Annotated in this window: 55 protein-coding genes (1 of these 55 cut by a window edge); 34 read left to right on the plus strand and 21 right to left on the minus strand. The window is 67.4% G+C overall.

Features of this window, described 5'->3' with window-relative positions; translation table 11 throughout:
* On the minus strand, positions 1-628 hold the 5' portion of the coding sequence (locus EJI01_RS10700) for a DUF3348 domain-containing protein (protein ID WP_126837091.1). The gene continues 32 nt to the left of window position 1, outside the view; the window shows 628 of its 660 coding nt (coding positions 1-628); its start codon is at positions 626-628; its stop codon lies beyond the left edge, outside the window.
* 185 nt (positions 629-813) lie between these two features.
* On the opposite strand from EJI01_RS10700, the gene EJI01_RS10705 reads away from it, so the two are divergent.
* The 5 genes from EJI01_RS10705 (at position 814) to EJI01_RS10725 (ending at position 5212) form a co-directional block, all read left to right on the plus strand.
* Positions 814-1023 (plus strand): hypothetical protein, encoded by a 210-nt coding sequence (locus EJI01_RS10705; RefSeq protein ID WP_126837092.1) that lies wholly within the window; start codon positions 814-816, stop codon positions 1021-1023.
* 37 nt (positions 1024-1060) lie between these two features.
* Entirely contained in the window at positions 1061-1249 is a 189-nt protein-coding gene (locus tag EJI01_RS10710) for an aminoglycoside phosphotransferase (RefSeq protein WP_126837093.1), read from the plus strand.
* Positions 1250-1305: 56 nt separating this feature from the next.
* Complete coding sequence (locus EJI01_RS10715) at positions 1306-2058, plus strand: alpha/beta fold hydrolase (RefSeq protein ID WP_126837094.1); 753 nt, start codon at positions 1306-1308, stop codon at positions 2056-2058.
* Between the two features lie 116 nt (positions 2059-2174).
* Positions 2175-3677, plus strand: a complete 1503-nt coding sequence (locus EJI01_RS10720; protein ID WP_126837095.1) for an ATPase domain-containing protein — start codon at positions 2175-2177, stop codon at positions 3675-3677.
* The gene (locus EJI01_RS10725) at positions 3674-5212 is read left to right on the plus strand and encodes an ATP-binding protein (protein WP_260602406.1); all 1539 of its coding nucleotides are present in this window, start codon (positions 3674-3676) and stop codon (positions 5210-5212) included. The genes EJI01_RS10720 and EJI01_RS10725 overlap by 4 nt, the downstream gene beginning before the upstream one ends.
* 6 nt (positions 5213-5218) lie before the next feature.
* On the opposite strand, the gene EJI01_RS10730 is transcribed toward EJI01_RS10725, so the two are convergent.
* The 9 genes from EJI01_RS10730 to EJI01_RS10770 form a co-directional block, all read right to left on the minus strand.
* Positions 5219-6079 carry a hypothetical protein gene (locus EJI01_RS10730; protein WP_126837096.1) on the minus strand — a complete coding sequence of 287 codons (861 nt, stop codon included), beginning with the start codon at positions 6077-6079 and terminating at the stop codon, positions 5219-5221.
* Between the two features lie 12 nt (positions 6080-6091).
* Complete coding sequence (locus tag EJI01_RS10735) at positions 6092-7747, minus strand: amidohydrolase family protein (RefSeq protein WP_126837097.1); 1656 nt, start codon at positions 7745-7747, stop codon at positions 6092-6094.
* Between the two features lie 3 nt (positions 7748-7750).
* On the minus strand, positions 7751-8989 hold the full coding sequence (locus EJI01_RS10740) for a hypothetical protein (protein ID WP_126837098.1): 1239 nt from the start codon (positions 8987-8989) through the stop codon (positions 7751-7753).
* A gap of 142 nt (positions 8990-9131) precedes the next feature.
* Positions 9132-10271 carry an Ldh family oxidoreductase gene (locus EJI01_RS10745; protein ID WP_126837099.1) on the minus strand — a complete coding sequence of 380 codons (1140 nt, stop codon included), beginning with the start codon at positions 10269-10271 and terminating at the stop codon, positions 9132-9134.
* A gap of 148 nt (positions 10272-10419) precedes the next feature.
* A complete protein-coding gene (locus EJI01_RS10750) occupies positions 10420-11946 on the minus strand; it encodes a UxaA family hydrolase (RefSeq protein ID WP_126837100.1) in 1527 nt (508 codons plus the stop codon).
* A gap of 24 nt (positions 11947-11970) precedes the next feature.
* Positions 11971-13365, minus strand: coding sequence for a TRAP transporter large permease (locus tag EJI01_RS10755; protein ID WP_126837101.1), 1395 nt, complete (start codon positions 13363-13365; stop codon positions 11971-11973).
* Positions 13366-13374: 9 nt separating this feature from the next.
* Complete coding sequence (locus EJI01_RS10760) at positions 13375-13932, minus strand: TRAP transporter small permease (protein WP_126837102.1); 558 nt, start codon at positions 13930-13932, stop codon at positions 13375-13377.
* A gap of 141 nt (positions 13933-14073) precedes the next feature.
* Entirely contained in the window at positions 14074-15069 is a 996-nt protein-coding gene (locus EJI01_RS10765) for a sialic acid TRAP transporter substrate-binding protein SiaP (RefSeq protein WP_126837103.1), read from the minus strand.
* Complete coding sequence (locus tag EJI01_RS10770; protein ID WP_126837104.1) at positions 15066-15800, minus strand: FadR/GntR family transcriptional regulator; 735 nt, start codon at positions 15798-15800, stop codon at positions 15066-15068. Before EJI01_RS10770 ends, EJI01_RS10765 begins: the two co-directional genes overlap by 4 nt.
* A 149-nt stretch (positions 15801-15949) precedes the next feature.
* On the opposite strand from EJI01_RS10770, the gene EJI01_RS10775 reads away from it, so the two are divergent.
* The 5 genes from EJI01_RS10775 to EJI01_RS10795 all read left to right on the plus strand — a co-directional run bounded on the left by EJI01_RS10775 (position 15950) and on the right by EJI01_RS10795 (position 19740).
* Positions 15950-16684, plus strand: coding sequence for an SDR family oxidoreductase (locus tag EJI01_RS10775; protein ID WP_126837105.1), 735 nt, complete (start codon positions 15950-15952; stop codon positions 16682-16684).
* Positions 16681-17427 carry an SDR family NAD(P)-dependent oxidoreductase gene (locus EJI01_RS10780; protein ID WP_126837106.1) on the plus strand — a complete coding sequence of 249 codons (747 nt, stop codon included), beginning with the start codon at positions 16681-16683 and terminating at the stop codon, positions 17425-17427. The genes EJI01_RS10775 and EJI01_RS10780 overlap by 4 nt, the downstream gene beginning before the upstream one ends.
* A 26-nt stretch (positions 17428-17453) precedes the next feature.
* Entirely contained in the window at positions 17454-18308 is an 855-nt protein-coding gene (locus tag EJI01_RS10785) for a fumarylacetoacetate hydrolase family protein (protein WP_126837107.1), read from the plus strand.
* Positions 18309-18449: 141 nt separating this feature from the next.
* Complete coding sequence (locus EJI01_RS10790; RefSeq protein ID WP_126837108.1) at positions 18450-19367, plus strand: manganese catalase family protein; 918 nt, start codon at positions 18450-18452, stop codon at positions 19365-19367.
* Between the two features lie 28 nt (positions 19368-19395).
* Complete coding sequence (locus EJI01_RS10795; RefSeq protein ID WP_126837109.1) at positions 19396-19740, plus strand: hypothetical protein; 345 nt, start codon at positions 19396-19398, stop codon at positions 19738-19740.
* Position 19741: 1 nt separating this feature from the next.
* Here EJI01_RS10795 and EJI01_RS10800 read toward each other — a convergent pair whose 3' ends face one another.
* The 3 genes from EJI01_RS10800 to EJI01_RS10810 all read right to left on the minus strand — a co-directional run bounded on the left by EJI01_RS10800 (position 19742) and on the right by EJI01_RS10810 (position 21630).
* Positions 19742-20152, minus strand: coding sequence for a response regulator (locus EJI01_RS10800; RefSeq protein WP_126837110.1), 411 nt, complete (start codon positions 20150-20152; stop codon positions 19742-19744).
* A 10-nt stretch (positions 20153-20162) separates the two neighbouring features.
* The gene (locus tag EJI01_RS10805) at positions 20163-21071 is read right to left on the minus strand and encodes a ZIP family metal transporter (RefSeq protein WP_126837111.1); all 909 of its coding nucleotides are present in this window, start codon (positions 21069-21071) and stop codon (positions 20163-20165) included.
* Between the two features lie 64 nt (positions 21072-21135).
* Entirely contained in the window at positions 21136-21630 is a 495-nt protein-coding gene (locus tag EJI01_RS10810; protein WP_126837112.1) for a hemerythrin domain-containing protein, read from the minus strand.
* Positions 21631-21850: 220 nt separating this feature from the next.
* Between EJI01_RS10810 and EJI01_RS10815 the strand changes: the two genes are divergently transcribed.
* From EJI01_RS10815 to EJI01_RS10890, 16 genes are all read left to right on the plus strand, one after another.
* Positions 21851-22480, plus strand: coding sequence for a response regulator transcription factor (locus EJI01_RS10815; RefSeq protein WP_126837299.1), 630 nt, complete (start codon positions 21851-21853; stop codon positions 22478-22480).
* A gap of 105 nt (positions 22481-22585) precedes the next feature.
* A complete protein-coding gene (locus tag EJI01_RS10820; RefSeq protein WP_126837113.1) occupies positions 22586-22960 on the plus strand; it encodes a DMT family transporter in 375 nt (124 codons plus the stop codon).
* A gap of 1 nt (position 22961) precedes the next feature.
* Positions 22962-24383: a UbiA family prenyltransferase gene (locus EJI01_RS10825; protein WP_126837114.1), complete on the plus strand. Its 1422-nt coding sequence runs from the start codon at positions 22962-22964 to the stop codon at positions 24381-24383.
* A gap of 49 nt (positions 24384-24432) precedes the next feature.
* Positions 24433-25911 carry a glycosyltransferase family 87 protein gene (locus EJI01_RS10830; RefSeq protein ID WP_185878899.1) on the plus strand — a complete coding sequence of 493 codons (1479 nt, stop codon included), beginning with the start codon at positions 24433-24435 and terminating at the stop codon, positions 25909-25911.
* A 101-nt stretch (positions 25912-26012) separates the two neighbouring features.
* On the plus strand, positions 26013-26690 hold the full coding sequence (locus tag EJI01_RS10835) for a TetR/AcrR family transcriptional regulator (RefSeq protein ID WP_126837116.1): 678 nt from the start codon (positions 26013-26015) through the stop codon (positions 26688-26690).
* A 53-nt stretch (positions 26691-26743) separates the two neighbouring features.
* Positions 26744-28540 carry an acyl-CoA dehydrogenase C-terminal domain-containing protein gene (locus EJI01_RS10840; protein WP_126837117.1) on the plus strand — a complete coding sequence of 599 codons (1797 nt, stop codon included), beginning with the start codon at positions 26744-26746 and terminating at the stop codon, positions 28538-28540.
* Between the two features lie 5 nt (positions 28541-28545).
* Complete coding sequence (locus EJI01_RS10845; RefSeq protein WP_126837118.1) at positions 28546-28977, plus strand: DUF2147 domain-containing protein; 432 nt, start codon at positions 28546-28548, stop codon at positions 28975-28977.
* Between the two features lie 27 nt (positions 28978-29004).
* On the plus strand, positions 29005-31404 hold the full coding sequence (locus tag EJI01_RS10850) for a 3-hydroxyacyl-CoA dehydrogenase/enoyl-CoA hydratase family protein (RefSeq protein WP_126837119.1): 2400 nt from the start codon (positions 29005-29007) through the stop codon (positions 31402-31404).
* Between the two features lie 40 nt (positions 31405-31444).
* On the plus strand, positions 31445-31855 hold the full coding sequence (locus tag EJI01_RS10855; protein ID WP_260602407.1) for an endonuclease domain-containing protein: 411 nt from the start codon (positions 31445-31447) through the stop codon (positions 31853-31855).
* 21 nt (positions 31856-31876) lie between these two features.
* Positions 31877-33073, plus strand: a complete 1197-nt coding sequence (locus EJI01_RS10860; protein ID WP_126837120.1) for an acetyl-CoA C-acyltransferase — start codon at positions 31877-31879, stop codon at positions 33071-33073.
* 43 nt (positions 33074-33116) lie between these two features.
* Complete coding sequence (locus EJI01_RS10865; protein ID WP_185878900.1) at positions 33117-34022, plus strand: alpha/beta fold hydrolase; 906 nt, start codon at positions 33117-33119, stop codon at positions 34020-34022.
* A 28-nt stretch (positions 34023-34050) separates the two neighbouring features.
* Positions 34051-34881 carry a thioesterase family protein gene (locus EJI01_RS10870; RefSeq protein ID WP_185878901.1) on the plus strand — a complete coding sequence of 277 codons (831 nt, stop codon included), beginning with the start codon at positions 34051-34053 and terminating at the stop codon, positions 34879-34881.
* Between the two features lie 4 nt (positions 34882-34885).
* Positions 34886-35614, plus strand: coding sequence for an SDR family oxidoreductase (locus EJI01_RS10875; protein ID WP_126837123.1), 729 nt, complete (start codon positions 34886-34888; stop codon positions 35612-35614).
* Between the two features lie 10 nt (positions 35615-35624).
* Positions 35625-36224, plus strand: a complete 600-nt coding sequence (locus EJI01_RS10880; RefSeq protein WP_126837124.1) for a 2-hydroxychromene-2-carboxylate isomerase — start codon at positions 35625-35627, stop codon at positions 36222-36224.
* Between the two features lie 38 nt (positions 36225-36262).
* Positions 36263-37027: an enoyl-CoA hydratase gene (locus tag EJI01_RS10885; RefSeq protein ID WP_126837125.1), complete on the plus strand. Its 765-nt coding sequence runs from the start codon at positions 36263-36265 to the stop codon at positions 37025-37027.
* 63 nt (positions 37028-37090) lie between these two features.
* Positions 37091-37594 (plus strand): ORF6N domain-containing protein, encoded by a 504-nt coding sequence (locus EJI01_RS10890; RefSeq protein ID WP_260602408.1) that lies wholly within the window; start codon positions 37091-37093, stop codon positions 37592-37594.
* 114 nt (positions 37595-37708) lie between these two features.
* Here the strand turns inward: EJI01_RS10890 and EJI01_RS10895 are convergent, their stop codons facing one another.
* Complete coding sequence (locus EJI01_RS10895) at positions 37709-38131, minus strand: acyl-CoA thioesterase (RefSeq protein ID WP_126837126.1); 423 nt, start codon at positions 38129-38131, stop codon at positions 37709-37711.
* A 41-nt stretch (positions 38132-38172) separates the two neighbouring features.
* Between EJI01_RS10895 and EJI01_RS10900 the strand changes: the two genes are divergently transcribed.
* From EJI01_RS10900 to EJI01_RS10930, 7 genes are all read left to right on the plus strand, one after another.
* Positions 38173-40089, plus strand: coding sequence for an ABCB family ABC transporter ATP-binding protein/permease (locus EJI01_RS10900; protein WP_126837127.1), 1917 nt, complete (start codon positions 38173-38175; stop codon positions 40087-40089).
* Between the two features lie 31 nt (positions 40090-40120).
* Positions 40121-41059 carry a 2-hydroxyacid dehydrogenase gene (locus tag EJI01_RS10905; protein WP_126837128.1) on the plus strand — a complete coding sequence of 313 codons (939 nt, stop codon included), beginning with the start codon at positions 40121-40123 and terminating at the stop codon, positions 41057-41059.
* Positions 41060-41102: 43 nt separating this feature from the next.
* A complete protein-coding gene (locus tag EJI01_RS10910; protein ID WP_126837129.1) occupies positions 41103-42083 on the plus strand; it encodes a LysR substrate-binding domain-containing protein in 981 nt (326 codons plus the stop codon).
* Positions 42084-42442: 359 nt separating this feature from the next.
* The gene (locus EJI01_RS10915) at positions 42443-43342 is read left to right on the plus strand and encodes a transporter substrate-binding domain-containing protein (protein ID WP_126837130.1); all 900 of its coding nucleotides are present in this window, start codon (positions 42443-42445) and stop codon (positions 43340-43342) included.
* A gap of 95 nt (positions 43343-43437) precedes the next feature.
* On the plus strand, positions 43438-44166 hold the full coding sequence (locus EJI01_RS10920; protein WP_126837131.1) for an amino acid ABC transporter permease: 729 nt from the start codon (positions 43438-43440) through the stop codon (positions 44164-44166).
* Positions 44167-44326: 160 nt separating this feature from the next.
* Positions 44327-45016, plus strand: a complete 690-nt coding sequence (locus EJI01_RS10925; RefSeq protein ID WP_126837132.1) for an amino acid ABC transporter permease — start codon at positions 44327-44329, stop codon at positions 45014-45016.
* A 23-nt stretch (positions 45017-45039) separates the two neighbouring features.
* Positions 45040-45777, plus strand: coding sequence for an amino acid ABC transporter ATP-binding protein (locus EJI01_RS10930; protein ID WP_126837301.1), 738 nt, complete (start codon positions 45040-45042; stop codon positions 45775-45777).
* Between the two features lie 143 nt (positions 45778-45920).
* Here the strand turns inward: EJI01_RS10930 and EJI01_RS10935 are convergent, their stop codons facing one another.
* From EJI01_RS10935 to EJI01_RS10950, 4 genes are all read right to left on the minus strand, one after another.
* On the minus strand, positions 45921-46955 hold the full coding sequence (locus tag EJI01_RS10935; protein WP_126837133.1) for a DctP family TRAP transporter solute-binding subunit: 1035 nt from the start codon (positions 46953-46955) through the stop codon (positions 45921-45923).
* 120 nt (positions 46956-47075) lie between these two features.
* Positions 47076-48374 (minus strand): TRAP transporter large permease, encoded by a 1299-nt coding sequence (locus tag EJI01_RS10940; protein WP_126837134.1) that lies wholly within the window; start codon positions 48372-48374, stop codon positions 47076-47078.
* Complete coding sequence (locus tag EJI01_RS10945) at positions 48371-48931, minus strand: TRAP transporter small permease (RefSeq protein ID WP_126837135.1); 561 nt, start codon at positions 48929-48931, stop codon at positions 48371-48373. The genes EJI01_RS10940 and EJI01_RS10945 overlap by 4 nt, the downstream gene beginning before the upstream one ends.
* A 100-nt stretch (positions 48932-49031) precedes the next feature.
* On the minus strand, positions 49032-50198 hold the full coding sequence (locus EJI01_RS10950) for an FAD-dependent oxidoreductase (RefSeq protein WP_126837136.1): 1167 nt from the start codon (positions 50196-50198) through the stop codon (positions 49032-49034).
* 100 nt (positions 50199-50298) lie between these two features.
* Here EJI01_RS10950 and EJI01_RS10955 point away from each other — a divergent pair, with 100 nt between their 5' ends.
* Positions 50299-50871, plus strand: a complete 573-nt coding sequence (locus EJI01_RS10955) for a TetR/AcrR family transcriptional regulator (protein WP_126837137.1) — start codon at positions 50299-50301, stop codon at positions 50869-50871.
* 9 nt (positions 50872-50880) lie between these two features.
* Here EJI01_RS10955 and EJI01_RS10960 read toward each other — a convergent pair whose 3' ends face one another.
* Genes EJI01_RS10960 through EJI01_RS10970 form a run of 3 tightly spaced genes read right to left on the minus strand, consistent with a single transcriptional unit; the run spans position 50881 to position 54973 of the window.
* Complete coding sequence (locus EJI01_RS10960) at positions 50881-51876, minus strand: Bug family tripartite tricarboxylate transporter substrate binding protein (RefSeq protein ID WP_126837138.1); 996 nt, start codon at positions 51874-51876, stop codon at positions 50881-50883.
* Between the two features lie 32 nt (positions 51877-51908).
* Positions 51909-53834, minus strand: coding sequence for an acyl-CoA synthetase (locus EJI01_RS10965; RefSeq protein ID WP_126837139.1), 1926 nt, complete (start codon positions 53832-53834; stop codon positions 51909-51911).
* Positions 53831-54973 carry an acyl-CoA dehydrogenase family protein gene (locus EJI01_RS10970; protein ID WP_126837140.1) on the minus strand — a complete coding sequence of 381 codons (1143 nt, stop codon included), beginning with the start codon at positions 54971-54973 and terminating at the stop codon, positions 53831-53833. Before EJI01_RS10970 ends, EJI01_RS10965 begins: the two co-directional genes overlap by 4 nt.
* Between the last annotated feature and the right edge of the window lie 86 nt (positions 54974-55059).

A 55059-nucleotide genomic window follows, 5' to 3' on the forward strand; every position in this document is an offset into this window, starting at 1 on the left:
CCTCGACCGGTTGAAATCGAATATCCAGCTCGGCGAGCAAGACGCCTTGCATGTTCTTGCCGAACGCGTCCAGCCACCCTTCGGGCTGAGCCTCGCTGTCAGCCTGGCGCACGCGCTCGAAATGCTTTTCGAGCAGTGCGGGCACGGTCGACAGCACGCGGTGCTCGTGCGCAGCCAGCGCCTGCTCCATCACGGCATCCATCGCAGCAAGCCGGGCCATGTCGGGCGACCTGGCCGCCAGCTTCGCGCGCAGACGAGCGCGCAAGGGTTCGACAGCCGCCTCCATGGCCTGCTGCCTGGCGTGGTAGCGCCGGCGGTAGGCCGCGAAGTCGGCCCCGATCGTGCTCTCTGCGGCGATGGCATTCGCCAATGCGGCTCGCACGCGGGCGCATTCGCGTTCTTCGGCATCGCTTCCGGAAGCTGCTGCGCCGGATGGCGCAGTCGCCGGGCCGCTCTGCAACGCCGCGGCCAGCGAGATGGCGTCGGTCCAACGCAGCCATTCACTCAATCGATCCGCGAAGCCTTGTTTGGATTCGGGAACGTCGGTGTCGGTCAGTTGAGCGAGCAAGCGAATGAGCGCCGAGCCGCTGACACCTTTGCGACCTGTGCGCCGTGACACTTGCACCATACCGCCAGAGGGAAAAAGCCCAGCAGTCTACACCGACCGCCCAGCCCGGGAACCGGCGCAGGCAAGGCCTGTCGTCGCGCGACCGCGCGCGAGCCTTTGCGCCTCAGGACTCTGCGTTGCCGTCTGACAGCAGGCGGCAGGGTCATGGTTCTAGCCTGGAGCTTTCGATGCAGAAACGAGATGCCATGAACGCCCACAATCCACGAGCGAACGACCGGGACAACAAGCGCGCTTTCCGATGGGCGGCGATCGTTGCGGCCCTTCTGATCGTGGGTGCGCTGGTGTTCAATGTGTTCTGGTACAAGAAGCCGCCGGCGAATGTCGACGACTCGCCTGCCGCAGGCGCGCCCGCACAGACGCCGCGGCCCGCACCCGAAAAGCCGCCGGGTTCCTAGCCCGAGCCGGCTTTCGAGACCACGACAGGAGCCCACGATGCCCGAAGACTCGACTATTCCCGTTCCACCCGGCCTGTCGTCCCCGCGAGCGGTTTATCAGGCGCTCGCCCAGCGCCTCGGTGTGCTGGCACCGGGCGAGACGCTGTCGGACGAACTCATGGCTTTTGCGGACGAGGTTGCGCGCATGGCCGCGGAAGGCCGCGACAGCGGCCGAGGCGCTGAATGATCCGATTCGGCGTCGGGTAACCTCCCTCCATCGAAGATCCGATGGAGGCGGCGGACATGTACATCGAACAAGGCGGCGAAGGCCCCGACCTGCTCCTCATGCTGCATGGGATGGGCGCGACCGGCGCCGTGTGGTCGCCGATGTGCACGCAGGCCGACGCCCGCTGGGCCGGCCGCTGGATCGCGATGGACCTTCCCGGCCACGGCCAATCCGATCGGCAGGGCAGCTATGCCATCGGCCAGTACGCCGCAAGCGTCGCGCGCGCCGTGCTGCCCCATGTCGATCCCGCAGGCCGGCTCGTGGTGCTCGGCCACTCGCTCGGCGGCGTGATCGGTCTCGCCCTGGCCTCGGGCTGGTTCGGTGTCACGCCGCACCGGGTTTTCGGGGCCGGCATCAAGGTCGCGTGGAATGACGATGAGCTGCGCCGCATGGAGACGCTCGCAGCCCAGCCCGCCAAGCGCTTCGCCACGGAGGACGAGGCCCGGGAGCGGTACCTGAAGGTCTCCGGCCTGGCCGGCATCGCCGGCGCAACGCCGGCCGTCGCCCTGCGCGGCATCCGGCGCGGCGCCGACGGCTGGTGTCTCGCGATGGATCCGCGGGCCCATGGCGTCGGCAGGCCGCCCATGTCCGAGCTGGTGGCCTTGGCCCGCTGCCCCATTCATCTCGGCCGCGGGGGCGATGACGCGATGATGACGATGGAACAGCTCCGCGCGCTCGACCCCGATGCCTCGGACCTCGGGCCGCATGGTCACAACGTGATGGTCGAGGCGCCGGCGCGGGTTTGGGACTGGGTCGCCTCGTTCGAGTGAGGGCGGCCGGTGCTTTCCTTTCGCTCCACTGCACCGGGGTCCCGTCCTGCATCCTGCCTCCGCGCGAGCAGGTAAATTGACAGGTTGACGATCGATATCACGCTGTTGGAGTGGGTATGAGTTCAACGATCTCGCCGGATGAAGGCGACCGGAGGGAAACGGTGCTGCAGGTGGGCGTGCCCGGCCTCGACGACGTGCTGGGCGGCGGCCTTACGGCCAACCGGCTGTACCTGCTGGAGGGCGCGCCCGGCGCGGGCAAGACCACGGTGGCGATGCAGTTCCTGCGCGAAGGCGCCGCGCGGGGCGAGCCGGTGCTGTACGTCACGCTTTCCGAGACGGCGGAAGAGCTGCGGGGCGTCGCCCGCTCGCACGGCTGGGACCTGAAGGGCATCGAAGTGCGCGAGATGCTGCCCTCGCACGATGCGCTGGAGCCGGACGAGCAGTACACGATGTTCCATCCTTCGGAGGTCGAGCTCAGCGAGACCACGCTGAAGATCCTGGCGGATGTCGACGTGATCCGGCCGACGCGCGTGGTGTTCGATTCGCTGTCGGAGCTGCGTCTCCTGGCCGGGGCTTCGCTGCGCTACCGGCGCCAGATCCTGGCGCTCAAGCAGTTCTTCGCCGGCCGCCAGTGCACGGTGCTGCTGCTCGACGACATGACTGCGATGGAGCACGACCTGCAGGTCCAGAGCATCGCCCATGCGGTGCTTCGGCTGGAGCAGATCAATTCCGACTACGGTTCGTCGCGGCGCCGGCTCATCGTCACCAAGTACCGCGGCAAGGAGTTTCGCGGCGGCTATCACGACTACAAGATCGTGCGCGGCGGGCTGCAGGTGTTCCCGCGGCTGGTGGCGGCGGAACATACGCCGCCGCTCACCCAGACGCGCATGGCCAGCGGCCTGCCGGCGCTCGACGCGCTGCTGGGCGGCGGCATCGAAAGGGGCACCAGCACGCTGTTCGTGGGCGCGCCGGGCACCGGCAAGTCGAGCGTGGCGGTGCAGTTCGCGCTCGCAGCGGCCCAGCGCGGCGAGTGCGCGGCGCTCTTCATCTTCGACGAGAGCGCCAACACCTTGCGCACCCGCTGCGAGGGCATGGGCATGGACCTGACGCCGCATCTCGAATCGGGACACATCCGGGTGCGCCAGGTCGACCCTGCGGAGCTGTCGCCGGGCGAGTTCGTCAACTCCATCCGGGTGGCCGTCACCGAGCACAACGCCAGGGTGGTCGTCATCGACAGCCTCAACGGCTACCTCAACGCCATGCCCGACGAGCGCTTCCTCATCGTGCAACTGCACGAGCTGCTCACCTACCTCGGCCAGGCCGGTGTTGCCACGCTGCTGATCGGCGCGCAGCACGGGCTGATCGGCATGCAGATGCAGACGCCGGTCGATGCGAGCTACCTGGCCGATTCGGTGGTGCTGCTGCGCTACTTCGAGGACGGCGGCGAGGTGCGGCAGGCAATCTCGGTGCTCAAGAAGCGCGGCGGCGCGCACGAGCGGAGCATCCGCGCCTTCACCATGAACGACACGGGGGTTCACGTCGGCGCACCGTTGCGCAACTTCCGAGGCATCCTCACCGGGCTGCCCGTGCCTATCGAAGGGCTTCAGTCGTCGTCGTGAGCGCACAAGCGTCGTCGAATCTCGACTACCGCATCCTGTTGCGGACCGCGACCTCCAAGGACGCCCTGATGGCGAGCGCAGTGCTGGAGCGCACGCAGCTCGTGTCGCATATCTGCGCCGGCATGCCCGAACTGCTGGCCGAGTTTGCGCGCGGTGCCGGGGCCATCCTGCTGGCGGAAGAGGTGATCTCCGGCTCGGCCCTTGCCGAGCTGAACCGCGCGCTGGCTGCGCAGCCGCCCTGGTCGGATGTGCCGCTGCTCGTGCTGGCGCGGCAAGGCGCGGACTCGCGCGCCATCGGCCACGTGATGGACGAGTTCGCCAATGTCACCGTGATCGAGCGGCCGGTGCGGGTCGCCTCGCTGGTGAGCGCGGTGCGCAGCGCGTTGCGTGCGCGCCGCCGGCAGTACGAGCTGCGAAACGTGCTCGACGGGCTGCGCGAGTCCGACCAGCGCAAGACCGAGTTCCTCGCTACGCTGGCCCACGAGCTGCGCAACCCGCTGGCGCCCCTGAGCACCGCCCTGTCGCTGTTGGCGCGCAAGAAGCCGGAGGCGGCGGAGGCCGAGAGGTACTACGAGCTGATGCGCCGGCAGGTCGAGCACATGGTGCGCCTCGTCAACGACCTGATGGAGGTTTCGCGCATCACGCGCGGCAAGATCGACCTGCACTGGAGCTCGGTGCTGCTCGACGGCGTGATCAACGACGCGGTGGAACTGAGCCGTCCGCTGGTCGAGGGCGCCGGGCACTCGCTCGCGGTCGAGCTCGTCGATTGCGGCCTGGTCGTGCGCGGCGACAGCGTGAGGCTGACGCAGGTCTTCTCCAATCTCCTGAACAACGCCGCCAAGTACACGCCGACCGGTGGAAAGGTGAAGCTCGCGGTGCGCCGGGACAACCGGCAGGCCGTGGTCGAGGTGAGCGACACCGGCGCCGGCATCGCGCCTGACATGCTGAAGTCCATCTTCGAGATGTTCGTGCAGGTGAGCGGAACCTCCAAGGCGGCGCAGGGCGGGCTCGGCATCGGCCTGACGCTCGTCAAGAGCCTGGTCGAGCTGCACGGCGGCAGCGTCGAGGCCCGGAGCGAAGGCCTCGGCCGCGGCGCCACTTTCACTGTGCGGCTCCCGCTGGCACGAAACGCCCGCATGCCCGACCGGCACCTGCCGGCGCCGCAGGACGCGTGGATGCCTTCCATCGAGCAGACCATCCTGGTGGTCGACGACAACCGCGACGCGGCCGACAGCCTGGCCGAGCTGCTGGGCTCGATGGGCGCGACGGTGCTGACCGCCTACAGCGGCGAGGAGGCGCTGCGCCTGGCCGCGGAGCACGAGTTCGACACCGCCATCCTCGACATCGGCATGCCGGGCATGGACGGCTGCGACCTGGCGCGCTACCTGCGCGCGCGGCAGGACGCCACCGACCTCACCTTGATCGCGTTGACCGGCTGGGGCCAGCAAGGGGACAAAGACCGCATCGCGACGGCGGGCTTCGACCACCATCTGCTCAAGCCGCTGAATCTGGCCGAGCTGATGGCGGCGTTGTAGCGCGCTCTACCACGCGATCGGCGCTGCACCGAAGGATGCGAGCTTCGCGTTGACGGCGCTGAACGGATTGGGCCCGCCCATGAAGCCCGGCGCGACCGGGTGAGGCAAGGCGACGTCCGCTGCCCGCGTGTCCCAGGTTCCGGCCTGGATCGCGGCCAGCTTCACGCCTTCGCTCGCCAGCAGCTTCTGCGCCAGCTGGCCGAGGCAGAGGAAGACCACCTGGCCGCTGCCGCGCGTCGCCATCGAGCGCAGCACCTGGCCGACCACCGGCCGCCAGAACGGGAGGTGGCCCTTGAGCTGTTCCGGCGCGCCGCCCGATTTGTAGCGCGTGATGGTGAGTCCGGCGTTGAGGAAGAGCAGGCCCTGCGTCTGTTGCAGCCGGTCGAACAGCGCGCGCGGCGATTCGAGCCCGACGGCCGGCTTGGCGGCATGGCGCGCGAAGGAAGCCCAGCTCATCTTCAGCACCTCGTCGTCGAGCGTGCGCGCCGCGACCAGCATCCGCAGCAGCACGCGCAGGCTGTTGGCGACCGACGACGCGGGCACGTCCCAGCCGGCGATATCGCCCTGCTCGAAGGAGCGGCCGGTCGCGCGGGCCAGCGCCGGATACGGGTCCTGGCCGATCAGCACGCAGCGCACCTGCGACGGCTCGATGCCGTCGAAGGCGCGCAAGACATGGGCATCCGCGCGTGCGCCCGGCAGCGGCGTGCCGCGCCTGGCGGGGTAGATCGGCTGCAGTGCATCGAAGCTGAGCGTGCTGCCGACCGCGAGCGGGTTCGGGCTGGTGCCGGCCAGCAGCGTTCGCCAAGCGGGCGAGAGATCGTCGTGCCAGCCATTGGAGAAGTCGCTCAGGGCGTCGCGCAGGTTCATGGCTGCCGGCGGCTACGACCAGAGGTCGCGCAGCCCCTCCTTGATCATGGCCGGGACGTTCTTCTGCATGTCGAGCGCGTCCAGGTAGTCCGGATCGTCGACCACCGTCAGCCGGTCGATGGCCAGCGGCGCGACGGCGGCCGATAGCTTGGGCGGGGCGGCAGCGAACAGCGGCCGCATCATCGCGGCGCGCAGCGTGCGGCCGCCGGCCCCGCGCAGCGGCAGGTTGGGGCGCAGGTCGACGCCGGTGTCGAGGACCTCGTCGAGCGCAAGCCGCCAGGTGCTGCCGGACTTGCGCGCCAGTCCCGCTTCGGACATCAGCTTCGGGCGCTCGGCCTTGCGCGCGAGCGCGGGCAGGCTGCGCAGCGCGCCCTTGAGCGCCTCCCGCGCCGCGGAGAGCGACAGGTTCTGCACCAGCGTGTCGGCGGCCGGGTGCGCGAAATACAGCATCCTCCGCGCACCACCGACCTCCAGCGCTTCGCCGACGAAACCGAGCGCGCGCATCAGCGTCTCGGCGCCGAAGCGCGCGATGCCGTTGATCATGACCAGCGAGAGGTCGGACTCCTTGGCGCGGATGAGCTGCAGGTACGGATCGCCGCTCACGCCATCGATCAGCAGGAGGTCGGCGCGCTTGGCCGCAGCCAGCGAGCCCAGCGCGGAGTCCCACTCGAGCAGCCCGGCCGCGTTGCGCGTCACCATCGCGACCAGTTCGCGCGGCGTGAAGATGGCATGCGCCTCGCTCCACAGGTGCGCGACCTTCAGCTCGTTGAGCAGGTTCCTGCTGCCCGAAGGCGCCCAGTCGCAGCCGAGCGAGATCGGAACGCCGGCAGCCTTGGCCGCAGCGACGTCGGCGGTTCCGCCGTAGAGCAGCATGTTGCTGAAGGGCGACCACACCATGCTGCCGCCCTTGGCGGCGAGGATCTCGAAGTCCGGCGGCTTCAGCGCCGCGGCATGAATGCCGCACAGCGAGGGTGTGATCGCCCATTCGCCGGGCGCGAACTGCAGCGATTCGAAGGCTCGCCGCGCCGTCGGGTCGAGGCCTTCCGACAGGTGCAGCAGGTAGCAGGTCTTCTCCTTCTTCAGGCGCGCGAGGAAGGCTTGCGCATCGCGCGCCGCCACGTCGGGCACGCGCGTGGAGACGGCGGGCAGCGTCTCGTCGTCGGTGGCTTCGACGTTGCGGACCACGCCTTTGAAGTAGCGCCGGATGCCCGCCTGGTTGGCCAGCGTGATGCCCTGGCTCGTCGTGGTGCCGCCGATCAGGGCCTTGGCCTCGACGTAGCGGCAGATCGCCGCCAGCAGCTCCGGCGTCGCGGCGAGCGTCTGCATCGGCGCCGAGATCTTGCTGTGGTACTCGGCATGGCGGCTCCACTGCCCGCGGTTCGTGAACTTCTTCGGCACCTGCCACAGCGGCAGCACGTTGTACGGAAGGTGGTTGTGAAGGTCGATCAGGCCGGGGTAGATCGTGCCGCCGGTGTCCGTCACCGCCGTGTTGCCGAAGCCCGCGGGCGCAGGCGCCGCCGCATCCTGCACTGCGACGATGTCGCCGTTGTGCGTGTAGATGCGGCCGCGGGCGATCACCTTGAACGCGCCGTTCATCGTGACGATGCGCCCTTCGAGCGCGAGCCTCGGGCTGTCGGCCGGATCGAACGGCTTCTTGCGGGCGGCCATGGTTCAGCCGTCCCTGCCGACCGGCCTGATGTTGACGCCGCGCGAGCGGTCGAGCCGGCCGCGCGCCGCGCCGGCGGCGGCTGCAGCTCGCGGCGCCGAAGACGGACCGGCCGCCTGGGCCCAGTTCGCAATGCCGTTCTGCAGCTGCAGCGAGTAGTCGAGCGACAGCGCGTTCGCATCGAAGGGCGTCCCGGACTTGATGTTGCGGAAGTAGAGGCGCAGCGTTTGCACTGTGGCGTTCGCCGGTGGAATCGCCGCGCGGCCGGGCCGCGACAGATCGTTCTGGATCTGCGCCGTCGAATGGCAGGACAGGCAGGACGAGCGCGGGTTGTCCACGGGGCCGTTGAGCCGCTTCTCGAAGCCGAGGTGCTGCGGGATCTGCAGGCCCGCATTGATCTTGGTCTGCCGCAGCGCCTGCGTGGTGCGCACGCGCGTCGGGTCGTTGCCCCACATCAGGCCGACCGGCACCAGCCGGTCCCACGGCGTGGCGCCCGGCGCGTTGCCGTCGTAGACGAAGGTGCCGAAGACCCAGCCGGTGGTCGAGGCCGCGCGGCTTTCGCGCACGGCGATGTCGACCTGCAGCAGGCGCAGCGTGGGCCGCGGGCCGGCGTTGTTCGCGCGGTTGATGTCGGCCTGCCACTCCACGGACCCCGCCAGGTAGGGAACCTGGCTTACCGGCGCTTCGGTGAAGATCAGCTTGATGCTGACGCTGCCGACCGGGAATTTCGCGACGCTCGGGTTCGGCGCGTCCGGATCTTTCCAGACCTGGCCGAGGGTGTAGCCGCCGCGGGGGTTGTAGACGCTGACGGCCCAGTTCTCCCAGGTGCCCGTCTGGTTCGGATGGAGTTCGCCGGGTCGCGAGCTTCTCTCGCGCGTCAGCCCGCGGACGAACTCGCGGCCTGCCGCGCCGGCATGCATCCAGGGTGCGTGGTACCAGCCGCGGGTGCTGTTGTCCTGGACCACGAAGTCGACCTGCTTGTTGCCCTCGAGCGCGTAGTCGAGCACTGCCTCGATGTATTCGTTCGGCTGGGTGCGGAAGTCGAAGCTCATCCACGGACGCGGGCCGAGGGAAGGCAGCGTCTGCGGATAGTCCTGCTTCAGGCGAAAGACCGGGCCCGTCCAGCCTGCGGGCGGCGGGTCGTGGGCATCGGGGAACTGGGCTGCTGCCCTTGCGCAGAAGAAGCACGAAGCCGCGACGAGCACGGCCCCGGAGATGCGTGCGGCAAAACGGTCTTCGACCATGTGAATCGCCTCGTCAGGTTTGCGGGTTGAGCGCTTCGATCGAGCCGAAGCTGCTCGCCCATCTCAAACTCCCCGAGGCGCATCCTCGCGCGCAGCGCGCGGCTGCGCATCACACAAAGGGGATATGCCCGAAGTGCAAGCCTCAGCCGACGCTCACGCCCACCTTCGCACCGGCCGCGACGATCTCGCCCCAGGTCGCATCGTCGAGCCAGATGCCCTCGTGCTCGCGCGCCGCGCGCGCCCTGCGCTCGGGCTCGCCGGCGATCTGCACCGCATCGAAGCCTTGGCCCGGCGGGCTTTGGCGCAGCCAGGAGATGAAGGCGCTGGCCTCCTCTTCGAAGCTTGCCTGCGTGCCGAGCTTGGCCGGGTCGATGACGATGGCCAGCATGCCGTTGAGCACGGTGCGCGCGGTATCGGCGGGACGGTGCCAGGTGCCGCCGCCGGTGAGCGCGCCGCCGAGCAGCTCGCAGGCGACCGCCATGCCGTAGCCCTTGTGTTCGCCGAAGGTCATCAGCGCGCCGAACAGGCCGTTGCTCTGCGGCACCACGACCACGCCGGGGTCGTCGGTGGGCGCGCCGTGTTCGTCGATGAGATAGCCGGGCGGCACGCGCTCGCCCTTGTTGTGGGCCACGCGCATCTTCCCTTGTGCCACGCGGCTGGTCGCGTAGTCCAGGATGAAATCACCCCCAGGCTCCCCCGCTGCGTGTGGGTCGCCACCCCCCGAGGGGGCTGCCCCGCCTTGGGGCGGCCCTGCGGCGGGGCGGTGCGCGCCTTTCAGCGGGATGCCGATGCAGCAGGGATTGGTGCCGAAGCGCCCGTCGCCGCCGCCCCAGGGCGCGACCACCGGGCGCGAGAGCACGTTGACGAAGTGCATCGACACCAGGCCCTGCGCAGTGGCCATCTCGGCGAAGTGGCCGATGCGGCCAAGGTGGTGCGCGTTGGCGAGCGAGAGCACGCATGTGCCATGCTGCTTGGCACGCGGGATGGCGAGTTCCATCGCCTGCACGCCGACGATCTGGCCGTAGCCGCGCTGGCCGTCGAGCGCGAGCATGGGACCGGTGTCGAGGTTGATCTTGACCGACGCGTTGGGCTTGAGGCCGCCTTCGGCCGCGGCATCGACATAGCGCGGCACCATGCCGACGCCGTGCGAGTCGTGGCCGCTGAGGTTGGCGAGCACGAGGTTGGCGGCGACCTGTTCGGCTTCGACGGAGGTGCTGCCGGTGCCGGCGATGATGGCGGCGACTTGGGTGCGCAGCGTCGCGGCTTGAATTGTTCGAGGCATTCGAAAGGCTCCTGGTATTTTGCTCCTTCCCCCTCCGGGGGAAGGTTGGGATGGGGCGCCGGGCGCATCAACGGCAGACGCAACTTCGATGCGCCGCGTGCCCCCCACCCCCGCCCTCCCCCAGCGGGGGAGGGAGTAAGAGAAGACTTCACATCACCGCACCCACCTGCCACGGCACGAATTCGTTCTGCCCGTAGCCGTGCTTCTCGCTCTTGCTCTGCTCGCCCGATGCCGTCGCCAGCACCAGCTCGAAGATGCGCTGCCCCATCTCCTGGATCGACACCGTGCCTTCGACGATCTCGCCGCAGTTGATGTCCATGTCTTCTTCCTGCCGCTGCCACAGCGCCGAGTTGGTCGCGAGCTTGAGCGAAGGCGAGGGCGCGCAGCCGTAGGCCGAGCCGCGGCCGGTGGTGAAGCAGATCATGTTGGCGCCGCCCGCCACCTGGCCGGTCGCGCTCACCGGGTCGTAGCCCGGCGTGTCCATGTAAACGAAGCCGTGCGCGGTCACCGGCTCGGCGTATTCGTACACCGCCTCGAGGTTGCTGGTGCCGCCCTTGGCCACCGCGCCCAGCGACTTCTCGAGGATGGTGGTGAGCCCTCCGGCCTTGTTGCCGGGCGAGGGGTTGTTGTTCATCTCGCCCTCGTTGATCTCGGTGTAGTGCTCCCACCAGCGGATGCGCTCGACCAGCTTCTCGCCGACCTCGCGCTTCACCGCACGGCGCGTGAGCAGGTGCTCGGCACCGTAGACCTCGGGCGTTTCCGACAGGATGGCGGTGCCGCCGTGCGCCACCAGCAGGTCGACCGCAGCGCCCAGCGCCGGGTTGGCGCTGATGCCCGAATAGCCGTCCGAGCCGCCGCACTGCAGGCCGATGGTGATGTGCGCCGCGCTGCAGGGCTCGCGCTTCGCCGCGTTGGCGCGCGGCAGCATCTCGTTGATGAGCGCCACGCCTTTTTCCACCGTCTTGCGCGTGCCGCCCGTGTCTTGGATGTTGAAGACGCGGAAGTTCTCGCCCTCGGCGAGGTTGCCGGTCGCGAGCCAGGCGTTGATCTGGTTGGCCTCGCAGCCGAGGCCCACCACCAGCACGGCCGCGAAGTTGGCGTGCGTGGCGTAGCCAGTCAGCGTGCGCTCGAGGATCTGCATGCCCATGCCGCCGGTGTCCATGCCGCAGCCGGTGCCGTGCGTGAGCGCGACCACGCCGTCGACGTTGGGGTAGTCGGCGAGCGCCGCCGGATTGGTCCTGCGCGAGAAGTGGTCGGCGATGGCGCGCGCCGCGGTGGCCGAGCAGTTCACGCTCGTCAACACGCCGATGTAGTTGCGCGTGGCCACGCGGCCGTCGGCGCGCTTGATGCCCATGAAGGTGGCTTCGCGCCGTGCGGGCGGCGGCTTCACGTCGGCGCCGTAGGCGTAGTCGCGCTCGAAGTGGCCCTTGTCGGGGCCCATGTCGAGGTTGTGCGTGTGCACGTGCTCGCCGGGCGCGATCGGCTTGCTCGCGAAGCCGATGATTTGGTTGTAGCGGCGCACCGGCTCGCCTTGCGCGATGGCGCGCACGGCGATCTTGTGGCCGGGCGGGACCAGGCCGCGGGCCGTGACGCTTTCGACCGGCGTGCCGCCGACGAGCTGGCCGCGCGCGATGACGACGTCGTCGGCGGGGTGGAGGCGGATAAAGGGATTCATCGTGTGTGTGTCCTGATCGGGGGGTCAGAAGAACATTTTCGGCAACCACAGTACCAGCGAAGGCATGTAGGTGATCGCCACCAGGCTCAAGAGCAGCGGGAACAGCCACGGCAGGATCGCCATCGTCGTGCGCTCGAAGCTCAGGCCCGCCACGCGCGCCAGCACGAAGAGCACCATGCCCATCGGCGGGTGCAGCAGGCCGATCATCAGGTTGAGCACCATCACCAGGCCGAAGTGCACCGGGTCGACGCCGAGCTGGATCGCGATCGGCAGCAGGATGGGCACCAGGATCGTGATCGCGGCCGTCGGCTCCAGGAAGCAGCCGACGAAGAGCATCAGCAGGTTGGCCAGGAGCAGGAAGACCCAGGCCTCCTTGGTGAAGGCCAGCACCCAGCTCGCGATGTCTGCCGTGACGCCGGTGGCCGTCAGCATCCAGCCGAAGATCGAGGCCGCGGCCACGATGAAGAGCACGGTGGAGGTGGTCTCGATGGTGTCGAGGCAGACCTTGACGAACATCTTCCACGTGAGCGTGCGGTACCAGGCGAAGCCGAGGATCATGGCCCACACGCAGGCTGCGATCGCGCCCTCGGTGGGCGTGAAGAGGCCGGTGGTCATGCCGCCGATCAGGAGCACCGGCGTCATGATGGGCAAGAGCGCCTCGAAGCGGAAGATCCTGTCGAGCACGAAGAGCGCAGCCAGCCCCGCGAACACGGTGATCTGCGCCGGCGCACCGAGCTTGACCACCAGCACCCACAGGAGCAGCGGCCAGCCGATCACCACCGCGAGCTCGCACAGCGCCTTGAAGAGCCGCGTGCTCGAGAACTTAACGTCGCCGCCCCAGCTGTTCTTGTGGGCGAAGTAGGCGACGGTGAACATCATCAGCAAGGCCATCATCGCGCCCGGCAGGAGGCCCGCGAGGAACAGCGCGCCCACCGAGACGTTGGCCATCATCCCGTAGATCACGAAGGGCAGGCTGGGCGGAATGATGGGGCCGAGCGTGGCCGACGCGGCCGTCACGCCGACGGCGAATTCGGTCGAGTAGCCGTGCTCCTTCATAGCCTTGATCTCGATGGTGCCCAGGCCCGCGGCATCGGCGATGGCGGTGCCGCTCATGCCGGCGAAGATCACCGAGCCGACCACGTTCACGTGGCCGAGCCCGCCCTTGAGCCAGCCGACCAGCGCCAGCGCGAAGTTGTAGATGCGCGTGGTGATGCCGGCGTTGTTCATCAGGTTGCCGGCCAGGATGAAGAAGGGCACGGCGAGCAGCGGAAAGCTGTCGATGCCGCTCACCATGCGGTGGATCACCACGAAGGGCGGCAGCGTGCCCGACATCAGGATGTAGGCCAGCGAGGCGCCGGCCATCGCGATCGCGACCGGGACGCCGCCGGCCATGAAGACCAGGAAGAAAATCTTGAGCATGTTGTTGTTCTAGCGATCCGCCAGGGTGGATTCGGGGCGTTCGAGCACGCTGTAGCCGCGCTGCCAATGCACGCGCGCGACCTGCACCGAGCGCCAGGCCATCGCGGCAAAGCCGAACAGGCAGAGGCCGTAGACGATGTTCATCGGCAGGTCGACGATGGTCATGCGGGTCTGGTTGCCGATCTTCAGCATCATTTGCATCGTCATGACAGTCGCCGCCACGAAGAAGGCGATGCGCAGCACATCGACCGCGCGCGACAGCCATCGCCCCATGGCGGCCGGCATGTGGCGGTAGAAGAAGTCGACCTGGATCTGGTTGTTCTTGGCCACGCCGATGGCGGCACCGACGAACACCACGCCGATCAGCATGTAGCGCGCCACTTCTTCCGTCCAGGCTGCCGAGTCGTTCATCACGTAGCGCGTGACGAATTGATAGAACACGGTCAGCCCGAGCAGCCAGAAGATGCCCAGCGCGATCCAGCCCTCGGCGATGGTGCCGGAAAGATCGACCACTTCGTCTTCCGCATGGAAGTGGCCTTCGTCGTCGATGATTTTGGATTCGGTCATGGTTTCCTGTCTTGCTCCCTCTCCCTCTGGGAGAGGGCGGGGGTGAGGGCGCCGGGCCGTCGATCAGACTCGCACCTCATCGACCGCCCCACCCTCACCCCAACCCTCTCCCAAAAAGGGAGAGGGAGTGAAGTCAGTCAGTCACTTGATGGCGACGATCCGGTCGTAGTCCTGCTGCCGGTACCCATGGTCCGTCGGCTTGGTGCTCTTCAGCACCGCTTCGCGGAACGCGTTCTTGTCGACCGTGATGACGTTGTTGCCCTTCTTCTTGAACTCCTCGGCCAGGCGGATTTCGGAGGCGATGATCTCGCGGCCGGTCTTCTCTGCCGCCTCCTGCATCACGTCGCTGAAGATCTTCTTCTCGTCGGCCGAGAGCTTGCCCCACAGCTGGCCCGAGACGATGGTCAGCAGCGAATCGACGATGTGCCCGGTGAGCGAGATGTTCTTCTGCACCTCGTAGAACTTCTTGGCCTCGATGGTCGGCAGCGGGTTCTCCTGCGCATCGACGGTGCCGTTCTGCAGCGCGAGGTAGACCTCGGCAAAGGCGATCGGCGTCGGGTTGGCGCCCAACGCCTTGGGGAAGGCCAGGTAGGCCGGCGCGTCGGGCACGCGGATCTTCAGGCCCTTCATGTCCTCGGGCTTGGCCACCGGCCTGGCCGCGCTGGACGTGACGTGGCGCGCGCCATAGTAGTTGAGCGCGGTGATGTGGTTGCCCGTCTTGTCGTCGTAGCCCTTGGCGAGTTCCTTGAAGACGTCGCTCTTCGCGTACTTGAGCTGGTGCTCGGCGTCGCGGAAGATGAACGGGAAGTACGACACCGCGAGCGGCTGGTAGCTGCGGCCCGCGAAGCTCGCCCCCGAAAGAATGATGTCGACCGTGCCCAGCGTGAGGCCCTGGTTGATGTCGGCTTCCTTGCCCAGGCTGGAGGCCGGGAAGACCTGGATGTCGTACTTGCCGTTGGTGCGCTTCTTGATTTCCTCGCCGGCCCACACCGAGTACTTGTGGAAGGGCTCGGAGGTCTCGTAGACGTGGGCCCACTTGAGCTTGGTCTGGGCCTGGGCCGTGCCGAGGGCTCCGAGGGCGGCTGCTGCGAGCGCGCAGGCCGCGAGGGTCTTGAGTGCAAAACGCTTGGTGCTCATTTTCTTGTCTCCGGTGGTGGGTGAGTGAAGAGATTGGCGCGGCGCCAGCTGGCGCTGAAGCGCTGGTGCGACTTGTCCATGTGCGCGTGCATCGCGCTGCGCGCCGCATCGGCATCGCGCGCCGCGATCGCGTCGCGGATCGCCTCGTGCTCGGCGATGGCGCTGCGCCACGACTTCACGGTCTCGAAGTAGCCGCCCAGGCGCGTGAAGATCGGGCCCTTGCGCGAATCCCAGAAGGCCTGCACGGTTTCGGCGAGCACCACGTTGCCGCAGCACTCCACGATCGCGAGGTGGAAGGCGCGGTCCCCATCGAGCGGCATCTGGTTGCGGTCGGCCAGCTCGCGCATGCGCTCGATGGCGCGCGTCATTGCTTCGATGTCCTTGCGCTTGGCGAGCCCGGCCGCGATCGCCGCGGTTTCGCCCTCGACCACGCGGCGCGCGCGGATCAGTTCGAGCGGGCCCCATTCGGTGGCGGCCACGGGCGCTGCGGCGCGGTGCGAGCGGTCGAGCACGTAGACGCCGGAGCCGGTGCGCACCTCGACCCAGCCCTCGACCTCGAGCGCGATCAACGCCTCGCGCACCGAGGGCCGGCTCACGCCCAGCTGCTTGGCCAGGTCGCGCTCGGCCGGAAGGCGCGCGCCGGCGGCGAACTCGCCCTTGGCGATCAGCGCGCGCAGCTGGTCGGCGATCTGGCGGTAGAGGCGCCTGGGTTCGACGGTCTGCAGGGGCACGTGGACGATGGGTTTAAGGGTTGTCCTGAATTGGACAAGTGGTAAGGCCAATTCAGAATACGATCCGAAGCGCGATGCAGCCATCGGGCCAAACCCTGAACGCCTGCATCGCTTCCTTTTTTTGCGACCAGACCCGACGAGGACATCCCATGAGACTGAAGGGCAAGACCGCGCTCGTGACCGCGGCCGGGCAGGGCATCGGCCATGCCAGCGCACTCGCACTCGCCGCCGAGGGCGCGCAGGTCTTCGCGACCGACGTCAACGAGGCGCTGCTCGCGCGCTACGCGGGCGTCGCCAACATCCAGGCCGCGAAGCTCGACGTGCTCGACAAGGCCGCCATCGACGCCTTCACCAAGACCCTGCCCGCGCTCGACATCCTGTTCAACTGCGCGGGCGTGGTGCACAACGGCGCCGCCTTGCAGGCCAGCGACGACGACCTGGACTTCGCCTTTCGCCTCAACGTGCGCGCCCAGTTGTGGCTGATCCAGGCCGTGCTGCCCGGCATGCTGGCCGCGGGCCGCGGCAGCATCATCAACATGGCCAGCGTGTGCTCGAGCATCAAGGGCCTGCCCAACCGCTGCGTCTACGGCACCACCAAGGCCGCGGTGCTGGGGCTCACCAAGAGCGTTGCGGCCGACTATGTGGGACAGGGCATCCGCTGCAATGCGGTGTGTCCGGGCACGGTCGACACGCCTTCGCTGGGCGAGCGCATCAATGCCAACGCCGACCCGGTCGAGGCGCGCCGTGCCTTCATCGCGCGCCAGCCGATGGGGCGGCTGGCGCAGGCCGAGGAGATCGCGCCCCTGGTGGTGTTCCTCGCCAGCGACGAGTCGCAGTTCGTCACCGGCCAGGCCTACGCGGCCGACGGCGGCATCACCATATGAACCAGCTCGACTTCGCCGGCCGGCACGCGGTCGTCACCGGCGGCGCGACGGGGCTGGGCTACGGCATCGCGCAGAGGCTCATCGCCTCCGGCGGCAGCGTGACCTTGTGGGACCGCGACGGCGAAGCGGTCACCAAGGCCGCCTGGGCGCTCGGCGCCAAGGCCTTCGCGCTCACGGTCGACGTGTCGCAGCAGCCCTCGGTGGCCAAGGCCGTGGCGGCCACGCTGGCGCAGGCGAAGCGCATCGACGCGCTGGTCAACAGCGCCGGCATCACCGGGCCCAACACCAAGCTCTGGGACTATCCCGTCGATGCGTGGCGGCAGGTGATGGAGGTCAACATCAATGGCGTTTTCCTGTGCTGCCGCGAGGTCGTGCCGCAGATGCGCAGGCAGGGCTATGGCCGCATCGTCAACATCGCCTCGGTCGCCGGCAAGGAAGGCAATCCCAACGCCAGCGCCTACAGCGCGAGCAAGGCGGCCGTGATCGCGCTCACCAAGTCGCTCGGCAAGGAGCTGGCCGACACCGGCATCCGCGTCAACTGCGTGACGCCGGCCGCGGTGAAGACCGCGATCTTCGAGCAGATGTCGCCCGAGCACATCGCCTTCATGCTCTCGAAGATCCCGATGGGCCGCTTCGGCACGGTGGAGGAGATCGCCTCCATGGTGAGCTGGCTTTGCACCGAAGATTGCTCCTTTTCCACCGGCGCCGTGTTCGACCTGTCCGGCGGCCGCTCCACCTACTGAACTCCCAAGAAAGAAGAAAGGCACACATGAAACTTGTTCGCTACGGCAACCCCGGCAAGGAGAAGCCCGGCCTCATCGACGACAACGGCCAGTTGCGCGACCTGAGCGGAGTGGTCGAAGACATCGGCCCCAAGCAATTGGGCGATGCCGCGCTCGCCAAGCTGCGCAAGCTGAAGACCGACAAGCTGCCGCTGGTCAAGGGCAAGCCGCGCTACGGCAGCCCGGTGGCCGATGTGGGCAAGTTCATCGCCATCGGCCTTAACTACGCCGACCATGCGGCCGAGTCGGGCCTGCCGATTCCGGCCGAGCCGGTGGTCTTCATGAAGGCCACCAGCTGCATCCAGGGCCCGAACGATCCGGTCATGCTGCCCAAGAACTCGGTCAAGAGCGACTGGGAGGTGGAGCTCGGCGTGGTGATCGGCGCCCAGGCGCGCTACGTCTCGCAGAAGAGCGCACTCGACTACGTGGCCGGCTACTGCGTCATCAACGACGTGAGCGAACGCGAGTACCAGATCGAGCGCGGCGGCACCTGGGACAAGGGCAAGGGCTGCGATACCTTCGGCCCCATCGGCCCCTGGCTGGTGACGCGCGACGAGGTGCCCAACCCGCAGAAGCTCGCGATGTGGCTGGACCTCAACGGCAAGCGCATGCAGACCGGCAATACCAGGACCATGATCTTCAACATCGCAAAGATCGTGAGCTACGTGAGCCAGTTCATGACGCTCGTGCCCGGCGACGTCATCACCACCGGTACGCCGCCCGGCGTCGGCCTCGGCATGAAGCCGCCGCTCTATCTGAAGAAGGGCGACGTGATGACGCTGGGCATCGAGGGGCTCGGGGAGCAGCGGCAGGAAGTGGTGGGGTTCAAGCTGCTGTCCTGACGCGCGCCGCCGCGACGGCTGAGCTGCGCGAGGTTCGGACTACATGGAGTGTGGGTCGACGCCGAGGTTGAAGGACGGGGAGGCCGCGAACATGGGCCCTCGTCCCTTCGTTCAATCACTCGGTCAACCAGGAGCAGCTCCATGTTCTCTCACAACAAGCGCCTTCAATACACCCTGCGCGTCGACTCGACCAACCCGGGCCTCGCCAACCTGATGCTGGAGCAATTCGGCGGCCCGCAGGGCGAGCTGGCCGCCGCCTGCCGCTATTTCACCCAAGCCATCGGCGAAGACGATCCCGGCCGCAAGGACATGCTGTTCGACATCGCGACCGAGGAACTGAGCCACCTCGAGGTGATCGGCACGATGGTGGCGATGCTCAACAAGGGCGCCAAGGGCCGGCTGGCCGAGGGTGTCGATGCCGAAGCGGACGCGTATCGCACCATCACCGGCGCGGGCAACGACAGCCACCTGACCCAGGTTCTCTACGGCGGCGGGCCGGCGCTGGTGAATTCCGCGGGCGTCCCCTGGACGGCCGCCTACATCGACAGCATCGGCGAACCCACAGCCGACCTTCGCTCGAACATCGCGGCCGAGGCGCGCGCCAAGATCGTCTATGAACGCCTGATCAACCTGACCGACGATCCGGGCGTCAAGGAGGCGCTGGGCTTCCTGATGACGCGCGAGATCGCGCACCAGAAATCCTTCGAGAAGGCCCTCTATGCGATCAGCCCGAACTTCCCGCCGGGCAAGCTGCCCGGGATGCCCGAGTTCACCCAGGTGTACTTCGACATGTCCAAGGGCGGCGAGGTGCGAGGGCCGTGGAACGAGGGTCCTCAATGGGAGTTCGTGAGCGATCCGGAGGAGCAGATGGCCGTCGACGGGGGAAGCGGCGAGCCGACGGTGGCGCTCGATCCCGACGACCAGGCGGCTGTCGACGCGATGGCGCTTCGGACCGCCTCCGATCCGGCGAGCGATCCGCAAACCGGCGCCGAGCTGGGGATGGCGGAAGGCGCGGCGCTGGACGCGTTGACGGCGCAGTCGAACAAGCCGAAGCCGTGATGCCGGATTGCGGCAGCGGGAGTACTTCATGACCTGTCGAAGCGCAAGTTTCCGTTGGGGCTTCGCGGCGCTTGCGCTCGCAGTCGCCGCCGGCCCCGCGATGGCTCAGCCCACCGGAAACCCGAAGGGGACCGCAGCGCCCGCAGCGGAGGGCAATTCCTCCAAGTCGCCTGCGACCCGCAATCGGGCGGCGCAGCAGGAGGACCGCCGTTCGGACAGCGCCACGAAGCAGGACTCGCGCGCGGTGCGCAGCGGCAATCTGCGCACGCCCGGTTCCGGGACTTCGGGCGGCCTGTCCGGGCGGCATCCGGGCGGCGGCTCTGCAACCGGCACGACGCAGACCAACCAGGCGCCGCCCGCCGCCAAGCCCTAGCTCAAGCAGGGCTGCTGCCGAGTTGCGCGGCGCGCGCCAGCGCTTCCTGGAGCTGATCGATCGAGTAGGGCTTGCGCAGCCAGATGCCGTGCCGCGGCATCTGGTCCGGCGCGGGCTGTCCGGTGGCGAAGATGACTGGCAACGCGCAGCGCGCCTCGAGCTTTTCGGCCAGGTCCCGCCCCGACAGTCCGGGCAGGCCGACATCCGCAATCAGAAGGTCGAAGGCGCCTTCCAGAAAACGGTGGAGCGCGAGTTCCGCGCTCCTCACGCCGGTGGCCCAATGCCCGAGCGCCCGAAGCAGTTCGATCGTCACCGCGAGGGTGTCGGGATCGTCTTCGACGACGAGGATGCGCAGCCGCGGTGGCACCTTCGGCGTCGGCGCATCGGCGGCGAATCCATCAGGACCAGGCATGGGTCGACCGTCAACCGAGTGCGGTATCGAGAAGCATCATGACGACGAAGCCCAGCATCAGGCCGCCGGTTGCATGGGCTTCATGCCCCATGCGATGCGACTCGGGAATGATCTCGTGACTGATCACGAAGAGCATGGCGCCCGCCGCCATCGCCAGGCCCCAGGGCAGGAGCCCGGCCGAAAGGCCGATGAGGGCGGCGCCGAATACTGCGGCCACAGGCTCGACCAGGCCGGACAGCGCACCGAGGCCGGCCGATGCGAGGCGCCCATGGCCCACGCTGCGCAGCGCAAGCGCGACCACCATGCCTTCCGGGACATCCTGGATCGAGATGCCCGTGGCGAGGGCCACGGCGCCGACCCGATCGGTGCCGGCGAAGGCCACGCCGATCGCCAGGCCTTCCGGCAGGTTGTGCAGCGCGATGGCGAAGACGAACAGCCAGACGCGCTTGAGCGCGCGCGCCTGCGGCCCTTCGGCGCCCTTGACGAAGTGCTCGTGCGGAACCGCACGGTCGATGGCGAACAGCAGCAATGCGCCGAGCAGGATGGCGGTGCCGACGATTCCTCCCGCGCCCCAGTTGTTCGCCCCCTGGGCCTTGGCGGCCGCCTGCGCCGGGATGACCAGCGAGAACGAGCTGGCGGCCAGCATGACGCCGGCGCCGAAGCCGAGCATGGTGTCGTAACTGCGTTGCGAGAACCGCTGAGCAAACAGGACCGGCAGCGTCCCGAGCGCCGTGGCGAAGGCTGCCGCCAGGCCGCCGAGCAAGGCCCCCTTCATGCGCGGATCGTTGCCGGCCATGCCTTCGAAAGCCTGCTGCGAAACGATGATCGCCCCCGCCAGCACGATGGCGATGCCGATCCAGTGTCGAGACGACAACCCCCGGCGTGGACCGACGCGCAGGGAAGACGTATTCGCTGTCATCGGGGCCTCCAGGGAGCGAAAAAAGGCGGTGGACAGGACCACCGCCAAACCCACACGAAGATGGCTATGCCGTGGCGCCGGTCAGCTCGGCCATCAGCTCTTCCTTGCGCGCCTCGAGCTGCTCGCGCATGGCGACCAGGTCGAGCCCGCGTGCTGCGCGCGCCTTCACGAAGATCTGGGTGCGCTCTTCCTTGACGTGGTGATCGATGTACTCGCCGAGCACCGTGACCTTGGCGTCGAATTTGTCGTCGATGTCGGTGGCTTCCTGGATCTGGGCAATCAGGTCCTTGGCGCTGGCGTGCTCGACTTCCGCTTCATCGAGCAGATCGCTTTCCTTGATGGCTTGGCGCAATCCGGGATAGAAGATCTCTTCCTCGATCTGCGCGTGGACGGTCAGCTCCATGCAGATCTCGTTGGCAAGTTCGCGCTTCTTCTGCGAGCTGCTCGCCGCCTTGGACTGGGTGAGTTCCTCGTAGGCCTTGAACAACTTCTTGACGTTGCGGTGATCTGTGTCGAGCAGGCTGCAGGCGTCGGACTCTGCGCGCTTGGTGGTGGGCATCGTGGGCTCCAGGTTGATAAGTTTGGGGACTGCAGAGTGCGATGCGTGCATGCCTGTCCACGTAGGATTTACTCGCATGCCGCTGGCGGCCAAGCCTTGCCGTATGTCTTATGACGTAGGGGTACGCAGGCGATGGCGGAGAAGATCTCGATCGTCCTACTCGCGCACGGTGCCGGTGATCGTTAGATCCCCCCATGCCAAGCTTTCAAGGAGCGCAGCGATGATCAGAATCGGAATCGTCGATGACCACGCCATCGTGCGTCTGGGCCTGCGCGAGTTCTTCCATGAGCAGGAAGATCTGCAGGTCGTCGGGGAAGCCGCCGACGGGCGCGAAGCGATCGAGCTGGTTCGCCGGACGAAGGTCGACGTGCTGATGATGGATCTGAACATGCCGGGGCAAAGCGGCGTCGACGCGCTCATCAGGATCCGGGCGGCGGCACCCGAAGTGGCGATCCTGGTCTTCACCGCCTATCCGCAGGAGCAGTACGCAGCCATTCTTTTCCAGCTCGGCGCGGGCGGCTTTCTCTGCAAGGAATGCAATCCCGTCGAGATCGTCCGGGCGATTCGCGAACTCGGGCTCGGGCGCCGCCACGTCACACCGGCCCTGGCCTCCTTGCTCGCGAATCGGCTGGAAGGGCGAGGCGAGGCACCTCACAACCGTCTTTCGGAGCGCGAATTTCAAGTCTTCCTGAAACTCGCCAGCGGGATGAGGCCGTCCGCCATCGCACCCGATCTGTCGCTGTCGGCCAAGACCGTCAGCAGCTACAGGGGGCGCGTCATGGCGAAGCTGCACCTGTCGTCCACCAGCGATCTCACCTACTACGCGTTGAAGCATCAGCTGCTGAGCTGAGCCGGGTGCGGACCAACAAATTCACGACTTCGCCTTTTGGCTAGGTAGCGAAAAAGTAATACTGGGGCATGATACTTGCGGTAACTAAAAAGACCTCAAGTTTCAATGACGCTCTCCACCTTCTCGATCATTTTCGCCGGCGTGCTGCTCAATTCCGCGGCACAGCTCATGCTCAAGGCCGGTGCCAAGACGCTCGGATCGGTGGCGATCGGCAGCAGCGCGTCGCTCTTCGCGGCGGGGTGGGGCGCCGCCACGCAGCCCTGGATCATCGTTGGGCTGGGCTGCTACTTCGTCAGCGCCGGCCTCTGGATCCTGGCGCTGACCCGGGTCGACGTGACGGTGGCCTATCCGATGCTTTCGATGGGCTACGTGATCGCCGCGCTGTTCGCCTGGCAGCTCTTCGGCGAGGCGCTGACCGGCACGCGGATCGCGGGTATCGCCATCATCCTGGTCGGCGTCGCGGTGCTGGGCCGCAGCTGAGATGGCGCTCCTTCCTCTCTACGTCGATCTCGACGGGACCCTGATCGCGACCGACTCGCTGCACGAGTCGCTGCTCAAGCTGGTGCGCGCCGCGCCGCTTGCGCTGCTGAGCCTGCCGCAGTGGCTGCTGCAAGGCAGGGCCGCGCTCAAGCGCGAAGTGGCGCTGCGCACCACGATCGACGTGAGTACCTTGCCCTACCGGCCCGAAGTGCTCGAATTCGTGCGCAGCGCGCGCAAGGCCGGGCGCCGCATCGTGCTGGCGACGGCCAGCGACGCCCGGCTGGCGCGCCGGGTTGCCGATCACCTGGGCCTTTTCGACGCTGTGCTGGCCTCCGACGGCGAACACAACGTCAAAGGCGCCGGCAAGCTGGCCGCCATCCGGGCCGATGCCGGCGGCGAGGCTTTCAGCTACGCGGGAGACCATGCGGTCGACCTCGAGGTCTGGCGCGGTGCCGATGCGGCCGTGGTGGTCAGCCGCTCCGGCTCGCTGGCCCGGCGCGCGGCCGGCCTCACCGAGGTGGAGGCGGTGATCAAGCCCACACGGGTGGGGCTGGGCCGCTACCTCTATGGCCTGCGACTGCACCAATGGCTGAAGAACCTCCTGGTCTTCCTGCCCCTGATGCCGGTGCTGCACCACCTGAGCGGGCCGCTGGTCGTCAATGCAACGCTGGCCTTCGTCGCCTTCGGCCTGATGGCCTCGGGCATCTATGTGCTCAACGACCTGTTGGACCTCGAATCGGACCGGCGGCACCACCGCAAGCGACGACGACCTTTCGCCGCCGGGGACATCCAGCCTGCCACGGGGCTGGCGATGTCGGTGCTGCTGGGCGCCGCCTCGCTCGCCTTGTCGATCGCGCTGCTGCCCCTGGCCTTCGTGGGCGTTCTGCTGGCCTATGCCGCGCTGACCACCGCCTACTCGGTCTTCCTCAAGCGACGCGCGGTGGTGGACGTGTTCTCGCTCGCGGCCCTCTACACACTCCGCGTGGCGGCCGGCACCCAGGCGACGGGGCAGCCGCTTTCCTTCTGGATCCTTTCGTTCTCGCTCTTCATCTTCCTCAGCCTGGCGCTGGCGAAGCGCTACGTGGAACTCACCGCAGCCAGCGGCGACACCGTCCAGCTCAAGCGCGACCGCGGCTACGTGCCCGCCGACGCGCCTTTCGTGCTGTGCACCGGCGTCGCGGCCGGGCAGATGTCGGTGCTGCTGCTGAGTCTCTACCTGCAGGACCAGCAGATGCTCGCACGCTACGAGCACCCGACCTGGTTGTGGGTGCTGGTCCCGGTCTTCCTGTTCTGGACCGTGCGCATCTGGCTCAAGGCCATTCGCGGCGTGCTGCATGACGACCCCGTGGTCTTCGCCGCGCGCGACTGGGTCAGCCGGCTGGCGGTGGCGATCGGCGCGATCGCGCTGTGGATGGCCGACTAGGGCCGCTGCGCTCTCCGTTCCCTCGCTCTCCCTTTTTCCTGAAGACGACATGAAGATGCTGATCCTGGTCGTGGCCGCGACCATTTGCTCCGCGCTGCTGCTGTTCGTGCTGTGGCGCTACCAGCCGGGCATTCCGGGCCTTCCGCGCACGCCGCAGGCGCGGCGGCTCGGGGCGGCGTGGCGGCTGTGGCTGGTCTTCATGCTGAGCGGCCTGGTGGTGAGCGCGATCGTCGCGCTCGCGGTCGGCGAGCCGCGCGAGAGCTCGCTGGGCTATCTGCGCTTCGTGCTGTCGTCCCACAACGGCGACGACTCGTGGATGCCGATGCTGCGTGCCTCCGCCTTCCTGCGCGAGCACCCGGACCTGCCGCTCTACCAGTCGGTCTTCTTCGGCCAGCACGTGAAGTTCCAGTACCCGCTCACTGCGCTGCTGCCGCTGGACCTGCCGCAGCGGCTCCTGGGCCTCGAGCCGGATTCGGTGGTGCTGATCTTCAAGATCCTGTCGCGCCTCAGCCTCGTCGCGATCGCTGTCGTGTTCCTCAAGCTGTTCATGGGCACCGTCCAGGGGCCGGCCGCAGTGCGCGAGCCGCTGCAGTTCCCGCGCGTCTCCACCCGCACGCTGCTCGCCCTGAGCCTGTTGAGCGTGGCGCTCTTCTATCCGATCCTGCGCTCCGAATACCACGGCCAGATCCAGACCGCGATGACGCTGGCTGCAGGCCTCGCGCTGCTCGCTTGGCAGCGCGGCCAGCCCCGCATGGCCGGCCTGATGCTGGCCCTGTGCTGCATCATCAAACCGCAGTGGGTCATCGTCATCCTCTGGGCCTTGCTGCGGCGGCAGTGGAGATTCGCGTGGACCGCGACCTGGGTCACCGGGGCCTTCGGCCTGCTCGCGATCGCCGTCTACGGCCCGCGCAATGTGTTCGACTACGTGCCCGTCGTGTCCTTTCTGAGCAGGCATGGCGAGAGCTACTTCATCAACCAGTCGGTCAACGGGCTGCTGCATCGGCTGCTCTTCAACGGCGTGAACCTGCAGGGCGCGGGCCTCGTGTGGTCCGGCACCGACTTCCCGCCTTTCCACCCGATCGTGTATGTCGCGACCACGGTGTCGTCGGCGTTGCTGCTGGGTTCGGCGCTGCTCTGGAAGCTTGGGAAGCGGCCCAGCGCCGTCGACCTCTCGCTGGTCATGCTGAGCCTGACCCTGGCCTCGCCGATCGCCTGGGACCACCACTACGGCGTGCTGCTGCCGATCTTCGCCGTGCTCTTTCCCGCTGCATGGCGCCGGCAGCCGTGGGGCGTGTGGACGATGCCCCTGATGTGGATCGCGTTCGTGCTGTCCAGCGAATCGTTCGTCGGCGCGACCAATCCGCTGGCCGGCACGACATGGAACGTGCTGCAGTCCTACCAGCTGTTCGGCGCACTGATGGTGCTGGGCCTGTTGTACCGCCTCTCCTGGCAGGAGCAGCACTCGTTCGCCGGGCTCCGGGCCAGACGCGGCGAAGCCCTGGACACCGGGCTGGGCCGCCTAGCCTGAGGGCGGCCGATAACCTTCATACTCCATGGGTCTTTGAACAGGCCGGGCGCCAAAGGGCTGCAAAATAGAACGACCGTTCGTTTTATTCGAAGTCCTTTTCCATGCCAGCAGCCCCTTCCAAGATCGCCCGTGCGCCCCAGAAAGGCCAGCAGACCAAGGCCGTCATCGTCGATGCGGCGCTGAACCTGGCCGCGCAAATCGGGCTCGAGGGGCTGTCGATCGGCGCGCTGGCCGAGGTCACGGGCATGAGCAAGTCGGGCGTGTTCGCGCATTTCGGCTCGCGAGAGGAACTGCAGATCTCGGTGGTTCGCGAATACCACACGCGCTTCGAGCAGGAAGTCTTCTACACCGCCCTGCAGGCGCCGCGCGGCCTGCCGAGGCTGCGCGCGCTGTTCGCCAACTGGATGAAGCGCACCTCCGCCGAGATCGACTCGGGCTGCATCTACATCAGCGGCGCGGTCGAGTTCGACGACCGGCCCGGCCCGGTGCGCGATGCGCTGGCCGAGTCGGTGAACATCTGGCTCGCGGCCATGCTGCGCGCCGTGACGCAGGCCCAGGAGGAGGGGCACCTGCACGCCGATGCCGACGCGAAGCAGATCTCCTTCGAGATCCACGCGCTGATCCTGGCCCTGCACTACGAAGCGCGCTTCCTGCGCTCGCCCGATTCGCTGGCGCGCGCCAACGCAGGCTTCGACAACATCCTTGCGCGCTGCGCCACGCCGGAAGCCCTGGCCGGCGATACCGCGACGGCTGCGCGCCGGCTCAAGACCGTGCGCTGAAGCAGCCACCCATCCGTTTTCCTTTCCCCTTTTTCTTTCCCGGAGAGCTTTCCATGCCCGCCTACACCCCACCCCTTCGCGACATGCAGTTCGTGATGCACGAAGTGCTCAAGGTCACCGAAGAACTCAAGGTGCTTCCCAAGCACGCCGACGTCGATGCCGAAACCATCAACGCGGTGCTCGAAGAGGGCGGCAAGTTCGCCTCCGAAGTGACCTTCCCGCTCAACATCAACGGCGACGAAGAGGGCTGCGTGCTCGACAAGAACACGCACGAGGTGAAGACGCCGAAGGGCTTCAAGGAAGCCTATGCGAAGTACGTCGAAGGCGGCTGGGCGGCGCTGTCGTGCGACCCGCAGTACGGCGGCCAGGGCCTGCCCTTCGTCGTGAACCAGTGCTTCTACGAGATGCTCAATTCGGCCAACCAGGCCTGGACCATGTACCCCGGCCTCTCGCACGGCGCCTACGAGGCGCTGGCGGCGCACGGCACCGAGGAGCAGAAGAAGACCTACCTGCCCAAGCTCACCAGCGGCGAATGGACCGGCACCATGTGCCTGACCGAGCCGCATTGCGGCACCGACCTCGGCCTCTTGCGCACCAAGGCCGAGCCGCAGCCCGACGGAAGCTACCGCATCACCGGCAACAAGATCTTCATTTCGGCCGGCGAGCACGACATGGCCGAGAACATCATCCACTTGGTGCTGGCCCGCCTGCCGGACGCGCCGAAGGGCAGCAAGGGCATCAGCCTGTTCGTCGTGCCGAAGTTCAACGTCAAGCCCGACGGTTCGCTCGGCAGCCGCAACGGCGTCTACTGCGGCGGTCTCGAGCACAAGATGGGCATCCACGGCAACGCGACGGCGCAGATCGTGCTCGAAGGCGCCGCCGGCACGCTGGTCGGCGAGCCCAACAAGGGACTGGCCGCGATGTTCGTGATGATGAACGCGGCTCGCCTGGGCGTGGGCAACCAGTCGCTGGGCCTGACGGAGGTGGCCTTCCAGAACGCGCTGGCCTACGCCAAGGACCGCATCCAGATGCGCTCGCTCTCGGGCGTGAAGGCCAAGGACAAGGAAGCCGATCCGATCATCGTGCACCCTGACGTGCGCAAGATGCTGATGACCGCCAAGGCTTACGCCGAAGGCGGCCGCGCGCTCGCGATCTACTGCACGCTTCTGCTCGACAAGGAGCACCACCATCCCGACGAGAAGGTTCGCAAGGATTCGGGCGAGATCGTCGCGCTGCTGACGCCGATCGTGAAGGCCTTCATCACCGACAACGGCCACATCTCGACCAACGCCTGCATGCAGGTCTTCGGCGGCCACGGCTTCATCAAGGAATGGGGCATGGAGCAGTTCGTGCGCGACAACCGCATCAACATGATCTACGAAGGCACGAACACCGTGCAGTCGCTGGACCTGCTGGGCCGCAAGGTGCTGGGCAACAACGGCGCCACGCTCAAGAAGTTCGGCAAGCTGGTCGCGAAGCTGGTGGAGGAAGAAGGCGTGAACGAGAAGATGAGCGAGTTCATCACGCCGATCGCGGTGCTCGGCGAGCAGCTCACCAAGTTCACCACCGAGCTCGGCTTCAAGGGCCTCCAGAATCCCGACGAAGTGGGCGCGGCCGCGGTGGACTACCTGCGCGTGGCGGGCCACTTCGTGTTCGGCTACTTCTTCGCGTTGATGGCGCGCGCGGCGCTCGCAGAGATCGCGGCCGGCAACACCGACCCGTTCTACCAGGCCAAGCTGCAGACCGCGCGCTTCTACTTCGCCAAGCTGTTCCCAGAGACCGCGACGCTGATGCGCACCGCGCGTACGGGGGCTGCCCCCTTGATGAACACCGACGCCGCGCTGGCCTGAACGTCATGAAGCGCCTTCTTGCAGCCATCGCACTCGCGTCGGCCGGCTCGGCCTTCGCACAGATGACGCCCGTCGGCGTCTGGCAGAGCATCGACGACAAGACCCACGAGGCCAAGTCGCAGATCCGCATCGCCGAATCGAACGGCGCGCTCAACGGCCGCATCGAGAAGCTGCTGCGCAAGGATGCGAAGCAGGACGCGGTGTGCGACGAGTGCACCGACGACCGCAAGGGCAAGCCACTGGTCGGTCTCGAGATCATCCGCGGCGCGAAGAAGGCCGAGGGCCGCGAGGTCTGGGAGGACGGAAAGATCCTCGACCCCGAAAACGGCAAGACCTACGCGCTGCGGCTCACGCCGATCGACGGCGGCAAGAAGCTCGAAGTGCGCGGCTCGGTGTTCGGCATCGGCCGCACGCAGACCTGGGTTCGAGTCCAGTAGCAAGAACACATCATTGTTGGAAATTCCATGTCCAGATTTCAAGTGAAGAAGGTCGCCGTGCTCGGCGCCGGCGTGATGGGCGCGCAGATCGCGGCCCACCTCGTCAATGTGCGCGTGCCGGTGGTGCTGTTCGACCTGCCCGCAAAAGAGGGCTCGAAGAACGGCATCGTGAGCCGCGCCATCGACAACCTCAAGAAGCAGAAGCCTGCGCCGCTCGGCGACGCGGCCGACGCCGTGCTCATCGAGCAGGCCAACTACGAAGACGATCTGGCCAAGCTCGACGAGTGCGACCTGGTGATCGAAGCGATTGCCGAGCGCATGGACTGGAAGCTCGATCTGTACAGGAAGATCGCGCCGCATGTCGCGAAGCATGCCATCCTGGCCTCGAACACCTCTGGCCTGTCGATCACCAAGCTCAGCGAGGCGCTGCCCGAGGCGCTGAAGCCGCGCTTCTGCGGCATCCACTTCTTCAACCCGCCGCGCTACATGTTCCTGGTCGAGCTGATCGATACGCCGACTACCGAGCCCGAGGTGCTGGACCAGCTCGAAGCCTTCGTCACCAGCACGCTCGGCAAGGGCGTGGTGCGCGCGCACGACACGCCCAACTTCATCGCCAACCGCGTCGGCATCGCCGGCATGCTGGCGACCCTGAAGGAAGTCGAGAAGTTCGGCCTTACGCCCGATGTGGTGGACGACCTCACCGGCAAGAAGCTGGGCCGCGCAAGCTCGGGCACCTTCCGCACCGCGGATGTGGTGGGCCTGGACACCATGGCCCACGTGGTCAAGACGCTGCAGGACAACCTGAGCGCGGAAACCGATCCCTTCTACGCCAACTTCGCGACGCCGCCCGTGCTCGCCAAGCTGCTGGAGCTCGGCCACCTGGGCCAGAAGACCAAGGCCGGCTTCTACAAGAAGTCCGGCCGCGACATCTTGCGCTTCGATCTGGCCAAGAGCGAGTACGTGCCCTCGGGCGACAAGGCCGACGAGGTCTACGGCCGCATGCTCAAGAAGCCCGCGCCGGAGCGCCTGAAGCTGCTGCGCGAGAGCGAAGGCGCGCAGGGCCGCTTCCTCTGGGCCATCCTGCGCGACAGCTTCCACTACGCGGCCGTGCACCTCGAAACCATCGCCGAGAGCGCACGCGACGTCGACTTCGCGATGCGCTGGGGCTTCGGCATGAAGCAGGGCCCCTTCGAGCTCTGGCAGGAAGCCGGCTGGGCGCAGATCGCCAAGTGGATCCAGGAAGACATCGATGCCGGCGAAGCGCTCTCCACGGCGCCGCTGCCGACGTGGGTGTTCGAAGGCCCGGTTGCAGAAGCCGGCGGCGTGCACACGCCCGAGGGCTCGTGGAGCGCTTCGCAGAGCAAGTTCGTCCCGCCACGCCACCTGCCCGTGCATGAACGCCAGCTGTTCCCCGAGAGCGTGCTGGGCAGCCATGCGCCGGATGCGAACAAGGCCGGCACCACGATCCAGGACGAAGGCGACGTGCGCCTCTGGACGCTGGACGGCGAGGTGCTGATCGCGAGCATCCATTCGAAGATGCACGCCATCAGCCCCGACGTGGCCGATGCGCTGGCGGCCGGCGTCGATCTGGCCGAGCGCGAATACAAGGCGATGGTGATCTGGTCCCCCGACGAGATGTTTTCGGTCGGCGCCGATTTGCAGGCGATGCTGCCGGCCTTCGTGGTCGCCGGCATCGGTGCGGTCGAAGGTGCGGAAGAAGAGCTGCAGAACGTGATGCTCAAGATCCGCTATGCCGGCGTGCCGGTGGTCTCTGCCGTGCGCGGCATGGCGCTGGGCGGCGGCTGCGAGCTGGCCATCCATTCGGCCAGGCGCGTCGCGGCGATGGAAAGCTATATCGGCCTGGTCGAAGTCGGCGTCGGCCTAGTGCCCGGCGCCGGCGGCTTGACCTATATCGCGCGCCGGGCGGCCGAGAACGCCGAAGCCTCCACCGGCACCGACCTGCTGCCCTTCCTGACCGAAGGCTTCACCGCCGCGGCCATGGCCAAGGTCGGCACCAGCGCGCTGGAATCGAAGAAGCTGGGCTACCTGCTCGACAGCGACGTGATCGTGCCGAACAAGGACGAGCTGCTCTACGTCGCGCTGCAGCAGGCCAAGGCCATGGCCGACGCCGGCTGGCGAGCGCCGCTGCGTCGCCGGTTCAGAGTCGCTGGCCGCAGCGGCGCAGCGACGATCAAGGGGCAGCTGGTCAACATGCGAGACGGCGGCTTCATCAGCGAGCACGACTTCCACATCGCCGGCCTGATCGCGGGCGTGGTGACGGGCGGCGACGTCGATGCCGGCAGCCTGGTCACGGAGGAATACCTGATGGCGCTGGAGCGCAAGGCCTTCTGTTCGCTGATCCTGCATCCGAAGACGCAGGAGCGGATCATGGGGATGTTGAGTACGGGCAAGCCGCTACGCAACTGACGCACTGCCTTCCTCCTTCCCCCTCCGGGGGAAGGCCGGGATGGGGGCACGCACCATGCGAAACCAGTCCACAACCACAGCGCAGAAGAACGCCCGCACCCTGCGGCGCGAAATGACCGATTCCGAGCGCAAGCTCTGGTCCGGCCTGCGCATGGAACAGCTGGGCGTGAAGTTCCGTCGTCAACATCCTTTGGGCCACTACATCGCGGACTTCGCCTGCCTCGAACCGAAACTGATCGTCGAGCTCGATGGATCGCAGCATCTCGCGCAGGAAGACTACGACGCGCGGCGCGACGCCTTCTTTCGCAACCAGGGCTTCGACGTGATGCGCTTCGCGTCGAACGCTCCGTTCATTCAATTCGATGGGGTGCTGCAGGCAATTGCGAACCGGCTGCACGAGCTAACGCTGGCTGCCCCCATCCCTGCCTTCCCCCAGAGGGGGAAGGAGTAATACCCAGAAGGAGCATCCTCCATGAAGCAAATCCAAGACGCCTACATCGTCTCCGCCACCCGCACCCCCATCGGCCGCTCGCACCGCGGCTTCTTCCGCAATACGCGCCCCGACGACCTGCTCGCGACCACGCTGAAGGCGGCGCTCGCGGCGGTGCCGGGGCTCGATCCGAAGGCGATCGAGGACATCATCTGCGGCTGCGCGATACCCGAGGCGCAGCAGGGCCTCAACGTCGCGCGCATCGGCGCCGTGCTCGCTGGCCTGCCGACCAGCATCGGCGGCATCACGGTCAACCGCTTCTGCGCATCCGGCCTGTCGGCGGTGCAGATGGCGGCCGACCGCATCCGCGTCGGCGAGGCCGAGGTGATGATCGCGGCCGGCGTCGAGAGCATGAGCATGGTGCCGATGATGGGCAATTCGCCTTCGCTGTCGCCATCGATTTTCGAGCGCGACGGCGATGTCGGCATCGCCTACGGCATGGGCCTGACGGCCGAGAAGGTGGCGCAGCAGTGGAAGGTGAGCCGCGAGGCGCAGGATGCCTTCGCGCTGCAGTCGCACCAGCGCGCCCTCGCCGCGCAGCAGGCCGGCGAGTTCGCGAGCGAGATCACGCCCATCGAGGTGACGGACCGCGCGCCGAACCTCGAGACCGGCGAGGCGATTGCCAAGACCCGCACCGTGAACCTCGACGAAGGCGCGCGCCCGGACACCAGCCTCGAAGGCCTGGCGAAGCTGCGCACGGTGTTCGCCGCGCGCGGCTCGGTCACCGCGGGCAACAGCTCGCAGACCTCCGACGGCGCGGGCGCGCTGATCCTCGCGAGCGAGAAGGCCTGCAAGCAGTTCGATCTGAAGCCGCTCGCGCGCTTCGTGAGCTTCGCGAGCAAGGGCGTGCCGCCGCACATCATGGGCATCGGCCCGATCGAGGCGATTCCGGCGGCGCTGCGCTACGCGGGGCTCACGCAGGATGCGATCGACTGGATCGAGCTCAACGAAGCTTTCGCCGCGCAGTCGCTGGCGGTGATCAACACGCTGGGACTCGATCCGGCCAAGGTCAACCCGATGGGCGGCGCGATCGCGCTGGGCCATCCTCTGGGCGCGACCGGTGCCATCCGCTCGGCGACCGTGATCCATGCGCTGCAGCGCAAGAAGCTCAAGTACGGCATGGTCACGATGTGCGTGGGCATGGGGCAGGGCGCCGCCGGCATCTTCGAGCGGGTCTGACGTTCGAGCAGTGCTTGCTCGAAAAGAAAAAAAGGAGACAAGCGTGAGACAAGAGACATTGCAGCTCGCCGACGGCACGCAGCTCGCGCTGCGCATCTACGAGCCCATCGGCCCGCAGCGCGCCAGCGTCGTGATCGGCGGCGCGATGGGCGTGCGCCAGGCCTTCTACGAGCCCTTCGCGCGCTGGCTGACGCGGGAGGGCATCTGCGTCTGGACCTTCGACTACCGCGGCTCGGGCGATTCGCGGCCGGCAACGGCCGGCGCTTCGCTGCGCGGTTTCGAGGCCGATCTGTTCGACTGGGCGCGCGACTACGAAGCCGTGATCGACGCCGCCAAGGCCGCGCGCTCCGACCGGCCCCTCTACCTGCTGGGCCACAGCCTGGGCGCGCAGCTGCCGGGCTTTCTCGAACGGCCGCAGCAGGTCGACGGCCTCATCGGCATCGCGGCGGGCAGCGGCTACTGGCGCGAGAACGCGCCGCGCCTCAAGCGCAGCATCCTCTACTTCTGGTTCTTCCTGGTGCCGCTGGCCACGCGGCTCTGGGGCTACTTTCCGGGGCGCAAGTTCAGGAAGGTGGGCGACCTGCCGCGCGGCGTGATCCTGCAGTGGCGGCGCTGGTGCCTGAACCCGCGCTACAGCATGGGCGCAGAGGGCGATGCGGCGGTGCGCAGCTACGGGCGCGTGCGTTTCCCGGTGTTGGCCCTGTCGATGACCGACGACGAGCTCATGACGCTCGAGGGCACGCAAAGCTTGCTGAGTTTCTACGCCGGCGCTCCGCGTGCGATGCAGCGCATCTCGCCGGCGGACGTGCAGGCCCGGCGCATCGGTCATTTCGGCTTCTTCCGCGAGCAGTTCAGCCCGAGCCTGTGGCCGCGCCTGGCCGACAGCCTGCACCGGCTCGCGGCGCTGACCTCTGCGGCGCCGGCGGGCGTCCCGCACACGACTGCATGATCCGACGTCACGGAGGCACACTGCCATCATGAGCACACATCCTCTGGATAAGGCCCTCGCGCTCGCGCACAGCGACATCCGCGCCGGGCTTTTCACCGGCGCCACGAGCCCGGACTACTGGAACATGGTCGGGCCCTTCGGCGGCACGACCGCTGCGGTGATGCTGCAGTCGGTGCTGAAGCATCCGGAGCTGCTCGGCGCCCCGGTGGCGCTGACGGTGAACTACGCCGCGGCGCTGGAAGCAGGCGCCTTCGAGGTGCTGGCCATACCGGTGCGCACCAACCGCTCGACGCAGCACTGGACCATCCAGATGTCGCAAGCCGGCGCCGGCGGCCAGCCGCATATCACGACCACCGCGACCGCGGTCACGGCGCTGCGCCGCGAGACCTGGGGCGCCAACGACCTGCCGATGCCGCAGGTGCCGTCGCCCGAAGAGGTCGAGCGCGTGAGCATCGGCCCGGCGCGCGTGGCTTGGATCTCGCAGTACGAGATGCGTCCGATCAGCGGTGCGATCCCCACCAAGTGGGACGGCAGCGGCGATCACAGCGAAACGCGCATGTGGCTGAGGGATGCGCAGCCGCGTGCCCTCGACTTCGCCTCGCTCGCCGCCTTGAGCGACACCTTCTATCCGCGCGTCTGGCTGCGTCGCGCCAAGCCGGTGCCGATCGGCACGGTGTCGATCACGACCTACTTCCATGCCGACGCGGCACACCTGGCCGAGATCGGCTACGGCTACCTGCTGGGCCGCGCGACCGGTCAGCAGTTCCAGAACGGCTACTTCGACCAGTCGGCGCAGCTGTGGAGCGAGGCGGGCGCGTTGCTGGCGACCAGCAACCAGATCGTCTACTTCAAGGAGTGATTCGATGTCTTCTAGAAAAGCCGCCTTGATCGTCGGCGCCGGCGATGCCACCGGCGGCGCCATCGCGCGCCGCTTCGCGCGCGAGGGCTACGCGGCCTGCGTCACGCGCCGCAGCCTCGACAAGCTGCAGCCGCTGGTCGCGCAGATCGAAGCCGAAGGCGGCACCGCGCATGCCTTCGCCAGCGACGCGCGCAAGGAAGAGGAAGTGGTCGCGCTCGTCGAGCGGATCGAATCGACCATCGGGCTGATCGAGGTGCTGGTGTTCAATATTGGCGCCAACGTGCCCGAGAGCATCCTCGACGAGACCGCACGCAAGTACTTCAAGGTCTGGGAGATGGCCTGCTTCTCGGGCTTCCTGAACGGGCGCGAAGTCGCCAAGCGCATGGTGGCGCGCGAGCGCGGCACCATCCTCTTCACCGGCGCGACGGCCTCGCTGCGCGGCAGCGCGAACTTCGGTGCCTTCTCGGGCGCCAAGATGGCGCTGCGCGCGCTGGCCCAGAGCATGGCGCGCGAGCTCGGGCCGCGTGGCATCCACGTGGCGCACACGGTGATCGACGGCGCCATCGACACCGAATTCATCCGCAGCAATTTCCCCGAGCGCTATGCGCTGAAGGCGGAGGACGGCATCCTCAACCCCGAGCACATCGCCGACGCCTACTGGATGCTGCACGCGCAGCCGCGCGACGCCTGGACGCACGAGCTCGACCTGCGCCCGTGGTCCGAGAAGTTCTGAGGAGACCGGCATGACGACAACGCGATCGGTCGAGTTCTATTTCGACTTCGGCAGCCCCGCCTCCTACCTGGCCGCCACCCAGCTGCCGCACCTGTGCGCCGACACCGGCGCCGAGCTGGTGTGGAAGCCGATGCTGCTGGGCGGCGTGTTCCAGGCCACAGGCAACCAGTCGCCGGCCGCCATTCCGGCCAAGGGCCCTTACGTGTTCGAGGACCTGGCGCGTTTCGCACGTCGCTATGGCGTGCCCTTGCAGCGGAATCCGAATTTCCCGATCAACACGCTGCTGCTGATGCGTGGCGCCACCGGCATGCAGATGCGCGAGCCGGAGCGCTTTCGCGCCTACGTCGATGCCGTGTACCACGCGATGTGGGTCGAGCCGCGCAACCTCAACGACCCGGCCACGTTGGCGGCAGCCCTGGCCGAGGCCGGCTTCGACCCGGCATCGATGATCGCGCTGGCCAACGCGCAGGAGGTCAAGGATCGCCTCAAGGCCACGACGCAGGAGGCGGTCGCGCGCGGCGTCTTCGGCGCGCCCACCATGTTCGTCGGCGACCAGATGTACTGGGGCCAGGACCGGCTCGATTTCGTGCGCGAGGCACTCGGCGCCTGATCGCCCGATACTTTCATTTCTTTGAGCAAGGAACTCCCATGAGCGACATCCTCGTCCACACCGAAGCCGGTGTGATGACCCTCACCTTCAACCGCCTCGACAAGAAGAATTCCATCACGCGCGCGATGTATGCCGAGCTCGCCGATGCGCTGGCCAAGGCCGCCGAAGACGGTGCGCTGCGCGCCGTGCTGATCCAGGGCGACGCCACCATCTTCAGCGCCGGCAACGACATCGGCGACTTCCTGGAAGCGCCGCCCTCGACGCCCGAGTCGCCGGTGTTCCGCTTCCTGCATGGCATCGCGACCTTCCCGAAACCGCTCGTGGCCGCGGTCTGCGGCCCGGCCGTGGGCATCGGCACCACGATGCTGTTCCATTGCGACCTGGTCTACGCGGGCGACAACGCGGCCTTCTCGATGCCATTCGTCAACCTGGGCCTGTGTCCCGAGGCGGCCTCCAGCCTGCTGGTGCCGCAGATGCTGGGCTACCACCGCGCAGCCGAGGCGCTGCTGCTGGGCGAACCTTTCATGGCCGAGGCGGCGCTCGAAGTCGGGCTGGTCAACCGCGTTGTGCCGCCCACCGAGGCCAACGCCATCGCCCAGGCGCAGGCGCGCAAGCTGGCGGCCAAGCCGCTCACGGCCCTGATCGAAACCAAGCGCCTGATGAAGAAGTCGCAGCAGCCGGCGGTGCTCGAACGCATGGGCGAAGAGGGCCAGAGCTTCGGCCGCATGCTGCGCGAGCCGGCGGCGCGCGAGGCCTTCACGGCATTCATGGAAAAGCGGCGGCCGGATTTCTCGAAGGTTTGAGGTCGATAGGGTTCGTGCGTCCCAGCCTTATAGTGAAGGCAAAGCAATAAGAGGGAGCGCACCATGGACGTCGACAGTCCGGCCTTGTTGCCGTGCATAGAGGGCCGCATTCTCGCAATGCGCGGCCAGAAGGTCATCATCGATGCGGATCTGGCTGCGCTGTACGGCGTAACGACCAAGGCATTGAATCAGGCGATTAAGCGCAATTTGGAGCGCTTTCCTGCCGACTTCATGTTCGCGCTCACGCCGGGCGAGAAGGCCGAGGTGGTCACAAACTGTGACCACCTTCGAAACCTGAAATACTCACGAACGCTGCCGTTCGCTTTCACGGAGTACGGCGCCATCCAGGCCGCCAACGTACTCGGTTCAGCCCAAGCGTCGAGATGGGCGTCTACGTGGTGCGCACCTTCATACGCTTGCGTGAACTGGCCGTCACTCACCAAGACCTGGCCAAGCGACTTGTTGAGCTGGAGGAGAAGACGGAGTCGCTTGCGATGCAGCTCGACACTTTCAGCCGAAACACGCGCAATCAACTCCGGCAGGTCTTCGATGCTCTGCGCGAGCTGATGGTGCCGCCCGATCCGCCAAGGCGACCGATTGGATTCGTGCCTCCCAGTGACGGCAACGGGAGCAAAGAGAGGAAGAGCGGGCGAGGCCGAAAGGCGGACTAGTGCGGCTCGCTCAGTCCTTGACGATCGGCCGCGGCCGCCCGTTGTCGTCGATCGCGACATAGGTGAAGGTGGCCTCGGTCACCTTGATGTACTCGCCCTGGGCCTTGAAGCGCTCGGCGTACACCTCGACCGTGACGGTGACCGAGGTGCGCCCGATCCGCACCAGCTTCGAATAGAAGGACAGGATGTCGCCCAGCCGCACCGGCTGCTTGAAGACGAATTCGTTGACCGCGACGGTCGCCATGCGGCCCTTGGCGTAGCGCGCGGGGATCACGGAGCCGGCCAGGTCGCACTGGGCCATGACCCAGCCGCCGAAAATATCGCCGTTGGCGTTGACGTCGGCCGGCAGCGGGATCACCTTGAGCACCAGCTCCATGTCGGTGGGCAGGCTCTTGAGGGTGGCAGCCACATTGGCGCTTGGAGATTCGGACATGGGCACAATCTGAGAACAACAAACAGCCACGATTGTCTCCGATGCGCCGCAGCGGCGAAGCCCTTTCCTCCCCCCATCATGCCTCCGCGGGCCAGCCCGCGCGCAGCGACCGCTCCGACTGGGCCACGCTGCGCCGTCTGTTCCCCTACCTCTGGCGCTACAAGTGGCGCGTGATGGCCGCGCTCGCCTTCATGGTGGGCGCCAAGGTGGCCAACGTCGGCGTGCCGGTGCTGCTCAAGAACCTGGTCGACACCATGACGCCCAAGCCCGACATGGCGCAGGCACTGCTGGTGGTGCCGATCGCGCTGCTGGTGGCCTACGGGCTGCTGCGCTTCTCGACCTCGCTGTTCGGCGAGCTGCGCGAGCTGGTCTTCGCCAAGGCGACCGAGGGCGCGGCGCGCAGCATCTCGCTGGAGGTGTTCCGGCACCTGCATGCGCTGTCGCTGCGCTTCCATCTCGAGCGGCAGACCGGGGGCATGACGCGCGACATCGAGCGCGGCACGCGCGGCGTGCACTCGCTGATCTCGATGTCGCTCTACAGCATCGTGCCGACCATCATCGAGCTGACGCTGGTGCTGACCATCCTGGGCGTCAAGTTCGATTCGCTCTTCGTCTGGATCACCGCGGTCGCGCTGCTGCTCTACATCGTCTTCACCGTCACGGTGACGGAGTGGCGCACGCAGTTCCGCAAGACCATGAACGAGCTCGACTCGGTGGCTCAGAGCCGCGCCGTCGATTCCTTGCTGAACTACGAGACCGTCAAGTACTTCAACAACGAGGAGTTCGAGGCCGGGCGCTACGACGCCAGCCTGGACCGCTACCGGAAGGCGGCCATCAAGAGCCAGCGCACGCTCTCCCTGCTCAATACCGGCCAGCAGCTGCTGATCGCGGTCAGCCTGGTGCTGATGCTGTGGCGCGCGACGGCCGGCGTGGTCGAGGGACGCATGACCTTGGGCGACCTGGTGATGGTCAACGCCTTCATGATCCAGCTCTACATCCCGCTCAACTTCCTGGGTGTGATCTATCGCGAGATCAAGCAGAGCCTGACCGACCTCGACAAGATGTTCGTGCTGATGGAAAAGGAGCGCGAGGTGCGCGATGCGCCCGATGCGAAGCCCTTGGCCGGCATCGATTCGACCGTGCGCTTCGAGGACGTGAGCTTCGCCTACGAGCCCGCGCGCCCGATCCTCAAGCACGTGAGCTTCGAGATTCCGGCCGGCAAGACGGTGGCGGTGGTCGGCCCCTCGGGCTCGGGCAAGTCCACGCTCGCGCGTCTTCTCTACCGCTTCTACGACGTCGGCATCGAGCCCCCGCGGTCGCCCGCTGCGCGTGGCTCCCTGCCCCCCGAGGGGGGCGCCCCCGGCTTGGGGCGGCCCGGCGCCGGCGGGGGGCGCATCACCATCGGCGGCGAAGACATCCGCGAGGTCACGCAGGCGAGCGTCAGGCAGGCCATCGGCATCGTGCCGCAGGACACCGTGCTCTTCAACGACACCATCGAATACAACATCGCGTACGGTCGCCCGGGTGCCAGCCGCGCCGAGGTGGAAGAGGCCGCGCGCGCGGCGCGCATCCACGACTTCATTGCAAGCACGCCGAAGGGCTACGAAACCATGGTCGGCGAGCGCGGCCTCAAGCTCTCGGGCGGCGAGAAGCAGCGCGTGGCGATCGCGCGCACGCTGCTCAAGAACCCTCCGATCGTGATCTTCGACGAGGCCACCTCGGCGCTCGACTCGGCCAACGAGCGCGCGATCCAGTTCGAGCTCAAGAGCGCCGCGCGCAACAAGACCACGCTGGTGATCGCGCACCGCCTCTCGACGGTGGTCGACGCGCACGAGATCCTCGTACTCGAAGGCGGCGTGATCGTCGAGCGCGGCACGCATGCGGCCCTGCTCGCACGGAAGGGCAAGTACGCGCAGATGTGGGCCTTGCAGAAGATCGAGGCCCAGCCCGTTCTTTGAACCTCTTTATCGATCCAGGAGCCATTCGAGAATGCCGGAAAAGATTCCCCTGCTGGTGCTCAACAGCCTGTCGAGCGCCCACCAGGCCCAGATCGCCGCGGTCTACGACATGACTTACGCGCCCACGCAGGCCGAGCGCGCAGCGGCCATCGCCGCGAACGGCGCGAAGTACCGCGCGGTGCTGACCATCGGCGTGATCGGCCTCACGCCCCAGGAGTTGGCGGCGATGCCGAAGGTGGAGCTCATCTGCGCGATGGGCGCCGGCTACGAGGGCTTGCCGCTCGAGGCGGCGCGTGCACGCGGCATCGCGCTCGCCAACGGCGCCGGCACCAACGACGACTGCGTGGCCGACCACGCCTTCGGCCTCCTGATCGGCGCGGTGCGCGGCATCCGCACGCTCGACCGGCTGTGCCGCGAGGGCGTGTGGCGCGAAGAGATTCCGCAGCCGCCCAATGTCTCGGGCAAGCGGCTGGGCATCCTGGGCCTGGGCACCATCGGCCAGAAGATCGCCAAGCGCGCCGTGGGCTTCGACATGGAGATCGGCTACCACAACCGCAAGCCGCGCGAGGGCGCGGCGCACCGCTACTTCGAAAGCCTGAAGGCCCTGGCCGAATGGTGCGACGTGCTGGTGATCGCGACGCCGGGCGGGCCGGGCACGCGGCACATGGTCGATGCCGGAATTCTCGATGCGCTGGGGCCGCAGGGCTTCCTGGTCAATATCTCGCGCGGCAGCGTGGTCGACACCGATGCGCTCGCCGCCGCGCTGCGCGACAGGCGCATCGCCGGCGCCGGCATCGACGTCTACGAAAGCGAGCCGAAGCGCCCCGAACCGCTGATCGGCCTCGACAACGTGCTGCTCACGCCGCACATGGCGGGCTGGTCGCCGGAGGCGACGCGGGCCTCGGTGAACCGCTTCATGGCCAATGCCGAAGGGCATTTCGCGGGGCGCGGCGTGGTGTCGCCCATATAGGGCAGACACGGCCGCCGCCGGGCCGCAGACATAATCGGCTTCCATGGAAACCAAGTGGCTTGAAGACTTCGTCAGCCTTGCCGAGACCCGCAGCTTCAGCCGCTCGGCCCAATTGCGCCACGTGACGCAGCCCGCCTTCTCGCGCCGCATCCAGGCGCTCGAAGGCTGGGCCGGCACCGACCTTGTCGATCGCAGCTCCTACCCCACGCGCCTCACGCCTGCCGGCCAGACCTTGTACGGGCAGGCCATCGAGATGCTGCAGGCGCTGCAAAGCACGCGCGCCATGCTGCGCGGCCACTCGGCCGCCGCGCAGGACGTGATCGAGTTCGCGGTGCCGCACACGCTGGCTTTCACCTTCTTTCCGGCCTGGGTCACGAGCCTGCGCGAACAGTTCGGGCCGATGAAGAGCCGGCTCATCGCACTCAACGTGCATGACGCGGTGCTGCGGCTGGTCGAAGGCAGCTGCGACCTGCTGATCGCCTACAACCATCCCTCGCAGCCGCTGCCGCTGGATGCCACCCGCTACGAGATGGTGAGCCTCGGCCAGGAAGTGGTCGCGCCCTGGGTCAAGCCCGATGCCGACGGCGCGCCGCGCTATCGCCTGCCGGGCCGGCCCGGCCAGCCGCTGCCTTACCTGGGCTATGCGCCGGGCGCCTATCTCGGCCGCGTGGTCGACCAGCTGCTCAAGGAGTCCGGCACCGCCATCCATCTCGATCGCGTCTACGAGACCGACATGGCCGAAGGCCTCAAGGTGATGGCGCTCGAAGGCCATGGCATCGCCTTCCTGCCGCAGAGCGCGGTGCGAAGAGAAGTGCGCGCCCGGACGCTGGTGAGTGCATTGCCGCCCGAGATCGAGAGTCTCGAAGCGACGATGGAGATCCGCGCCTATCGCGAGCGGCCGGCCGCATCGACGCCTGCCAAGGCCGGTGCGCGTGCGGTTAAGAACGAAGCCGCCGACCCGCGGGCCAAGGGCACGGTCGAGGCGCTGTGGGCCTATCTGGTCGGGACCCAGCCGGCGTCTTGAACGGCTGCAGTTTCTTGTGCACTGCACAAATCTATGACGCCGCGGCATGCCGAGCTCCGCATTGCGCATTTGCCTCCGCATGATCGGCGCTCTACAGTCGGGCCCCAAGATTTGCTGTCGCACACGGTTTTGATGCACGCGTCCGCGCGTGCTTTTTTTTAGCCGGGCCTTCGGGCACAAAGGCTGCTTAGTCGAATGCGATCACAGCGAAACTCACGCAACGCACCAGCGCGGAACTCCTGCACACTCGGCGTGTCCGCCGCCGGTGCAGAGCGCACCGGGTTGGTCCGGGTATTCCCGCAAAACGTGAATGTCTAGAATTTCGTTGTATCTCTCTCAGTCACTCAGGAGTTCTCTATATGAAGAAGCAAGTATTGGCAATGGCAGTGATGGCGCTCGTCGCGGGCGGCGCTTTCGCGCAAGCCAATGACACTCTGGCGAAGATCAAGGCCTCTGGCGTCATCACCGAGGGCGTGCGCGAGTCCTCCGGTCTTTCTTACACGCTGGGTGGCGGCCAGTACACCGGCTTCCACTACGACATCTGCGCCAACATCATCAAGGACATCGAGAAGGCCGTCGGCAAGAAGCTGGAAGTCAAGTACCAGCCCGTGACCTCGCAGAACCGCATTCCCCTGGTGCAGAACGGCACCGTCGACCTCGAGTGCGGCTCGACCACCAACAACGCCACGCGCCAGAAGGACGTCGCCTTCGCCGTCACCACCTACGTCGAGGAAGTGCGCATCGCCGTCAAGGCCAACTCGGGCATCAACAAGATCGCCGACCTGAACGGCAAGACCGTTGCCACCACCACCGGCACCACCTCGGTCCAGACTCTGCGCAAGAACGAACGCGCCACCGGCGTCGACTTCAAGGAGCTCTACGGCAAGGACCACTCCGACAGCTTCCTGCTGCTCGAATCGGGCCGCGCGGATGCCTTCGTGATGGACGGCTCGATCCTCGCCTCCAACATCGCCAAGTCGAAGAACCCGGCCGACTACAAGATCGTCGGCGAAGTCCTGAGCGTCGAGCCGATCGCGATCATGATGCGCAAGGACGACCCGGCCTTCAAGAAGGTGGTCGACGACAGCATCAAGGCGCAGATCAAGTCCGGCGAGCTCAACAAGCTCTGGGACAAGTGGTTCCTGCAGCCGATCCCGCCGTCGAACGTCAAGATCGGCCTGGCCCTGTCGGACGCCACCAAGAACGCGTGGGCGAATCCGAACGACAAGCCGATGGAAGACTACGTCGTCAAGAAGTAAATTCCGCGCCCGTCACCGCGCGCAACGCCCGCCGCACCCGGCGGGCGTTTGTTTTAACGCCCAACAGAACAATCAGGTAGAGAAGGAGAGTCCCGATGGGATCGAACTGGGATTGGCAGGTCTTCTTGCAAGACCCCGGGGGGAAGTACCCGACGTACTGGGAATGGATGCTGTCGGCCTGGGGCTGGACCGTGTCCGTGGCCCTCTTGGCGTTGATCGTGGCGCTCGTGCTGGGCTCGCTGATCGGCATCATCCGCACCTTGCCCGACAGCCCCTGGCTGATCCGCTTCGGCAACGCATGGGTCGAGCTCTTCCGCAACATCCCGCTCCTGGTGCAGATCTTCCTCTGGTACCACGTCATCCCGGCCATGGTCCCGGTCCTGAAGGATGTGCCGAGCTTCATCCTGGTGGTGCTCGCGCTGGGCTTCTTCACCTCGGCGCGGATCGCCGAGCAAGTGCGCTCCGGCATCCAGGCGCTGCCCAAGGGCCAGCGCTATGCGGGCATGGCGGTGGGCTTCACCACGCCGCAGTACTACCGCTACGTGATCCTGCCGATGGCCTACCGCATCATCATCCCGCCGCTCACCAGCGAGACGATGAACATCTTCAAGAACTCGTCGGTCGCCTTCGCGGTGTCGGTGACCGAACTCACCATGTTCGCGATGCAGGCGCAGGAAGAAACCTCGCGCGGCATCGAGGTCTACCTGGCGGTCACCGCGCTGTATGTGATCTCGGCCTTCACGATCAACCGGCTGATGGCCTTCATCGAGAAGAAGACCCGCGTGCCGGGCTTCATCGTCTCGGCCGGCGGCGGAGGACACTAGAAATGACACTCACCCCCATGCTTGCCCGCTTCGTGTGGCCGCAGCCCCCCTCACCAGGGGCAACACCAGCGGCCCGACAAAGCCGGCTCCGCGGTGTTCCTGAAACAGACCTCGCACTTGCTGCGTCGTCGGCGACATTGGATGCCATGGAGTCCCAGCGATGATGAATTTGGATCTTTCGTTCTACAACTGGGACGTCATCAGCAACTTCGTCGTCAAGGGCTTCTACTTCAGCATCATGCTGACCATCGTCGCCACCATCGGTGGCGTGATCTTCGGCACCATCCTGGCGCTGATGCGGCTGTCGGGCAAGAAGTGGCTCGATGCACCCGCGGCCATCTACGTCAACGGCATGCGCAGCATTCCGCTGGTAATGGTGATCCTGTGGTTCTTCCTCCTGGTGCCGGGCTCGTTCTACGCCTCCTTCGGCGCGGTGGGCAGCAACTACCGCTCCGAGATCTCGGCCGTGATCACCTTCATCGCCTTCGAGGCGGCCTACTTCAGCGAGATCATGCGCGCGGGCATCCAGTCGATCCCGCGCGGCCAGGTCTACGCCGGCCAGGCGGTGGGCATGACCTACGGCCAGAACATGAAGCTGGTGATCCTGCCGCAGGCCTTCCGCAACATGCTGCCGGTGCTGCTCACGCAGACCATCATCCTGTTCCAGGACACCTCGCTGGTCTATGCCATCGGCGCCTACGACATGCTCAAGGGCTTCGAGACCGCCGGCAAGAACTTCGGCCGCCCGATCGAGGCCTACCTGCTCGCGGCGGTCGTGTACTTCATCATGTGTTATGCCTTGTCCTGGCTGGTCAAACGCCTGCACAAGAAAATCGCGATCATTCGCTGAGGAGAGAAAAGATGGCCGACAAAATGATCGAAATCAAGAACGTTTCCAAGTGGTATGGCCCGGTGCAGGTGCTCCAGGACTGCTCGGTCGACATCGCCAAGGGCGACGTGGTCGTGGTGTGCGGGCCCTCGGGTTCCGGCAAGTCCACGCTGATCAAGACAGTGAACGCGCTCGAGCCCTTTCAGAAGGGCGAGATCACGGTCAACGGCATCCCGCTGCACGACCCCAAGACCAACCTGCCGAAGCTGCGCTCCAAGGTCGGCATGGTGTTCCAGCATTTCGAGCTGTTCCCGCACCTGTCGGTCACCGAGAACCTCACGATCGCGCAGATCAAGGTGCTCGGCCGCAGCGCAGACGAAGCCAAGACCCGCGGTTTGAAGATGCTCGACCGCGTGGGCCTGATGGCGCACAAGGACAAGTACCCCGGCCAGCTCTCCGGCGGCCAGCAGCAGCGCGTGGCCATCGCCCGCGCGCTCAGCATGGACCCGATCGTGATGCTGTTCGACGAGCCCACTTCCGCGCTCGACCCCGAGATGGTCGGCGAAGTGCTCGACGTGATGGTGGCGCTGGCCAAGGAAGGCATGACCATGATGGTGGTCACGCACGAGATGGGCTTTGCCCGCAAGGTGGCCAACCGGGTGATCTTCATCGACGTCGGCGGGCGCATCCTCGAGGACTGCTCGAAGGACGAGTTCTTCAGCCATCCGGAAAACCGGCAGCCGCGGACCAAGGATTTCCTGAACAAGATCCTGGCGCACTGAGCGCGCGTTCTCAAGAAAAAGCCCCGCGGCGCGGGGCTTTTTTGTTCCAGGGGTGCCGCCGATCCGGCTTTGCCGGTCGGCAGGCGCCGCCCCCGGTAGGGGGTGGCGAAGCGACACGCAGTGCGCGAAGCCTGGGGGCGAGCCTACTTCTTGCGGCTAGCAATCGCCTGCTCGGCCTTCGTCACCAGCTCGTTCCCGATCGTCGGCTTCCACTTCGCATACACCGGCCGCGTCGCCTTCACGAAGGCCTCGCGCTCGGCCGGCGACAGTTTCGTGATCGTCACGCCGAGCGCGGCGATGTCCTTGAGCAGGGGCTGGTCGGGTTCTACGAGCCCCTTGCGCGCGATGGCGATCTCTTCCTTGCCGGCGTCGATCGCCGCCTGGCGCACGATCGCCTGGTCGGCCGGTGTCCACGAGTTCCAGACCTCCTTGTTGACCACGAAGACCAGCGGATCGGCCACGTAGCCCCACATCGTCACGTTCTTCTGGCCCACGGTGTGCAGCTTGGCTGCGGTGAAGATCGACATCGGGTTCTCCTGCCCGTCGACCGCGCCGCTGGCAAAGGCGGGCTGCGCATCGGCCCAGCTCATCTGCGTGGGATTGGCGCCCAGCGCGGTGAAGGTGTCGACGAAGAGCGGCGAGCCCACCACGCGGATCTTCAGGCCCTTCAGGTCTTCCGGCGTCTTGATGGGCCGCTTGGAATTCGTGATCTCGCGGTAGCCGTTCTCGCCCCAGGCGAGCGGCACCACGCCGGCCTTCTCGAGCGTCGCGAAGATGTCCTTGCCCACCTGGCCTTGCGTCAGCGCATCCACCGCCGCGTAGTCGGGCATCAAGAAGGGCAGCGAGAACAGATTGAGCTGCTTGACCTGCGGCGACCAGTTGATGGTCGAGCCGATGGCCATGTCGATCACGCCCTGGCGCAGCGCGCTGAATTCGCGCGTCTGGTCGCCCTGGATCAGCGAGACGCCGGGGTAGAGCTTGATGTTGATGCGGCCCTGGGTTCGCTCGCGAACCAGATTGGCCCAGATCTCTCCGCCCTTGCCCCAGGGGAAGGCGGTGCCGACCACGAGCGACATCTTGTATTCGGACTTGTAGGTCTGCGCCGGTGCGGCCGCAGAGAAGCCGCCGAGCGTGGCGGCGACGGCCAAGAGGCCGAGCAGGGAACGACGAAGTTTCATGGGTCTGTCTCCTTTAAAAAAAATGCGGACGCCGCCGGGCCGCCCCAAGGCGGCCGCGCCTCCCCCTTGGGGGGTGGAGTTACACGCAGCGAAGCGAAGTGAAAAGTCGGGGGGCATTTTTTAGTAGCCCAGCTTACGGGGTAGCCACAGGGCGAGTTCCGGCCAGGCAATCACGGCCACCATCACGAGGAACATCGCAAACAGCATCCAGCCGACCCAGCGCACGGTTTCTTCCATGCGCACGCCGGCGATGCGGCACGAGACCATCAGGTTCACCGCCAGCGGCGGCGTGAACTGGCCCAGCGCCACCTTGAGCGTGAGGATGACGCCGAACCACACCGGGTCCCACTTGTAGTACTGCACGATCGGCCACAAGAGCGGCACGAAGATCAGGAAGATCGACACCCCGTCGAGGAACATGCCGACCGTGATGAGCAGCAGGATCAAGAGCGACAGCACGCCGTACTCGCCCAGCCCCGAGTTCACGATCGCGCGCGTGACCGGATCGATCACGCCCAGCGTCGAGAGCGAGTAGGCGAAGATGCCCGCCAGCGACACCACCAGCAGGATCACGGCCGAGAGCTCGCCCGATTCGCGCAGGATCAGGAACAGGTCGCGGACCTTGATGGTGCGGTGGATCGCCATGCCGACGAAGAGCCCGTAGAACACCGCGACCACCGCGGCCTCGGTGGGCGTGAACCACCCGGCGCGCATGCCGCCGAGGATGAGCACCGGCGCCGCCAGGCCCCACACGGCATCGCGAAAACTCTTCCAGAAGGGCGGGCGCGGCAGGGTGGATTCGAGCGCACCCATCTTGTGCTTGCGCGCCAGCCACACGGCCGGAACGATCAGCGCGATGCCGGCCAGCACGCCGGGCACCATGCCGGCGGCGAACAGCGCCGGCACCGAGGCGCCCGGCACCAGCACCGAGTAGACGATGAAGGCCACCGAGGGCGGGATCAGGATGTCGGTGGCCGCGGCCGCCCCGACCACGCTGGCGGAGAAGGCGCTGGGATAGCCTGCGCGCGACATCGCGCCGATCATCACCGCGCCCACGGCCGCCGCGTTGGCCGGGCCCGAGCCCGAGATGCCGCCCAGGAACATCGCCACCATGATCGCCACCAGCGGCAGCATGCCGCTCCCGCGCCCGACGATCGCGATCGCGAAATTGACGAGGCGCAGCGCCACGCCCGAGCGGTCGAAGATCGAGCCCACCAGCACGAACATCGGGATCGCGAGCAGCGGGTACTTGCCGAGGCCGGCATAGAAGTTCTGCGGCACCGCGAGCAGGCCGAACCATTGCGCCTCGGCATTGGCGAGTCCGATGGCGACCGCCCCCGCGAGGCCGAGCGCCGCGCCGATCGGCACGCCGACCAGCATCATCAGGATGAAGGCGACGAAGAGCAGCGTCGGGATCATTCGCCCGAACCCCCGGCGCGCATCTCGCGGCCGCGCCGGACGAACAGGCCCACGGCGCGCAGCGCGATTGCAGAGCACACGATCGGCAGCCAGATCGTGTACCACCACTGCGGCACGCCGATGCCGGGCGAGGTTTCCTCGAAGCGCCAGGCGTCCCAGACCACGCGCACGCTCAGGCCGGCGATCAGGAAGAACAGCAGCGCCACCATCAGCGCGCCGAAGCGCGCGAGCCGCTTGCGGCGAGCCATCGATCCGCCCTCCGCGAAGTACTCGATGCGGATGTGGCGGTCGCGCGCCACGGCGGCGGAGCCCGCGACCATGGCCAGCAGGATCATGAGGAAGACCGAGAACTCCTCGGTCCACGCGAAGGAGGAATCGGTGAAGTAGCGCACCAGCACGTTGGCGAAGGTGATGCAGGCCAGCAGGCCCATGATGATCACCGTGGCCCAGTCCTCGATGGCGAGCGGCACGCGCGTGGGCTCGTCGGCGGCTGCTATCTCGGGAGGATGCGGGCTGGCGGCGTCCAGCACGGGGCCGGACTCGGGGGGAGAGGACATCGGGGGAACGGTCAGCGGCCGGAATTCGACCAGCACGGATCGTAACGATCCATAACCGTTCCCCCATCGGGGCTTTCCTTAGCTGCCTCCTGGATGGCCGCTATCGGTAGACCAGCCCCGAGAGGCGCCACGCGAGCCGCTCGCGGACCATCGGCAAGCGCGACAGTGTCCGCAGCAGGAGATTGCGCGCGGCCCGCAAGCCTGGGCGGGCCGTCGCCATGCGCGTGAGGCGATCGGCCAGCGCGATCACCTGCTGTGCCACGGGACGGCGCGCGCTGCCGTAGGCATCGAGCGCCGCTTCGTTTCCGGCCAGCGCTTGCCTCAGTGCGCGGGCGAGGGCGATCGCATCGAGGATGCCGACGTTCATCCCCTGGCCGCCGGCCGGGCTGTGCACGTGAGCCGCATCGCCGACCAGCAGCACGCGCCCGGAGCGGTACGCATCGGCCAGCTTGTGATGGACCCTGAAGCGCGAGCCCCAAAGAACGTCGTGTACCACGGCCCTCTCGCTCGCCGGGCCGCGCGCGTCCAGAAGGGCCTGCACGTACTCGATGTCCGGCTGCTCCGGCGCGTCTGCCACGGTTGCGACGATGCGGTGCGCGCCGTCCGGCAAGGGCGCCACGACGACCATGCCCGCGGGAGAGAAGTAGAGGATCACCTCGTCGCGCGGTACCCCGCCCGTCAGCCGCACATCGGCCAGCACGAAGGACTCGCCGTAGCTCCCGCCGGTAAAGCCGATGCCGGCACGTTCGCGCACCGTGCTGTGCATGCCGTCGGCCCCGACGACGTAGCGTGCCCGCAATTGCGTGCCGTCGTCGAGCGTCGCGGTGGCGCCGGACGCGTCCTGGCGCACGTCGACCAGCACGCGGGGTCGAAGCACCTGGCCGCCCAGTTCGCGCAGCCGCTCGAGCAGCACGCTTTCGGTGACCGCCTGTGAAACCATCAGGGTGTAAGGGAAGCGCGTGGGCAAATGCGCGAAGGTGATCGGCATCAGCACGCGGTCCCGGTCGCGAATCGTGAAGCGCTGTGCCTGCAGGCCGCGCTCGACCAGCCGCGCAGCGACCTTCAGCGGCTCGAGGACCTCCAGGGTGCGGGCATGCACCACCGCGGCGCGCGACGTGTTGGCGCCTTCGGCCTGGCGGTCGATCAGCATGATGTTCACGTCACGAGCGGCGAGCGCAGTGGCCAGCGTCAGGCCGGCGGGCCCTGCACCGACGATCAGGACGTCGGTGTCGAAGGAGGGAGAAGACGTTGCCGGGAGGGTGGACATGGTTTGCTCCTAAAAAGTCAACAGATGTTGGTCAACAAGTGTTGGCAATGTAGTGCCGATAACGAGGAATGTCAACATCTGTTGGCCTATACTTGTTGACATGACTGATGAACTTCTCCCGCCCGCCCGGCGCTCGGACGCAACCAAGGCCACGATCCTCGCGGCCGCTCGCGCGCAATTCGCAGCCGTGGGCTATCAAGCCACGACCATTCGCGCAGTCGCCAACGCCGCCGACATCGATCCGGCCATGGTGATGCGCTACTTCGGCAACAAGGAGGGGCTGTTCGCCGCCGCAGCCGATTTCGACTTGCGCTTGCCGGATCTGGGCGCCGTGCCGCGCAATGCGCTGGGTGCTGCGCTGGTGTCGCACTTCCTGGATCGTTGGGAAGGCGACGAGACGCTGATGGCACTGCTGCGCACCGCATCGACCAACGAAGCCGCGGCAGCGCGCATGCAGGCGCTCTTCTCGACGCAGATGGCGCCATTGATCGCGCGCCTGAGCGGCGACTCGCGTGCAGGCGCGGCCGCGCGCGCGGGGCTGATCGCGACCCAGATCCTCGGCCTTGCCCTGTGCCGCTATGTGCTGAAGTTGCCGCCGGTGGTCGCGCTCAAGCGGGCGGAGATCGTCCGCCGCATCGGCGCGACCGTTCAGTCCTACCTGTTCGACGCCTGAGGCGCAGCCTCACTCGAGCTTGGCGCCCGACTGCTTGATCAGCCGCTCCCACACCGGGCGCTCGGCCTTGTAGGCGGCGGCGAAGGCTTCGGGCGAGCTGTCCTTGAGCTCGAAGCCCATGGTCGCGACCTTCTGCTGCACGTCGGGCTGCTGCGTGGCCTTGCGGATCTCGTCGGCGAGCCGCTGCACGATCGGCTTGGGCGTCCCGGCGGGTGCCGCGACCGCCAGCCAGCCGGTTAGGCGATAGGCCTCGTCTTTCAGGCCCTGCTCGGCCAGCGTGGGCACGTTGGGCAGGGTGCTCATGCGGCGCTCGCCTGTCACGCCGATGGCCTTGAGCTTGCCGGCCTCGATGTGCGGCTTGGCCTGCAGCGCGCTCGCGTAGGCCATCTGGATCTGGCCGCCGATCAGGTCCTGCACCATCGGTGCCTCGCCCTTGTAGGCGACGTGGTTCATGTCGGCGTCTTGCGTGAGGCTCATGTGCGCGCCGGCCAGGTGCGGATAGGCGCCCAGGCCGTAGGAACCGTAGGCCAGCTTGCTCTTGTTGGCCGCCACGTATTTCAGCAGCTCGGGCGCGGTCTTGGCCGGCACGCTGGGATGCACCACCAGCACCAGCGGGCCCATCGCGACCTGGTAGACCAGCGTCAGGTCGCGCTCGGGGTGGTAGGGCAGCTTCTCGTAGAGGAACTGGTTGGTGAGCAGCGCATTGGAGAGCGACATCACGATGGTGTAGCCATCGGGCGCGGCCTTGGCGACCGCGTCGGTGCCGATGATGCCGGCCGCGCCGGGCTTGTTGTCGATCACCACCGGCTGGCCCAGGCCGGCTGCCAGCTTCTCGCCGATCACGCGCGCCAGCACGTCGGTGCCGCCGCCGGCGGCGAAGGGGACGACCATCTTGATCGGCTTGGTGGGATAGGTCTGGGCGTGGGCGGCGCTGCCCGCGCCCAGCGCGAGGGCCGAGGCCGCGGCGCAGAGCCAGGCGCGGCGGTTCAGGGAGTGGGTGTTCATGTGTGTCTCCTGTACGGTTTTGGAATGGGGGCTTATCGCAGAACGACCTGCGTCTTGAAGGGCAGGCGTCCGAGTGCCTCCGTAAGCCGCGCCTGCAGCGCCGCGGCCTGCGCTCCGGCAGCGGCCGCATCGATGACGACCTGGAGCGCGCTCTCGCCATCGGCCTGCACCTCGGGCCGCGCCGTCAGTCCCAGCGCGGCACAGGCCTCGTCGACCAGCGCCTCGGCGACCTTGCGCGCCGCGAGCGCGCGCAGTTCGGGCTTGTAGATCTTGCCGACATTGGTCATCGGCATGTGCTCGATCACGACCACCGACTTCGGCTTGGCCGGCGCTTCGTCGACGCGCGCGGCGGCGAAGGCCAGCAGCTCGGCTTCGCTCGCCTTCATGCCAGGCACCAGCGTGGCGAAGGCCACCGGCAACTCGCCGGCATAGGCATCGGGCGCGCCGACTGCAGCGCACAGCTGCACCGCCGGGTGCGCGCCCAGCGCGTCCTCGATGGTCTTCGGGTCGATGTTGTGGCCGCTGCGGATGATCAAATCCTTGGAGCGGCCGCTCAGGTTGAGCCGCTCCTCGCCGTCGATCCAGCCGAGGTCGCCGGTGGCGAGCCAGCCGTCGGCCGTGAAGGCACGGGCCGTGTCGGCCGGATCGACGAAGCCCGAGAACAGGTTGGGCGACTTGAAGAGCACCATGCCCTGCTCGCCCGGCGGCAGCTCGCGGTCGCCCGGGTTGCCGTGCTCGTCGAGCGCCACGATGCGCAGCTGCGAATAGGGCAGCCGGAAACCCACGCAGCCCGCCGGCCCGATCACGCCCGGCGGCGTGATGGTCGAGATGCCGGCCATCTCGGTCATGCCCAGGCTCTCGTGCACATGCAGGCCGAACAGCCGCTCGAAGCGGGCCGCGAGCTCGGGCGCCAGCACTGCGGCGCCGGTGCGGCAGTACTTGATCGAGGAGATGTCGGCGCCGTTGAGCGGTACATTGGCCAGCGCCGCCAGCACCGTGGGCACGGCCGACAGCGAGGTCGGCCGGTATTTTTCGACCAGGCGCCAGTAGTTGGCCAGCACCTGCTTGTTGCGCATCAGTTGCGTGGTGGGAATGATCACCTCGACGCCGGCCGACAGCGCCGACAGCGAGGCCGGCAGCACGCCCGCCACGTGGAACAGCGGATAGCCGTTGATGGTGATGTCGCTGCTCTTCAGGCCTTGCAGCTTCACGCTGGCCCAGGCGGTGAAGACCTGTGCGCCATGGCTGTGGCGCGCGAGCTTGGGCGCGCCGGTGGTGCCGCCGGTGTGGAAGTACGCGGCGATGTCGGTCGGCGCGATGTCCCGGCCGTTCGCGAGGCGGTCGGCCGGCACGTGTGCGCACATCGCGTTGAAGTCGGCCACGCCCTGGGGCAGATCGCCTGCGCTGCCCACGGGCTCGTCGTGCGGCGCCACGCGCAGCACGGTGCTGAGGGTGGGCACCTGGCCGCGCAGGCGCATCGCCTTCGACCACATGCCGGATTCGTCGTCCGAGCCGTAGGCGATCAGCACCTTGGCGCGGCCGGCCGTCATCAGCGAGACCAGCTTCTCGTCGCTGAGCAGCGGATTGAGCGGCTGCACGATGCCGGCCGCCTCGCCGCCCCACAGCGCCAGGTGGTATTCGAGGCAGCCCGGCAGCAGAACGGCCACCGCGTCCTCCGGCCCGACGCCGAGCGCGTGCAGCATGTTGGCCGTCTGGTGGATGCCGGCCAGTAGCTCGGCGTAGGACCAGCGGATCGGCTCGTCGGCCGGGTCGGCCGTGCGCAGGAAGGTCAGCGCCGTCTTGTCGCCGAAGGCCGCCGCGGCATTGCGGAAGATCTCATAGGTGCTGCGGACGGTCAGCGCCTCGGCAAGCGGCGTCTCCTCGAGCTTTTGCACGTCCTCGATGCTGCGGACGGGGAAGGAGGGGCTGAAGGGCGCGGCGGCCCGGATCGCGCTCATGATGTCGCCTGCCTACCGAACGAGATGAAGCGCTGCAGATGATGGTCCTCGTCGCCCAGCTGATGGTCGATCATCACGAGGCGCTTGGCATAGTGGGCCAGCGGCAGCTCCCAGGTCATGCCGATGCCGCCGTGCAGCTGGATGCTCTCTTCGGCCACCAGCGCGCCGATGCGGCCGATGCTGGCCTTGGCCGCCGACAGCGCGCGCTCGCGCGTGGCGCGGTCGGCATCGTCGACGGCGGCGGCCGCGTTGATCACGGCCGAGCGGGCCTGCTCGATCTCGAGCAGCAGGTCCGCCATGCGGTGCTGCAGCGCCTGGAAGCTGCCGATCAGCATGCCGAATTGCTTGCGCGTGCGCAGGTACTCGAGCGTCGCCGTCTTGGCGGCTTCCATGGCACCCAGGCTTTCGGCGCTGAGGGCCAGCACGCCGCGCCCGACGGCGCGTTCCAGCACGGCATGGCCCTGGCCTTCGGCGCCGAGCAGCGCGGCGGCGGGGAGCGTCACGCCGTCCAGCACCACTTCGGCCACGCGGCCGCCGTCGATGGCCGGTGCGCCGCGCACGTAGACGCCCTCGGTCTTCGCGGGCACCAGGAACAACGAGATGCCGGCTTCGTCGTCGGGCGCGCCCGAGCTGCGGGCTGAGACCAGGAACACATTCGCCTGCTCGCCCTGCAGCACCACGGCCTTGGCGCCGTTGAGCAGCCAGCTGTCGCCGCTGCGGTCGGCGCGGGTCTGCACATGCGCCAGCTCATAGTGCGTGCCGGGCTCGTCGTGCGCGAGCGCCGCGATGGTGCCGCCGCCGATGATTTCGGCCAGTGTTTCCTTCTGCGCCTCGCTGCCGGCGGCTGCGATGGCGTCGCCGACCATGACCGCGCCGAGCAGAGGCTCGACCACCAGGCCGCGGCCCAGCGCCTCGAAGACCACCGCGATGTCGAAGCCGCCGCCGCCGAAGCCGCCGTCGGCTTCGAGGAAGAGGGCGCCGATCACGCCGAGCTCGGCGAACTGCTGCCAGATCTCGGAGCTGAAGCCATGGGCCGACTTCGCGATGCGGTCGCGCGTCTCGAAGGCGTACTGCTCGGCGATGAAGCGGTTCAGGCTGTCGGCGAGCATGCGCCGGTCTTCGGTGTGTTCGAAATTCATGTCAGGTCTCCTTTTCAGAAACACCGCGGAACCGGCTTTGCCGGGCCGCTGGTGTTGCCCCCGGTGAGGGGGTGGCGTAGCGACAC

This window comes from Variovorax sp. MHTC-1 (assembly GCF_003984645.1).
Lineage (GTDB): Bacteria > Pseudomonadota > Gammaproteobacteria > Burkholderiales > Burkholderiaceae_C > Variovorax.

Excerpts from the sequence above, each read along its gene's own strand:
- EJI01_RS10760 (WP_126837102.1), bottom strand. The coding sequence starts at position 13,932 with ATGACCGAATCCAAAATCATCGACGACGAAGGCCACTTCCATGCGGAA.
- EJI01_RS10840 (WP_126837117.1), top strand. The coding sequence starts at position 26,744 with ATGCCCGCCTACACCCCACCCCTTCGCGACATGCAGTTCGTGATGCAC.
- EJI01_RS10850 (WP_126837119.1), top strand. The coding sequence starts at position 29,005 with ATGTCCAGATTTCAAGTGAAGAAGGTCGCCGTGCTCGGCGCCGGCGTG.
- EJI01_RS10720 (WP_126837095.1), top strand. The coding sequence starts at position 2,175 with ATGAGTTCAACGATCTCGCCGGATGAAGGCGACCGGAGGGAAACGGTG.
- EJI01_RS10795 (WP_126837109.1), top strand. The coding sequence starts at position 19,396 with ATGACCTGTCGAAGCGCAAGTTTCCGTTGGGGCTTCGCGGCGCTTGCG.
- EJI01_RS10935 (WP_126837133.1), bottom strand. The coding sequence starts at position 46,955 with ATGAAACTTCGTCGTTCCCTGCTCGGCCTCTTGGCCGTCGCCGCCACG.
- EJI01_RS10945 (WP_126837135.1), bottom strand. The coding sequence starts at position 48,931 with ATGTCCTCTCCCCCCGAGTCCGGCCCCGTGCTGGACGCCGCCAGCCCG.
- EJI01_RS10810 (WP_126837112.1), bottom strand. The coding sequence starts at position 21,630 with ATGCCCACCACCAAGCGCGCAGAGTCCGACGCCTGCAGCCTGCTCGAC.
- EJI01_RS10925 (WP_126837132.1), top strand. The coding sequence starts at position 44,327 with ATGATGAATTTGGATCTTTCGTTCTACAACTGGGACGTCATCAGCAAC.
- EJI01_RS10730 (WP_126837096.1), bottom strand. The coding sequence starts at position 6,079 with ATGAACCTGCGCGACGCCCTGAGCGACTTCTCCAATGGCTGGCACGAC.
- EJI01_RS10895 (WP_126837126.1), bottom strand. The coding sequence starts at position 38,131 with ATGTCCGAATCTCCAAGCGCCAATGTGGCTGCCACCCTCAAGAGCCTG.
- EJI01_RS10710 (WP_126837093.1), top strand. The coding sequence starts at position 1,061 with ATGCCCGAAGACTCGACTATTCCCGTTCCACCCGGCCTGTCGTCCCCG.
- EJI01_RS10915 (WP_126837130.1), top strand. The coding sequence starts at position 42,443 with ATGAAGAAGCAAGTATTGGCAATGGCAGTGATGGCGCTCGTCGCGGGC.
- EJI01_RS10855 (WP_260602407.1), top strand. The coding sequence starts at position 31,445 with ATGGGGGCACGCACCATGCGAAACCAGTCCACAACCACAGCGCAGAAG.
- EJI01_RS10890 (WP_260602408.1), top strand. The coding sequence starts at position 37,091 with ATGGACGTCGACAGTCCGGCCTTGTTGCCGTGCATAGAGGGCCGCATT.
- EJI01_RS10705 (WP_126837092.1), top strand. The coding sequence starts at position 814 with ATGAACGCCCACAATCCACGAGCGAACGACCGGGACAACAAGCGCGCT.
- EJI01_RS10920 (WP_126837131.1), top strand. The coding sequence starts at position 43,438 with ATGGGATCGAACTGGGATTGGCAGGTCTTCTTGCAAGACCCCGGGGGG.
- EJI01_RS10875 (WP_126837123.1), top strand. The coding sequence starts at position 34,886 with ATGTCTTCTAGAAAAGCCGCCTTGATCGTCGGCGCCGGCGATGCCACC.
- EJI01_RS10735 (WP_126837097.1), bottom strand. The coding sequence starts at position 7,747 with ATGGCCGCCCGCAAGAAGCCGTTCGATCCGGCCGACAGCCCGAGGCTC.
- EJI01_RS10860 (WP_126837120.1), top strand. The coding sequence starts at position 31,877 with ATGAAGCAAATCCAAGACGCCTACATCGTCTCCGCCACCCGCACCCCC.
- EJI01_RS10750 (WP_126837100.1), bottom strand. The coding sequence starts at position 11,946 with ATGAATCCCTTTATCCGCCTCCACCCCGCCGACGACGTCGTCATCGCG.
- EJI01_RS10780 (WP_126837106.1), top strand. The coding sequence starts at position 16,681 with ATGAACCAGCTCGACTTCGCCGGCCGGCACGCGGTCGTCACCGGCGGC.
- EJI01_RS10960 (WP_126837138.1), bottom strand. The coding sequence starts at position 51,876 with ATGAACACCCACTCCCTGAACCGCCGCGCCTGGCTCTGCGCCGCGGCC.
- EJI01_RS10835 (WP_126837116.1), top strand. The coding sequence starts at position 26,013 with ATGCCAGCAGCCCCTTCCAAGATCGCCCGTGCGCCCCAGAAAGGCCAG.
- EJI01_RS10740 (WP_126837098.1), bottom strand. The coding sequence starts at position 8,989 with ATGGTCGAAGACCGTTTTGCCGCACGCATCTCCGGGGCCGTGCTCGTC.
- EJI01_RS10870 (WP_185878901.1), top strand. The coding sequence starts at position 34,051 with ATGAGCACACATCCTCTGGATAAGGCCCTCGCGCTCGCGCACAGCGAC.
- EJI01_RS10825 (WP_126837114.1), top strand. The coding sequence starts at position 22,962 with ATGGCGCTCCTTCCTCTCTACGTCGATCTCGACGGGACCCTGATCGCG.
- EJI01_RS10805 (WP_126837111.1), bottom strand. The coding sequence starts at position 21,071 with ATGACAGCGAATACGTCTTCCCTGCGCGTCGGTCCACGCCGGGGGTTG.
- EJI01_RS10745 (WP_126837099.1), bottom strand. The coding sequence starts at position 10,271 with ATGCCTCGAACAATTCAAGCCGCGACGCTGCGCACCCAAGTCGCCGCC.
- EJI01_RS10930 (WP_126837301.1), top strand. The coding sequence starts at position 45,040 with ATGATCGAAATCAAGAACGTTTCCAAGTGGTATGGCCCGGTGCAGGTG.
- EJI01_RS10755 (WP_126837101.1), bottom strand. The coding sequence starts at position 13,365 with ATGCTCAAGATTTTCTTCCTGGTCTTCATGGCCGGCGGCGTCCCGGTC.
- EJI01_RS10965 (WP_126837139.1), bottom strand. The coding sequence starts at position 53,834 with ATGAGCGCGATCCGGGCCGCCGCGCCCTTCAGCCCCTCCTTCCCCGTC.
- EJI01_RS10900 (WP_126837127.1), top strand. The coding sequence starts at position 38,173 with ATGCGCCGCAGCGGCGAAGCCCTTTCCTCCCCCCATCATGCCTCCGCG.
- EJI01_RS10775 (WP_126837105.1), top strand. The coding sequence starts at position 15,950 with ATGAGACTGAAGGGCAAGACCGCGCTCGTGACCGCGGCCGGGCAGGGC.
- EJI01_RS10830 (WP_185878899.1), top strand. The coding sequence starts at position 24,433 with ATGAAGATGCTGATCCTGGTCGTGGCCGCGACCATTTGCTCCGCGCTG.
- EJI01_RS10785 (WP_126837107.1), top strand. The coding sequence starts at position 17,454 with ATGAAACTTGTTCGCTACGGCAACCCCGGCAAGGAGAAGCCCGGCCTC.
- EJI01_RS10970 (WP_126837140.1), bottom strand. The coding sequence starts at position 54,973 with ATGAATTTCGAACACACCGAAGACCGGCGCATGCTCGCCGACAGCCTG.
- EJI01_RS10790 (WP_126837108.1), top strand. The coding sequence starts at position 18,450 with ATGTTCTCTCACAACAAGCGCCTTCAATACACCCTGCGCGTCGACTCG.
- EJI01_RS10950 (WP_126837136.1), bottom strand. The coding sequence starts at position 50,198 with ATGTCCACCCTCCCGGCAACGTCTTCTCCCTCCTTCGACACCGACGTC.
- EJI01_RS10905 (WP_126837128.1), top strand. The coding sequence starts at position 40,121 with ATGCCGGAAAAGATTCCCCTGCTGGTGCTCAACAGCCTGTCGAGCGCC.
- EJI01_RS10955 (WP_126837137.1), top strand. The coding sequence starts at position 50,299 with ATGACTGATGAACTTCTCCCGCCCGCCCGGCGCTCGGACGCAACCAAG.
- EJI01_RS10765 (WP_126837103.1), bottom strand. The coding sequence starts at position 15,069 with ATGAGCACCAAGCGTTTTGCACTCAAGACCCTCGCGGCCTGCGCGCTC.
- EJI01_RS10910 (WP_126837129.1), top strand. The coding sequence starts at position 41,103 with ATGGAAACCAAGTGGCTTGAAGACTTCGTCAGCCTTGCCGAGACCCGC.
- EJI01_RS10800 (WP_126837110.1), bottom strand. The coding sequence starts at position 20,152 with ATGCCTGGTCCTGATGGATTCGCCGCCGATGCGCCGACGCCGAAGGTG.
- EJI01_RS10845 (WP_126837118.1), top strand. The coding sequence starts at position 28,546 with ATGAAGCGCCTTCTTGCAGCCATCGCACTCGCGTCGGCCGGCTCGGCC.
- EJI01_RS10715 (WP_126837094.1), top strand. The coding sequence starts at position 1,306 with ATGTACATCGAACAAGGCGGCGAAGGCCCCGACCTGCTCCTCATGCTG.
- EJI01_RS10880 (WP_126837124.1), top strand. The coding sequence starts at position 35,625 with ATGACGACAACGCGATCGGTCGAGTTCTATTTCGACTTCGGCAGCCCC.
- EJI01_RS10820 (WP_126837113.1), top strand. The coding sequence starts at position 22,586 with ATGACGCTCTCCACCTTCTCGATCATTTTCGCCGGCGTGCTGCTCAAT.
- EJI01_RS10885 (WP_126837125.1), top strand. The coding sequence starts at position 36,263 with ATGAGCGACATCCTCGTCCACACCGAAGCCGGTGTGATGACCCTCACC.
- EJI01_RS10940 (WP_126837134.1), bottom strand. The coding sequence starts at position 48,374 with ATGATCCCGACGCTGCTCTTCGTCGCCTTCATCCTGATGATGCTGGTC.
- EJI01_RS10815 (WP_126837299.1), top strand. The coding sequence starts at position 21,851 with ATGATCAGAATCGGAATCGTCGATGACCACGCCATCGTGCGTCTGGGC.